Here is a 57552-nt window from a genome sequence, read left to right as displayed (position 1 = left end):
CGTCTGAACGATCCGGCGGTTGGTCGATGCTGGAGGCCGCGTTTATGTTGCGGCATGGCTTGATCGCGGCGTTGGGTTTGGTCTTCGTCATGACTGGTGCTCTCGGGGTGAAAGCCGAAGGGCCGAGTGATGTCGCACCAACCGGGCCGTTGCGCGTGGCGGTGGCTGTCGGGCCTGCCGCCTCGGCGTTCTGGACCACGCGCGATCCGGCGACGGGAAAGCCGCGCGGGGTCACCGTAGAGCTTGCCAAGGCTGCCGCGGACAAGCTGCATGGGCCGCTGCAACTCGTCGAATACCAAAGTTCTGACGAGATCGCCGCGGCCAGCGGTGATCCAGTCGACCGGCGTGGTCGTCGTCGTTCCCAAGGGCAAGGCTGCGGCGAAGGTCTGGGCCGCGCATTTCCTGGATGAGGCCAAGGCGGACGGCACAGTGCGTCGCGCGCTCGACGGTAACGGATTTACCAGCGACAAGATCGCGCCGTAGTTGCGCCGAGCTGCGTGCGCTGGAACCGCGACTGTCGGCGGGGTCTTTGAATTGCCGGAGTTCCGTCGACCATTGCCCCGTGTTGGGCAACGAACAAACCTCGTGCGGCCATATTTGAGTAAGAGTGATCTCCCGAGAGGGAGACGCTCCGATGAAGAAAGCTTTGATCACCGCCATCGTGATGCTGGCTGGCGTACCCGCAAGCGCCGTTGCGCAGGAGCGCGCTGGCGCTGCGGCATTGGGCGCCGTGTCCGGCGCTGTTGTGCTGGGTCCGATCGGCGCGGTCGCGGGAGCTGTGGTCGGCTACACCGCCGGACCTTCGATCGCCAGGTCATGGGGCATGAGAGGTTCGCGCTCGGCGAGACATCGGCAGGCACCGCGTCGCGAGGCGTATCGTGCAGCCGCGACCGGCGCTCCGCCGCGCGCGCGTGAGGCGATGAATGCCAACGGCCAAATCAGAGCTGCAAGCAATCCGCCGGTTCAAGCCGCGCCCGCGGTGCAGCCTGTTCAAGCTGCGCCTGTTGCGCCGGTGGAGACCTCGACGCCGCCGATTCAGGGATTCGAATGAGGCTTCGGCTTCAGGCTGCGGTCGTCTTCGGCCGCAACCGGTCAACCGTCCGCGCGATCAACGCGGCCACCTCCGGCACCTTCGGGCCAATGCGAAATTCCGGCCCTGCGACGACAACGGAGAGACGGCGATCGCCGATCGGCAGCGGGATCGCCGCACCGGCGAGGTCGCGGCTGTAATCCGCAAAACTCTGGCAGTAACCGCGCGCGATCGAGTTGCGCAGCTCGGTCTCCACCGCCTCGATGCTGATCGGGGTCGATGGGCCGTATTGCCTAAACTCGATCTTGCGGTAGACCGAGTCGCGTTCTTCCGGCGAATATTGCAGCAGCAGCGCGCGGCCGCTGGCGGTGGCGTGGATCGGCACGCGGTGACCGATGGTGGCGAAATAGCGGATCGCGGCCTGGGATTCGACGACGTCGATGAACACGGCCATGACGCCGGCCGGCGCCACGATCGATGCAGTCTCGCCGGTCTCGGCGGAGAGATCGGCGATCAGCGTGTGCGTCCAGGGCGGCAGCGGCTCGACCTCGGAGATCATCCGCGCCATGGCCAGCCATCGCGGCGTCGGGTAGAGACCGGCGCGCGGCCGCGGCTCATAGAGATAGCCCTTCTCCGACAGCGTCGCGAGCAGATTGAAGGTCGACGAACGCGGCCAGCCGAAATGATCGGCGATCTCGGCAAGCGTCGCCGGCTTCCTCGTTTGCGCGAAGAATTCCATGATCTCCAGGACGTTTGCGGCTTGGCGAACGATCATGGCGGCGGCGTTCCGATCTAGGTCTGGCCGAGGATCTTCTTTGCGGCGCGAAGATGCGGCTTGTCGATCATCTGGCCGTCGAGCCGCAAGGTGCCGGAGTTCGGATTGTTCGCGAACGCCGCGATCACTTTTTCTGCCCAGGTGTGCTCAGCCTCGGTCGGCTCGAAGGCCGCGTTGACGACGTCGACATGTTTCGGATGGATCAGCGCCTTCGCCGAAAAGCCGTCGCGCCGTGCGGCGCGCGTTTCCTGCTCGAGGCCCGCGAGATTGTCGATGTCGGTATAGACGGTGTCGATCGGGGCGACCTCGGCCGCGGCCGCCGCCATCAGGCAGAGATCGCGCGCGAGCCGATAAGGGCTGTGGAATACGCCGCCCGAGGCTTTTTCCGTGGCGCCGAGAGAAGCCGAGAGATCCTCCGCGCCCCACATCAGGCCGGCGAGGCGCGGGGAGCAACCCTTGTAGCTGCCGAGCCCGAAGATCGAGCTCGCGGTTTCCGTCGCGACGCAGACGATGCGCGTTGCGCCGACGGTGATGCCAGCCGCAGCTTCCAGGGCTTCGAGCCAGGTCGCGATCTGCCGCACGTCGTCGCCGCCTTGCGATTTCGGCAGGACGATGCCGTCGGGCTTGCCCGGCATCACTGCGGCGAGGTCCGCCAGCGTCATGCCGGTGTCGAGCGCGTTGACGCGGACATAGAGCTGGTGCGGGCCGCGAGGGCCCCTCAGCATCGCCAGCGTCAACCCGCGCGCCTCCGGCTTCTTGTCGGTGACGACGGAATCCTCCAGATCGATGATCAGCGCGTCGGCCTTGCCTTCGCTCGCCTTCTCGAATTTGCGCGGGGAATCGCCCGGCACGAACAGCATCGAACGCATCAGACCGGCCTCTTGTGCATCATCGCCATGCGGCGGCATTTGCCGACGATCTCGTCGTTCTGGTTCAAGGCGTGGTGCTCGAACTCGACGATGCCCGCCTTCGGGCGCGATTTGGATTCCCTCAACGAAAGCACCTTCGTCGTCGCCCGCAAGGTGTCGCCGTGGAAGACCGGTTTTGGAAAAGTGACGTCGGTCATGCCGAGATTGGCGACGGTGGTGCCCATGGTCGTATCATAGACCGTCATGCCGATCATGATGCCGAGGGTGTAAAGGCTGTTGAAAATGCGCTGGCCGAACTCGGTCTTTTCGGCGAAATGCGCGTCGATGTGCAGCGGCTGCGGGTTGAGCGTCAGCAGGCTGAACATGGTGTTGTCCATTTCCGTGACGGTCCGGGTCAGCGGATGCCTGAACTCCTGGCCTACGGAAAACTCTTCGAAATAAAGTCCGGCCATCGCGGTTTCCTCCCTGTATCGTTGCGATCTGGCCCGCGCTGCCGTTACGGCGGCGCCGGCAGGTGAACTGCTTTTTGCTGGGCGAGCTGCTCGATCTCGTCCGCCGAGAAACCGGCCTCGGCCAAGATGTCGTGGCCATGCTGGCCGAGCGTCGGTGCGGGCCCGGCTGGTTCCGGCTGGGTCACGCTCCAGGTCGAGGGCACGCGCATCTGCCGGATGCGGCCTTCCACGGGGTGATCAACCGTCCGGAAGAAGTCGATCGCATTGAGATGCGGATCATCCAGAATCGTCTCCAGCGTATGCATCGGCATCACCGGAATGTCGGCACGCTCCAGCAGCTCGCGCCATTCCGCGGTGGTGCGCGTTGCGAAGATGTGGCCGATCTCCTCGTAGATCTCGTCGATGTGCTTGGTGCGCGCGGCGTGGTTGGCAAAACGCGGCTGATCGAGGAACTCCGGCTGTCCGATCGCCTCGAAAAAACTGCACCAATGCTTGTCGTTGTAGATGAGCACGCAGAGATAGCCGTCGTTGGTCTTGTAGGGTTTTCGATAGCGCGAAAGCAGACGGGCGTAGCCGCCATGGTCGAGCGGCGGATCGTAGGTGAGTCCGCCTAAGTGATCGACCAGCACGAACTCGGTCATCGATTCGAACATCGGCACGTCGATGCGCTGGCCCACGCCGGTCCGGCTCTGATGCATCAACCCGCCCATGACCGCATTGACCATCATCAGGCCAACGATGCGGTCGGCGATGGTGACGGGGACGTAGCGCGGCGTACCGTCGCCGGCAGCCGCAAGCAGTGTCGGGATGGTGGCCGCGCCCTGGATCAGATCGTCATACGCGGGCTTCGCTGCGTAGGGGCCGGACTGGCCGTAGCCGAACGCGCCGACATAGACGAGGGCGGGATTGATCGCGGCAAGCGTTTCGTAATCGAGGCCGAGCCGCGCCATCGCCTGCGGGCGCACATTGTAGACGAGCGCGTTGGCGCGCTTGGCCAGCCGCAGCAGCGCGTCGCGTCCTTCGGGCTTCTTCAGATCGAGCACGATGCTGCGCTTGCCGCGATTGGCATTGAGAAACATTCCGCCCATGCCGGGCGTGCGGCCGGGACCGATCTGACGAACGATGTCGCCCTCGGGGCTTTCGATCTTGATGATGTCAGCGCCCATGTCCGCCAGCACCTGGGTGCCGTAGGGGCCCATCAGCACCGAGGTCAGGTCGAGAATGGTGAAGCCGGCGAGCGGTCCCATGGAGCCTCGTGGGTGAATTCATATAGGTGGAGTTAGGGTTCATAAAACACCGGTGTCAATTCAATGACCCCACTTCGCGGTGCATAGCGGTATGTACAGTTCATATACTTGACAGTTAAATTCACATATATGTACCTTTTCCTCAAGCAAGAAATGGAGCGAGGGCCAAACGGCTGGCGGCGAGAAGCTGCCGCCTTCGGCACGGGGACGCGTGAGGGAGAACGATATGAAGACGAATCTGGGCCGGGCTGCTGCGGTGCTGGCGCTTTCGCTGCCGGTCTCGACGATGTCGGCGCAAGCGCTCGAGCTGAAGGTCGCCGATAGCTTCCCCGCCGGTCACTATCTCGTCCGCCTGATGCTGAAGCCCTGGATGGACGACGTCACCAAGCGCACCAACGGCGCGGTGACCTTCACCTATTATCCGAACCAGCAGATCGGCAAGGCCGCCGACATGCTGCGTCTGACGCAGTCGGGCGTGGTCGACATCGGCTACATCGGGCCGTCCTATGTCTCCGACAAGATGCCGCTGTCGGAAGTCGCGCAATTGCCGGGCGCGTTCGCGACCAGCTGCCAGGGCACGCTGGCTTACTGGAAGACCGCGCGCGAAGGAATTTTGTCCAAGCAGGAATACGCACCGAACAAGATCAAGCTTCTGATGGCCGTGGCGTTGCCGCCCTACCAGGTGTGGACCATCAAGTCGAAGGTGGAAACCACCAAGGATATGCAGGGCCTGAAGTTGCGCACCACAGGCGGCGCGCAGGATCTGACGTTGCGTGCGCTCAACGCCGTGCCGGTGCGCATGGCCGCGCCCGATGCCTATGAGTCGCTGTCGCGCGGCACCATGGACGGCCTGCTGTTCCCGCTCGACAGCGTCGTGTCCTACGGCCTCGACAAGCTGGTCAAGCACGCCACCGAAGGCGTCAGCTTCGGCAGCTTCATCGTCGCCTACTCCATCAACCAGTCGGCCTGGGACAAGCTGCCCGACGATGTGAAGAAGGCAATGAACGAGGCCTCTGAAGCCATCACGCCAAAAGCCTGCGCCGACGTCGACAAGGAAGGCGCAGTCACCAGGAAGCAGATGCAGGACGAGGGCGTCAGCTTCGATCCGCTGCCCGAGGCGACACGCGCTGAGATGAAGGACAAGCTGAAGGGCGTCGGCAAGGAGTGGGCGAGCGGGCTCGACAGCCGCGGCAAGCAGGCATCCGCCGCGCTGAAGGAGTTCGAAGACCTGCTCGCCGCCGGCGGCACCAAGTAAGGCATCAAGCAATCCACCGAGAAGGAGGCGCTAGAGGTGATCAAACGGGTAGGGGATGTGCTTGGCGCGCTGGAGCGCGCGCTGACGGTGATCGCGGTGGTGTTCATGTTCGTGATCATGATGCTGGTCGTGACCGACGTGTTCATGCGCTACGCACTGAACAGTCCGTTCTCCTTCACCTATGATCTGATCGGCCTCTATCTCCTCGCCGGCGTATTTTTCTTCACGGTGTCGGACGCGTTGCGCGAGCACGTGCATGTCGGCGTCGACATCCTGCTGTCGCGCTTCTCTCCGGCGGGGCGGCGGCTGTCCGAGATCGTCACCGCGCTCGCCGGCCTGTTCGTGTTCGTCCTGATCTGCAAGGTGGGCTTCGAGCGCGCGCTGGAGAATTACGAGCAGCACGATGTTCTCTCCGGCGCGATCCCTTGGCCGACCTGGATCTCGGCGGCGCTGGTGCCGTTCGGCTGCGGCGTGCTGGTGCTGCGGCTGGCGCTCCAGCTGGTCGGCAACGTGCTGAGCCTCGTCAGCGGCCGCGACCTCTATCCGCTGCCGCCGGTAACAGGCGTCGGTGAAGCCCGCAGCTTCGAGTAACAGCAGGCATCCATGACCCCTTTCATCGTTCTCGCTTTGCTGTTCGGCCTGCTCGCGCTCGGCACGCCCGTCGGTTTCGCCATGGCCTTTTCCGGCTCGGTCGGCCTCGTCATGGTCGGCGGCTGGTCGACACTGTTCGGCATCCTGCAAACCGCCCCGCTCTCGACGGTCTCGTCCTACGAGTTGATCACTATTCCGATGTTCTTGCTGATGGCGGACCTCGTGCTGCTGTCGGGTGTCGCGGATGATCTGTTCAAGACGGCGTCGGCCTGGGTCGGCCGCATTCCCGGTGGCCTCGGCATGGCCACCGCTCTCGCCGGCGCCGGTTTTGGCGCTATCTGCGGGACCTCAACGGCCTCCGCCGCGACGTTGTCCTCGACCAGCTTGCCTGCGATGATCCGCCAGGGCTACGAGCCGAAGATGGCTGCGGGCGTGGTCGCCATCTCGGGCACGTTGTCGATGCTGCTGCCGACCAGCGTCGCGCTCGTCATCTTCGGCCTGCTCGCCGAGGTCAACATTGGCAAGCTCCTGATCTCTGGCATCGTCCCTGCGATCCTGGTGACGTTCACCATCATGGCCACGATCTATTTCCTGGTCTGGCAGGATCCCTCGCGCGCGCCCGCCGCGAAATCGGTGCCGTGGCGCGAGAAGTTTGCGCTGCTGTGGCAGGTCTCGCCGATGGTGGTGCTGTTCTCGATCGTGACAGGCACGATCTATCTCGGCGTCGCGACGCCGACGGAAGCTTCCGCCTTCGGCGCGTTCGGCGCCTTCCTGCTCGCGATGGTCAAGGGCAAGATCACGCCGTCCTCGCTGTATCATACGCTGCTGCGCGCCAGCCATGGCACCTGCATGATCATCATGATCCTGGTCGGTGCCTCGATCTTCGGCTACTTCTTCACGCTCACGCATGTGACCCAGGACCTCGTCGCCTGGATCGGCAGCCTGCCGGCCTCGCGCTGGGTCATCATTACCTTGATCCTGTGCGGCTACATCGTGCTCGGCTCCTTCATGGACCAGATCGCGATCCTCGTGTTGACCGTGCCGATCGTGCTGCCGTTGATCAAGACGCTCGGCTTCGATCCGATCTGGTTCGGGGTCATCAAGATCGTCACGGCCGAAGTCGGCATGATCACACCGCCGGTCGGGCTGAACTGCTTCATCGTTGCCCGATACGCCAAGCGGCCGGTGGCGGAAGTGTTCCACGGCACCTTCCCGCACTTCATCGCGCACCTGATTGCGATCGCGATTCTGGTCGCGTTTCCGTCTATCATCCTCTGGCTGCCCTCGCAGATGGGGCGCTAGGATCGGAGCTCGGCTCCCAACAAGGAGATCAAGAACATGGATTTCGCGCTCACCGATCAGCAGGAAGCCATTCGCGACGCCATCGCAAAGATCTGCGAAGGCTTTCCCGATGCCTATTGGCTGAAGAAGGACCACGACGGCGGCTTCCCGCACGATTTCCATAAGGCACTCGCCGACGCCGGCTGGCTCGGCATCTGCGTGCCGGAGGCCTATGGCGGCTCCGGGCTCGGCATCACCGAAGCCGCGGTCATGATGCGCGCCATCGCGGAATCCGGCGCCGGCATGTCCGGTGCGTCGGCGGTGCACATCAACGTGTTCGGCCTCAATCCGGTCGTCGTGTTCGGCACCGAGGAGCAGCGCAAGCGCATGCTGCCGCCGATGGTCGAGGGCCGCGAGAAGGCGTGCTTCGCCGTCACCGAGCCCAACACCGGCCTCAACACGACCCAGCTCAAGACCCGGGCCGTGGCCAAGAACGACCGCTACATCGTCAACGGCCAGAAGGTGTGGATCTCGACCGCGCAGGTCGCGCACAAGATTTTGCTGCTGGCACGCACCACGCCGCTGGAGGAGGTGCGCTCGCCGACCCATGGCCTCAGCCTGTTCTATACGGATTTCGACCGCCAGAAGATCAAGGTCCACGAGATCGAGAAGATGGGCCGCAAGGTCGTCGATTCCAATGAGCTGTTCTTCGAGGACTTCGAGATCCCGATGGAAGACCGCATCGGCGAAGAGGGCAAAGGCTTCCAGTACATCCTCGAAGGCATGAACCCCGAGCGCATCCTGATCGCGGCGGAAGCCGTCGGCCTCGGCAAGCTCGCACTGTCGCGCGCGACCGAATATGCCAAGACCCGCGTGGTCTTCAATCGTCCGATCGGCAAGAATCAGGGTATCCAGCATCCGCTTGCCGTGAACTGGGTCGAGTTGGAGGCGGCCTGGCTGATGGTGATGCAGGCGGCCTGGCAATACGACAAGGGTTTGCCCTGCGGCGCTGGCGCGAACGCCGCGAAATACTTTGCGGGTGAAGCCGGCTACCATGCCTGCGAGCAGGCCGTGATGACCCATGGCGGCTTCGGCTACGCCAAGGAATTCCATGTCGAGCGCTATTTGCGCGAAGTGCTGATCCCGCGCATCGCGCCGGTGAGCCCGCAGCTCGCGCTCAGTTTTATTGCGGAAAAGGTGCTAGGGCTGGCGAAGTCTTACTAACAAGGGTCCCCCTGATCTTGCCCCAGGAAGCATCGCCGATCGACTTTCCTGGCGTGATCCATGAGGGCGATCTCGTCGTGTGCGGGCAGGCAACGGCCGAGCCGGTTACGCTGACCGAAGCGCTGATGGCTCAGGCCGCGCATCTTCCTCCGTTCCGTATGATGGTCGGGCCGCTGTTCTCCGACACGTTCTCCGCCGCCTGCGCGCCGAACGTTGCGTTTCAGAGCTACGGCGTGATCGGCAACGCGCGGCGGCTTGCGAAAGCAGGGCGGCTGGACGTGATTCCGAGCAATTACAGCGCTTTCTGTGCCGACTTCGCCTCGCGCCGCCACAAGGCCGATGTCGTGCTGGTACAGCTTGCGGAGTCCGGACGGCGGCTCAGCGCCAGCCTGTCCAACGACTATGTCATCGATGCCGCGCGCGGTGCGCGTCTCGTCATCGCCGAGATCAATCCGGATGCGCCTTTTACGTTCGGCGCGGAATGGCCCGAGGACGTACCGATCCATTTCCGCGTGGCCGCCCGCAGGCCGCCGGTTGAGCTGGCTTCACCGCCGCTCGATGATATCTCGCGCCGTATTGCCGCCCATGCAGCGAGCCTGATCGCCGACGGCAGCACGCTCCAGTCCGGCGTCGGCCGTATTCCGGACGCGATCCTGTCCTCGCTGTCGCATGCGCGCAATCTCGGCATCCATTCCGGCCTGATCAACGACGCCATCGTCGATCTGATCGAGCGCGGCGCTGTGACGAATGCGGAGAAGGGTGTCGATTCCGGGATCACCGTCGCCAACCAGGTCATCGGGACGCAGCGGCTCTATCGCTTCGCGCACGAGAACAAGGAGGTCTCGGTGCGGCCGACGTCCTATACGCACGGCCAGGGCATACTGGCGCGGATCAACCGGCTGGTTGCGATCAATTCGGCGCTTCAGGTCGGGCTGGACGGCAGCGTCAATTCAGAGACGCTGAATGGCGTCGCGATCGGTGCGATTGGCGGGCAGCTCGATTTCGTGCGCGGGGCCAACGCCTCTCCCGGCGGCCGGGCGATCATCGCGCTGCCGGCGACGGCCTCCGACGGGACCAGCCGGATCGTCGCTGACGTCGAGACGGTGACGACCCCACGCGCCGATGTCGACGCTATCGTCACCGAATGGGGGATTGCCGAGCTGCGCGGCTGCGACCTTGCCGAGCGCGCGCGCCGCATGATCGCGATCGCCGCGCCCGAGCACCGCGACGCGCTATCGGCGCGGCGCTAGTTCATCATCGCAAGTGTTGGGCGCTGGCTCTCGCCGGACCCGATGATCCCAGGGAGATCCGTCGCCTCGCCGGCGATCATGTGCGACATGCACCAGAACAAATGTGCAAGGCGGGAGAACACCAGCCGCTCGCGCTCGGCAGGAAGGGTACCTTCCGGGATCGTCACGGTTTCGAGGCCGACAACCTTCTTGAAATCCGGCCAGATCGTCATCGACTGCGCGATCACGGAGTAGCAACGCGAATCTTCGTCGTTCTCGTCGGGTGCCGGCGGCAGGCCCGGATATTGCGTCGGTGCGGCGTAGAATTTGTAGGCGCCATAGCCGAGCCTGAGCAGGAATTTTTCGGGGACGGCGGCGTCGGCGGCGAAGGACACCAGCCGTGCCTCGCTCAGCACGTCCGGTTCGATGGCGCTGAGGTCCTGGGCGCGCAGTGCGGAGCAAAAGGCAAGCTCGCGATTGTGCTCGCGGAGCAGATTGGCCAGCGGCTGTTGCTGTTGCACGGTGTCGGTGAGCAGGATGATGGTCTTGAGCATCTTGTGCTGTCCGTTAGGGAAAGAGATGGCGGGCGGTCATGACTGCGTCGTCAGTCGCGCGGGTGGCGAAGAAATCGTTGGCGATGCGCTGCCCCGGCGCGATCTCCAGGATGCGATAGCGCGCCATGGCCGCGGCTTCGCGCGCGGCGCCGACGTCGTCCTGCCAGGCGCAGAGCGACAGCTCGAGCCGGCCATATCCGCCGCAATCGGCCGCATAGGCGCCGGTCACGGCTTCCACGGTCGCGGCAACTGCGCCCGCGTCACTGGCCGAGACGTCGCGCAGGATCACGGCGATGCCGTTGCCGGTCTCGGCTTTCGAGGTCATCACCATGAAGGCGTCGCGGGCGCCGGTACGTCCGGCGCGGCGGGCCGTGCGTGCGATGCCTGCGAAGGCCGGATCGGGTCCGAGCTCCAGCGTCGTCGTCTGCTGGTCGTGCAGGATCGTGGCGCGCATCGCGCCGAGGTAGCCCTTCAGCGCGTGATAGGAGCGCGGCAGCCATACGGTGTCGAGCGGCATCTGCGAGGATGTCAGGCTCCAGGCCTGGTCGAGCAGATAGCCCTCCCAGATCGCGGGGTATGACGCGGCAAGCTGTTGCCAGGTCCACAGCAGCCGTTCGGCGCGCTCGGTGCGGCCGAGATAGAGCGTGCGCGCCGACATCTCCCAGCGATTCCACTTGTGCAGGGCGACGTCGCAGCCGAGGAAAGACGGCAGCAATGGTGCCTCGCGCAGAACGGCGCCGGGTTCGACGAACAGCAACGGCTCGCGATACTTGTTCCACATCCGCAGCAGGAACTCGGCCTTCTCGAAGCAGAGCAGGCGGTCGCTGAACTCCGTATCGATCGGCTCGATATGGCAGGCGAGATCGAACCGCTCAAGCGAGTGCCGGAGCGCGAAGACTGCAGTCGCGTCGCCGCCGCGCGGATAGCAGCAGACGATCCGGGGGCGGACCGTCGAAGCATCGGCCGCAGTGAGGAATTTCGACCAGCCGATGCCGCCCCACCACATCTCATGCGGGCCGTCTGCGCCGCAGGGCGCGACGGTGCCGAACTCGGTCAGCTTGGACTTGAGGAAGTCGAAGCCGGGATTCTCGCTTCGGGGAATGACAATTGCGCAGCCGGGTGTGAGCGAGCGGTAGAGCAGCTCGGCTGCCGCGCCGCTCAATGGCTCCCTGAGAATGATGACGCCGTTCTGCCGGCGCTCGCTGACGCCGTCGAGCCTCAGTGCGCCGTACTGGCCGACCAGCCAGCCCAGGCGGTCGCGCTGGGCCGGGCCGAGCTTGACACCGCCAGTTAGCAGCAGCCGATCAAGGTCCGCGTGCGTCTCGTCCGTCAATTCCGTGCCCCTCACGTCGCCAGCCCCTCGCACTTGAACGGCCGGGGCGGCGCGATCAGGCGCATTATTTGGGGCTGGAGCCGAGCGGCGAGATTGCGATGGAATAGATCGCGATCTCCTGCGTCATCGGGGCGACCGGGATCAGCAGGCAGCCGTCGTCGCTCTCGGCGCGATATTGCGCGCCGGTCCGCTGCACTCCGGCATAGACCAGGCTTTCGGCGGCGAGGCCGATGACGTCTTGGCTCTCGGCGGCGTCGCGAACGTCGTCACCCCGTTGCACCGTGACGCCGTGAAGAAGGCCTTCGGGGGCGAATTTTGCCAGCGGCAGCGCGATCATGATGACCGCCATGGTCCGGGACAGCGGGATGCGCAGACGCAACTCGCCGAGACCGGTGCGATGGAGGGTCGCCGTCTCCAGCGTCGCATCGGCGCCGGCACGAAACAATCCGACCTGAACCGGGCCGCACGGCCGTTCCTCAAAGACGTCGGCGGGCAGACGGTTGGCGCCGAACAGCACATAGAGATAACCGTAGGACGGTGACAGGCTGGCAAAGCTGCCGGCGAGCCACATCGGCGGTGCCGCCGATGTGCAGGCGGCAGAGAGGCCGCGGGCGGTGATCTGATCGCGGACGAATCTTTCGTCGAGCATCGGTGCCAGTGCGTGGGTGCCGAGATTGACGTCGTGCTTCAACGTGCCAAGCAGCGCGAGCTCGTCGTCGTCGGGCAGCAGCAGGAGGCGGGCTAGCGTCGCCGCGCACCAGCGCGCGGCGACGTCGGATGCAGCATGGGGATCGAGGCCATGGTCGAGCGCGACATCGCCCGCGCTCTGCGCGAAGGCCTGTGCGCCGGCCTGGATCTCCGCGGCACGCGCCATTTGTTCCGCGGGACGCGGATTGATCTCGCGCAGCACCGCGCCGCCGGCGTAATCGCGAACCGAACCATCGGCCGCGCAGCAGGCCTGCTCCAGCAGGGCCACGTTGCGGATCAGCATGCGCTTGACATGCGGCGTGACCACGAGGTCGGAGACAAAACCTTCCGCGCTGTCCTCGTCGGCGAGATCGTCGAAGGCGTCGTCGAGTGACATCAGATAGGCGCCGTGGAGACGGATCTTGATGCCCTCCATGTCGAAGACACGACGCAGCGCCTTCTGCACGCTGCCGGAATAGCCGAGATCGGCGAGCACCAGATCAGTACAGTCCTCGAAGTCCGGGATAGCAAGACGGAGATAGGCGAGCAGCCGGGCTCGCAGGCCCGCGGCGAGCGCAACGATTTCAGCCGGATCCATCAGACCGGGAAGCGCCTCGGCGAGATCTTCGCCGGCGGCGACACCGCCGGGACAGCCGGCAAAGAACGCCGCGACCTTCGGCGGCATGATCTTCATCATGTCGCGAAAGGTCGGGGCGTCGATCTTGAAGACCTTGCTGAGCAGATCGACCAGCGGCTGCATGGTGTCGGCGGAGGCGATCAGGCTGACGCGGCGGTTGATCTCGACATAGGCCGACGACATGCCGTGCAAGTCCTGCCAGATCCGGTACGACAGGAAACCGTCGCGGCCGAGGAAACCGAGGGCCACCTGCCGGCCGGGTCCCGCGACCGCTTCGCAGCGCCTCGCGACGAAGGCGTCGAACGCCGTCATCACCGGGCCAAGCACCGTGAGGCCCAGGTGAAAGGCCGGCGACCTCTCGGCGCTGCGCGCGGCGACCATGCGCCGCAAGGTGCGCGCGCCGCGGTCGAGCCGGGATGGCGCGCCCGTGCATATGAGCTCGAACAATGCGGTTTCGCGCTGAAACGTCGATGCGAGCCGGGCGGTCGCCTGCGGATAATAGCGCGCGCGAATGCCGTGGCGCTTGGCACCGTTGATATCGGCCTTGTCATTGTCGCCGACGTGAAAGGAGGCGCCGGCGTCGATGCCCTCGTGAGCGAGGTATTTCGCGAACAACGCCTCGCTCTTGCTGCTGCCGTGATCGCAGGAGGCGTAGAGAAAGTCCCAGGCGAGGCCAGGGCGGCAGGCCCGCAGCAGCCGCGCCAGCCGATCGGAATCCCAATAGGTGTCGGAAATGAATCCGACGCGGTGGCCGGCGCGCTTCATGTCCAGATATTGCCGAAGCATGTCCGGATTGGCGCGGCAAAGCTCGAGCTCCGCGGAAAACTCTGATTCGACCAGGTCGTTCAGATCGCCGCGTGTGAGGCCGAACAGCTTGAACGGAAAGTAGGAATAGATTTCATCGATGCGCACTTCGCTTGCGCCGCGCTTCTCCTTCGCGGTCTTGCGCGCTCGCGCTTCAGCCTGGATGCGATGCTGAACGAAACTCTCAGAAACATTCGGACAAGTTCCTGAAATGCCCGATAGCTCGTAAGTCCTTTCAAACACACCATCTGGCGTCGTGCAGGCACGAAGCAGAAATGTATCGAAAACATCGAACGACCAAGCAGAAACAATTTTCGCGCGGCGTTCCGCGCTGGCCATTGCGATCCTCATGCTGCAATTCCCCGTCCACCATGACGATTAACGTGCGCACGCGCGAGGTCAGGCGCCACAAATACGAAAAAAGTTCACGCGCGATTCAAAAACACGCTCGTCGCGACTGACAGATTGAAAAAAATCGCTAGGTTCGAAAAAAAAGGTGATTCGGAAAAAATTGCCGGGTGCAGAAGCGGTCTCGCGTTCATTCACACTCGGAAACAATCGTGTCTTCACGCGCTGTGCGCGTGTCGCGCTTGATCACCTAGTGCCGCGTAATGTCAGCGTTTTCTCCCGAGTACGTCTGTTCAGGATGGATGATCCGCCATGGCGCGAGACGAGGTGATGATTGCAGGTGTGAGGCGCGAGAGAAGCGCGCAGTCGGCAATTATTGCCCGATGCTCGGCAAAAGTGACCTGCTAACATCTTGAAAAATAACAAAAATTATCCGCCTGGATTGTTTTGGCCCCGCGTTCAACGCTTGGAAGCCGTGTGGCATATGCGCCGCCGGCATTGCGGGTTGGAGATTGCGGGATGAGTTACGCTGCTGATGTCATGGCTCCCGCCGAGGCCGAGATCGCGACGACGCTGCCGACTGACGCGACCGTGCCGATGATGCCGTCGGCGCCGCTCGCGCCGGACGGCGCGCCTGTTGGCGACGATGTCGTCTTCGATGAAGACAGCGAACTCCTGGACAGGCTCGCGACCGGCGACGAAGCGGCCTTCCGCATGCTGGTTGAGCGTCACATCGACCGCGCCTACGCGATCGCGCTACGCATCGTCGGCAATGCAGCGGATGCCGAAGACGTGGTGCAGGACACCATGCTCAAGATCTGGAGCCATCGCGGTCGCTGGCAGCACGGCCGCGCCAAGTTCTCGACATGGCTCTACCGTGTCATCTCCAACCGCTGCATCGACCTCAGGCGCAAGCCGCGCAACGAGAATGTCGAGACGGTGCCTGAGGTCGCCGACGGTCAGCCCGGCGCGGTCGAGATCATCGAGCGTAACGAGCTGAACGGCATGCTGGAGCTCGCGATGCAGCGGCTGCCGGAGCAGCAGCGCATCGCAGTGATCTTCTCGTACCACGAGAACATGAGCAATGGTGAGATCGCCCAGGTGATGGACACCACGGTGGCCGCGGTCGAGTCGCTGCTCAAGCGCGGCCGCCAGCAACTTCGCCAGCTGCTGCGCAAGCACGAGCGGGACATCCGCACCGCGTTTACCGATTGCTAACCATAAAAATCGGCCCGCGAAAATTTTCGCGCCTGATCTCCTTGCACTCCGCCGTTTGAGCGAACGGACGGGGCTGCGGTCTGCGTCGTCAATCGTCTTCAACGATGCGGCACGCCATGCCCATCAGCACAGGAGCTTCCAATGCCCGCAATCAACACCAACACCGCCGCGAACTCCGCGGTCCGCTACCTCAACATCAATTCCGCGCAGGAGAGCAGCTCGCTCGCGAAGCTGTCGAGCGGTTCGCGTATCACCTCGGCCTCCGACGACGCCGCCGGCCTCGCGATCTCCACCCGCATCTCCTCGGACGTGACCACGCTGCAGCAGGCCGCGACCAACGCCTCCCAGGCGACCGCGATCCTCCAGACCGCCGACGGCGGTGCTTCCAACATCTCGGACATCCTGGCGCGCATGAAGTCGCTGGCCTCGGAATCCGCGTCGGGCACCACGACCGATTCCAGCCGCGCCTACATCAACTCGGAATTCACGCAGCTCACGAGCGAAATCGATTCGATCGCGAGCGGCACGCGCTATTCCAGCCAGAGCCTGCTCGACGGCTCCAGCGTGTTCGCCTCGGGCGTCTCGGTCCTGGTCGGTTCCTCCGGTTCGGATACCATCACCATCACGCTGACCAGCCTGACGGCGTCGTCGCTCGGCGTGTCCTCGCTCGACGTCAGTTCGCTGTCGGACGCGACCTCGGCGCTGACGACGCTTGATACCGCGATCGACACCGTCTCGGCCGCCCGCGCCAGCATCGGCGCGCAGGAATCGCGGTTCAACTTCTCGTCCGACTCGATCTCGACCCAGACCCAGAACCTGCAATCAGCGAATTCGGCGATCAAGGATGTCGATATCGCCTCCGAGCAGGCGAAGCTGTCCTCGGCCGAAGTGAAGACCCAGGCCGCGGTGTCGGCCGAATCCGCGGCGAATCAGATGCCGCAATACCTGCTCAAGCTGCTCAGCTAAGCGCTGGGCTCACGACGTCACACCAGGCCGGCGTGAAGCCGGCCTGGTCCACCTCGCGATGGATCGGGCCCCAAAGTGACAAGCGTCAGTTCGAGCACCAGCAGCGCGTCGACCACGAGCTCGTCGAGCAGCTCGTCGGTGACCACGACCGGCACCACCACGTCGACCAGCATCGACTGGGACGCGCTGATTACCTCGGCGGTGGATGCCAAGCTCACCCAGGCCACCACGATCTCGACCACGATCACCAACAACGAAGCAAAAATCTCCGCCTACGAGACGCTCCAGACCGACCTCTCGACACTGTCGAGCGGGCTTTCCTCGCTGGCGACCTCCGTCATCAACTCGTTGGCGACCAACGTCTTCGCCACCCGTTCGGCGACCATTGGCACGACCGGCGACGTGAGCGCGTCCTCCGCGCTCTCGATGTCGGTCGGCAATGGCGCCGCGACCGGCGACCATACGCTGACGATCAGCCAGATCGCGACCGCACAGAAGGTGGTCGGCAGTTCGCAGTCGAGCCAGACCGACGAACTCGGCTATTCCGGTACGTTTTCCGTTGGCCTCGAAGGCGGTGCTACGTCCGACATCACGATCGACAGCACGATGTCGCTCCAGGACGTCGTCGACACCATCAATGCCCAGACCTCGACCACCAACGTCCAGGCCTCGATCGTGCAGGTGTCGAGCGGGTCCTACGAGATGGTGCTGACGGGGACCAAAGATGCAGCCGACATCACCTATTCGAGCTCGTCCGGCGATGACATCCTGAACAAGCTTGGCGTGACCGATAGCTCCGGCGCCTTCAGCGATGTCCTGCAAACGTCGCAAGCTGCCGAGTTTTCGCTCGACGGTATCTCGATGACCCGGGACACCAACGATATCACCGACGTGCTGACGGGAGTGACGTTCAACCTGCTCCAGGCCACGCCCGACGGAGCCACGGTGAACATCAGCATCGAGCCCGATACCAGCCAGATCGAGACGGCGGTCGAGAACCTCGTCACCAATTACAACACATTTCGCGATGCGGTGATCGCGCAACAGGCGACCGGATCGGACGGTACGGCGGATTCGAGCGCGGTGCTGTTCGGCGACGGCACCATGCGCGACATCATGGACGCGCTCCAGAACGCGCTCAACAGCACGGTCGGCGGCCTCACCATGGCGGATCTCGGCCTGTCCTTCAACGAGAACAACGAACTTGAGCTCGATACATCGACGCTGTCGGAGATCCTCAGCACGAATTTGAGCGGGGTGACGACGCTGCTGTCGGCGCAGACCAAGACCTCGTCGAGCCAGCTCACCGTCGTCAACACCGGAACGTCGCCGCAGTCTTTCACGCTGGACTTGACCGTGGATTCCGACGGCAATCTTTCCTCGGCCTCGATCGGCGGCGATGCCTCGATGTTCACGGTGAGCGGCACCACGATCATCGGCAATGCCGGAACGGCCTATGCCGGCATGGCCTTCACCTATTCGGGGTCCGCGTCGCAGTCGATTGCGGTGACCTCGACCTCCGGCATCGCCACCCAGCTCTACCAGCTCGCCAAGACCTACTCGTCGAGTTCGGGCGCGTTGCAGACGTTGATCACGAATCTGACCGACCGCGACAACGATCTCCAGCAGAAGGTCGACGATATCGAGAGCGCCGCTTCCGCCTACAAGGCGCAGCTCCAGACACAATACGCGCAATACCAGGCCGCGATCGAGAGCGCGAACAACACGCTCGACTATCTCAAGGCCCTGCTCAACTCCAGCTCGAGTGATTGATGATGCATAATCCGATGGCGTACATGGCCAACCAGGCCTATCGGGGCGCCGCGACCAGCGTGCCGCCGCTCAAGGCGATTTCGATGCTGCTCGGCGGCGCGATCACCTTTCTCCAGAAGTCGCTGGCCGCGCAGGAAGCGCGCCGCTTCGAGGAGGGGCACGAATACCTGATGAAGGCGACCGCGATCCTGCGCGGGCTCGGCCATAATCTCGATTTCACCAAGGGCGGCGCGGTGGCCGAGCGGCTGTTCCAGACCTACAACGCGATGATCCTGGCGAGCCTCAGGGCCTATGGCCGGCCGTATGCCCGCGAGAGTTTCCGCCGCATCATCGCCTCCCTGACCGAGCTGCAGGAGGCCTGGGGGCACGTCGATGCGACGGTGCGCAGCGGCAAGGCCGCGCCGGCCGATTCGGCCCGCACGGGCTGACGCAGCCTGGTCCTCCGCGACGCGGGGAGGGGGCGGCGATGGGTGCGGGCGGCAGTTTGGCCGCTTTCCGTAGTGCTGCGGGCGGTTTTGGCGCCCGTAACAGCCGAAATCCGGTTTCCGCCACGCCTGCAATGCTTTATGACGAGCCTGACCGAGGCGGGACCGGCAGGCGATGGACGTCACCGAGTTTGAGGAATTGATCGATCGGCTGGGCGAGGATCTCTCGCTCTGGCCCGACGATCGGCGTTTGCCCGCCGAACAGCTGCTGGCGCAATCGGCCGCCGCGCAAGCTCTGCTGGAGGAGGCGCGCGCCTTGCGCCTCGCGCTCGCCGCACCTGCGGTCCGGGCACCCGCGGGCCTCGCCGACCGCATCGTCGCTGCGGCCGCGAAAATGAAGGCCGACACCGCCGAGCCGCGCACCGAGGGCGAGACGGCGGATAGCTGAGCGGCTCTTTCCGAGATCGAATATTGCGAGACGTCGTCATGCCCGGGCTTGTCCCGGGCATCCACGTTCTTCGTGCTGAGCAGCAAGTCGTGGATGGCCGGGACAAGCCCGGCCATGACGCTGTGGAATCCTCCGCACTCCTAACGTTGAAAGCACCGCTCTTCTAACGCGCGCGCGGCAGATTTTGCCGTGTCGAAAGCCGTTTTTGCGCGCGTGAATCCTCGCCTGAATCCGCGCGCCCACCCGTTTCATCAGCACACAGATTTCAAGCGCCGCCGGCCGACATCTCGTCGCCGGCAGCGCAGGAAAGCCGGAGTTTCTGATGACCGTTTCCGCCACGAGTTCCGCGACGACTGCGACGACGACGTCGAGCACGTCGTCCTCGTCGACACTGACGTCCAGCGACTTCCTGAACCTGCTCGTCAGCGAGCTGCAGAACCAGGATCCCCTGAACGCGACCTCGACCACCGACCTCGTCAATCAGCTCACCTCCTACGCCAATTTCACGTCCCAGCAGTCGATCAACTCCAGCCTCACTTCGCTCGCGGGTTCGTTCTCGAGCCTCGTGACGCTCAACTCGGTGAACTATATCGGCCACACCGTCGAGGCGAAGACCGATACGTCGACCTTGAGCAACGGCTCGGCGACGTTCGGCTACTCGCTGTCCTCGGCTCCTTCGAATGTGTCGATCAGCATCTCGGACTCGTCCGGCAACGTCGTCTACACCGGAACCGGCACGGGAAATTCCGGCTCCAACAGCTTTAGCTGGGACGGCAAGGACTCCAGCGGCAACCAGCTCTCGGATGGCGGCAAGTACACCATCTCGGTGACCGCGACGGATACCGCCGGCAACTCGGTCCTGAATTACACGACCGTCACCGGCACAGTGACCGGCATCGACACCTCGACATCCACGCCCTCGCTCACGGTGAACGGCGCCTCCGTCAGCGCCGCCAATATTCTCGGCGTCACGTCCTGATCTCTTGTCCTGATTTCCTCGGAGTTTCATCATGAGTCTCACCGGTGCATTGTCCTCGGCGATCTCGGCGCTCAGCGCCCAGAGCCAGTCGTTATCGATGATCAGCGACAACATCGCCAACTCCGATACGACCGGCTACAAGACGACGTCCGGAATGTTCGACGCGCTCGTGACCGCGTCGAGCAACACGACCTCCTACGCCTCGGGCGGCGTCACCGTCTCGGGCCGGGCCAACATCACCCAGCAGGGCCTGCTGGCCGCGACCTCCAATGCCACCGATGTCGCGATCCAGGGCACGGGCTTCTTCGTGGTGGGCAGCGCCACATCCGGCGGCATCACGTCCTACACCCGCAACGGCGCCTTCACGATCGACAATGCAGGCTACCTCGAGAACAACGGAAGCTATCTGGAAGGATGGCGCACCGACGCGGACGGCAATGTCGTCGGCAGCGAGTCGGCCAGCAATCTTTCCTCCATCAACACTCAAATCGCCTCGACCAGCGGCAGCGCGACGACCAAGACCACGATCGCGGCCAATCTGCCGTCGGATGCTGCCACCGGCGACACCTATACCAGCTCGATGACGGCGTATGACTCTCTCGGTGCCGCAAACACGATGCAGATCACCTGGACCAAGACCGGCACGAACGCCTGGAGCGCGAGCTTTGCCAATCCGACGACGTCGTCGGATACCACGACCGCGACAGGTACGGCGTCCGGCACCATCGACATCACCTTCAACAGCGACGGCTCGCTGGCCAGCACCAGCCCGAGCCCGGCAACCGTCGCGGTCACGGGCTGGACTGACGGTGCCGCCGACAGCACCATTACCATGAACCTCGGCACGGTCGGCGGCACCGATGGCCTGACGCAATATGCCTCGGGCGAGACGACGCCCGACGTCAACGTCACCAGCATCGACTCCGATGGTCTGTCCTACGGCAAGCTGTCGAGCGTCTCGATCGGCAAGAACGGGGTCGTCGACGCGACTTATTCCAATGGCCAGACCATTGCGATCTACAAGATCGCGGTGGCGACCTTTGCCGATCCCAACGGTCTTTCCGCTGCCAGCGACGGGCTCTATTCGGCGACCGTGACCTCCGGCAACGCCTCGTTGCAGGCCTCCGGCGAGAACGGCGCGGGCACGATCTACGGCAGCGAGCTGGAATCCTCGACGACCGACACCTCCGGCCAGTTCTCGAGCATGATCTCGGCGCAGCAGGCCTATTCCGCCGCCTCCCAGGTCATCTCCACCGTCAACAAGATGTACGACACCCTGATCTCGGCGATGAGGTGAGTGATGCCAGGTGAAAAAGCGAGCGCCGCCGGAGGGGCGCTGCTGCGCCGGCTCCAGCGGCTAGTGGCCCGGGCCGGGACCGCCAAAGGCAGCAACCGCAAGCAATTGCTGGCGCTGCTCGACGACGTCGAAACGACCCGTCGGGGTCTCTTGCGGGAATGCGCGGAGATCGAGGGCGAGATGAGGCAGGCGACCGTCAGGGCGACCGCGATCGGCGCATATTTGCGTGGCTCGCAAGTCCAGCGCGGCAAACGGCACAATTAAAAGAAGGCGATGACCATGACTGTAACCCTGGCCAAGAGCCAAGCCAAGAGCCAAGCCACGAGGACGACCGCCGCGAACGGCGACGCACGGATCAAGTCGCTGATCACGCTGATCGACACATTGACCGCGCTGGTCGCCGAGGAGAATGCCGAGCTCGCAAAGGGCCTGCCGGCCTCGCGCCTCAAGCAGGTCGACGAGAAGAACCAGCTGGCTGAGATGTTCGAGCGCACCGTCGCCGAATGCGCGGCGGGCACGACCAGCCTCAACGTGCACGACCGGATCCTGCGCGAGCAGCTGATGGAGAGGATCCTGAAGCTGCGTATGGCGATGGACGAGAATCTGGTGCGCCTGCGCGCGGCGATCGAAGCCAGCAACCGCCGGATCGAGGCCGTCATGCAGGCGATCCGCGAGCAGATCGCGGCGGTGTCGCCCTATGGCGCCTCCGGCCGTCTCGCCGCGCGCGCGGTCTCCAGCGGCACCAGCCGCAGCGCCTGACGGATCGAGAGGTTCGCCGTGTCACTCGATATCGCACGATCGATCGCCTTCAGCGGCCTCTCGGCCACATCGGTGCAGATCAGCGTGACGTCGTCGAACATTTCGAACGCCGACACGACGGGCTATACCGAAAAGACCGCGAACCAGTCGAGCAGCGTCACCAACGGCGTCGGTACCGGCGTCACGGTGACGGGCATCACCTCGACGGTCGACAAGCTGCTGTTGAAGTCGCTGATCTCGGCGACATCCGATCTCGGATCGGCCGACACCACCAACACCTATCTGACCTCGCTCGAAAAGCTTTACGGCTCGACCAGCAGCACCGACAGTTCGTCGACCGGGACCTCGCTCGCCAACAGCATCGCCTCACTGGAATCGGCGCTGTCCTCGCTGGCGAGCACGCCGAGCAGCGCCTCGCTGCAATCCAACGTCGTCAGTGCGCTCGATGACGTCGCGAGCCAGTTGCGGGAGACATCGAGCAGCATCCAGAAGCTGCGTTCCAATGCCGACCAGGACATCTCGTCCTCGATAGACGACGTCAATACCGACCTGCAGCAGATCTCGGATCTGAACGCGCAGATCAAGCAGACGGCGGCGGCCGGCCAGTCGACCGCGGACCTGGAGGACCAGCGCAACACCGCGCTCCAGGACCTCGCCTCGAAGATGAACGTCAGCTACTTCACGGCGTCGAACGGCGATCTCCAGATCTACACCAAGTCCGGTCAGGCGCTGGTCGATAGTTCCGCGCATACGATCAGCTATACCGCCGCGGCCAATGTGACGGCGGCGACGAACTACACCGCCGGTTCCTCGTCCAGCGGCTTCAGCGCGATCACGGTGAACGGGGTGGATATCACCTCGCAGATCACCGGTGGGGACATCGGCTCGCTCATCACGCTCCGTGATACGACGCTGCCGGCGGCGCAGTCGCAGCTCGATCAACTCGCCCAGCAGCTTGCGTCGGCGATGAACAGCGTCTCGAACAGCGCCTCCGCGGTGCCGGCGCCGACGAGCCTCACCGGGACGACCAGCATCGCCAGCAGCACAGCGCTGTCCGCCTCGGGCACGGTGCGCCTTGCCGTTACGGACCAAAGCGGCGATCTGGTCTCCTACGGCGATCTCGATCTGTCGTCCTATTCCACGGTCGGCGATCTCGTCACCGCCATCAACGGCATTTCCGGATTGTCGGCCTCGGTCGATGCGGACGGCCATCTCGCGATCACGGCAACCGGCTCGGGCAACGGTGTCGCCATCAACGAGATGACCAGCTCGGTGGGAAGCTCGGCAGAGGGCTTTTCGGAGTATTTCGGCCTCAACGACCTCGTGACCGGCACGAGCGCGGCTGATATCGCGGTCAACAGCAAGATCCTGTCCGGCACCAACGAGATTCAGCTCGCGACACTGGATTCCTCGTCGAGCCTGACCGTCGGCAGCACCGTGCTGTCGTCGGGATCGGCCGTCGTCGTCAACGCCTTCTATGATGCGCTGACGAGCTCCCGGACATTCGCCTCCACCGGTGGGCTTGCCACCACCACCGGTTCGCTGGCGGATTATGCGTCCACCATAGTGGCCGACGTCGCCAGCAAGGCCTCGCAGGCATCCAGCAACTACACGGCAAAGGAAACCGCACAGTCGAACTATGCGAGCTCGCTGTCCTCGCAATCCGGCGTCAACCTCGATGAGGAATCCGCCAAGCTCAGCACGCTCCAGAACAAATACACCGCGGCCTCCGCGCTGATCCAGGCCATCAACACCATGTATTCGGCGCTGCTGTCCGCCGTGCAGTCGTAACAGCCGGGAGCGGGCTCATGGTCGCGATGCGGGTCGCCACCTTCGCGCAGTCGAACAAGATGATCGCCGACGCGATGCGCGTGGAGACGGTCATGGCGAACAAGCAGATCCAGGAATCGTCGGGCGTGATCTCGGGCGATTTCGGCGGCTATGGCTCCGATGCGCAGCATGTCGTCAATCTCCAGGTCTCCGTGACGCGCGCGCAATCCTATATCGACGCCGCGACGCTCGCCGACAGCAAGGTGCAGGTGATGTATTCGGCGGTCGGATCGATGACCGACATCCTCACGCAGCTCCGCTCCCAGCTCAGCGCGGCCTCGACGGGCAGCTCGACCGAGACCAATTCGGTGATCACCACCGCCCAGCAGATGCTGGAGGAGATGGGCTCGCTGATGAACACGCAATATGACGGCCAGTATGTGTTCGCCGGCGGCAAGACCGACACGGCGCCGGTCGATCTCACGAGCTTCTCGTCGGTCAGCGGCTCGCTGACGACGACCGATACCAGCTACTACAACGGTGACGACGAGGTCGCTTCGGTGCGGGTCGCCTCGGACGAAACGGTCGCCTACGGCGTCACCGCCGACAATTCGGCGTTCGAGGAGGTGATGCGGGTTCTCAAATTCGTGGCCAACAGCACCTCGCTGTCATCCTCGGACATCACCAGCGCGCTCGATCTCGCCGGCACGGCGATCGACGACACGGCGGCGGTGCAGGCCAAGCTGTCGAACAACGCGTCCTCGATCGAGACGGCGAGCACCCGCCAGACGGACTACAAGAGCTACGCCGAGACCCTGTCGAACGACCTGACCGGGGTCGATGTCGCCGCCGTCACGGCGCAGCTCTCGACCTATCAGGCCCAGCTCACCGCATCCTATTCGGCCCTCGCCAAGATCCTGAGCATCAATCTGGCGAGCTACCTGAAATAGGTTCAACACTCTCGGTGTCATTCCCCGCGAAGGCGGGGAATCCAGTACGCCGCAGTCTATCGGTTCTATCGCCGCTGTCTCTGGAATACTGGATGCCCCGCCTTCGCGGGGCATGACGGCGCGGTGTGTGGATGCTCCTCGCCGGGCGCTATTCGGCGGCGATCCGCTCTAGGGCCATGGTGCGAAGCCGGGCGCGCTGGATCTTGACGCCGTTGGCGCTGTCGGTGACCGGGAAGGCATCGACGACATAGATCCGTGCCGGGACCTTGTAGCCGGCGAGCCGCTCGCGCAGGCGCGCAACCAGCGCCTCCTGATGCGGCGGCTCTTGGTGCGGGATCACGAAGGCGACGCAGCGCGCCTGGCCCTTCAGATCGACCGCCACGACCTGGGCATCGGCCACGCCGGCGCAGGATTTGAGTTCGTCCTCGATCTCGCCGGGCGCAACCAGGAAGCCGCCGAGCCGCATGGCGTCACCCGCACGGGTCTCGTAGACGAAGGCACCGTCGCCGCGCAGCCGGCCGATGTCGCCGGTGCGGAAGAAGCCGTCCGCGGTGATCGCATCGCGCGTTGCGTCGGGATTGTTGAAGTAGCCCAGGAAGCGTGAGGGCGCGCGGATCTCGATCTCGCCGGAGACGCCTTGCGCCGCCAACTCGCCGGTCTCGGTGTCGCGTACGCGCACCTGCGCATCGGGCGACATCGGCCAGCCGCCGCCCTCGATGCGATCGGCGAAGGCGTCGCCTTCGCGCGCGATCGAGAACAGCGCCTGCACCTCGCTCGACCCGTAGAGGCCGAACAGCGGCAAGCCGCGCGCCTCGGCTTCCGCCGCAAGCTCGCGCCAGCCGGGCTGGAACGCAGCGAAGCCGCAAACTTCGAGGTGCGGGAATGGCCGCGGCACATCGGTGAGGGCGAGGATGCGGCGGAACATCTCGTCCGAGCCGAAGGCGTGCGTGATGTTCTGTTCACCGAGGATTTTTACCGCCGGTGCCGCCTCGAATGCATCGAGCACATGGACGGTTGCGCCCGCAGCGATGAAGCCGAGCAGGCTCGTCATGCCAAAGGTGCCGCAGAACGGGAGCATGGCCAGCAGTGAGTGGCGCTGCGGATCAAGCTTGAGCGCTTTGGCGACGGAGGCGGCGTGGGTCGCCAGCGTCCGCTGCGTGTGTGCGACGAGTTTTGGGCCCTTGGTCGTGCCTGATGTGGTGTAGAGCAGCACGGGCAGGTCGATCTCATCCTGGGCGGGCGGCACCGGCGGATAGGATCTCTCGAACGCATCGAACCGCACGCAGGGCCACTGGGCCGGGATCGCATCCGCGCCGACTACAGCAAGTTTTTGCAGCGCGGGCACCTCATCCCCGGCGATATCGGCGAGGATGGCGGCAAAGTCGATCGAGCGGAACGCGGCCTCGACCACCATCAACTTCGCGCCGGACAGGCGAAGCAGATGCGCAACCTCCGCGCTGCGGTAACGCGTATTGACGGCGGCGACGATGGCTCCGCGCCGGGCGGCAGCGAACAGAAGTGTGATCCATTCGACCCGGTTGACCAGCCAGACCGCGACGACGTCGCCTTGGCCGATGTCCTGCGCGGCAAGCCAGGCAGCGGTCTGCTCAACCTTTGCTGTGAATTCCGCGCGTGAGACCTGTGTGCCGCCGAACACGAAGGCTGGCTCGGCAGCCTCGGTGTGGATCAGCGATTCCAGTGAAAAGTCGTCGGCGCTCATGGCAACCGGAGTAACCCGATCGCGCAAACCTGTCTACTTGGTGCCGAACATCCGGTCGCCGGCGTCGCCCAGGCCCGGCACGATGTAGCCGTGGTCGTTGAGCCGCTCGTCGATCGCGGCGGTCCAGACCGGCACGTCGGGATGCTCGCTCTGGAACTGCGCGATGCCCTCGGGCGCGGCCAGCAGGCACACGAAGCGGATGTCGCGGGCGCCGCGCGCCTTGAGCAGGGACGCGCCGGCGCAGGCCGAGTTGCCGGTCGCGAGCATCGGATCCATCAGGATCACGGTGCGGTCGGACAGGTCCTGCGGCGCCTTGAAGTAATATTCCACGGCCTGCAAGGTCTCGGGATCGCGGTAGAGCCCGATATGGGCGATGCGCGCCGAGGGCATCAGCGCCAGCATGCCGTCGAGGAAGCCGACGCCGGCGCGCAGGATCGGCGCCAGCGTGAGCTTCTTGCCGGCGATTTTCGGCGCCCGCATCGGCGAGATCGGCGTCTCGATGTCCACCAGCTCCAGCGGCAGGTCGCGCGTCACCTCGTAGCCGAGCAGCATCCCGATCTCGTTCAGGATCTCGCGAAAGCTCTTGGTCGAGCGGTCCTTCTCCCGCATCAGGGACAGCTTGTGCTGGATCAGGGGGTGGGCGACGACGTTGACGCTGCTTGTGCTCATGAAACCGATCTACACGGTTCCGTGAAATTACGCCAGATCGGGCGGGTGTTTTCCGCTGGGTTTGGTGGCCTCAGGCGGGCATCGCGACCGCGCTGCGCGCCCGGCTGCTTGCCTCGTAGGCAACCATGGTCAATTCGCGGTCGATCGCCGCGCGCATCGCGTCCATCGCCGGCTGGCGCAGACGCTTCGCACTTTAGACTCCAAGCCCGCGCGCGACGAGCGTGATCACGATCGTCAGGACCGCGCCCCAGACCAGGCTCAGCGTCATGGTCAGGACCGTCGTCGTGACCGCGTGCTCGAGATTTCCCTTGAGAAGCTGCACGCTATTTGTCCGATGCGGGCGTTGATCCGATGCGCAAGCCGAGCAAAAGCGAGCCGATCAACGCAATCAGGATGGCGATCTTGAGCTCGATCATGTCCTCAGCCTTGTCACCACGCGCGTTAGCATCTGCCTGGCTGCCTCAGCCAGGACGATCAGAAAGTTGCCGCGGTTCTCGACGTCGAGCTCAAAGGTCTCGGTGGGGAATACCAGGGCGCAGCGATCCGGCGCGCTCTCGCGGTTGGCGAAATCCACCGCGGAGCTCTTGAACAGGAACAGTCCGCCGACGCGCCCCTGAGCTTCGCGCGCGACCCAGAGGCCGGCACTGTTGCGTCCAATGAAGAAGGCGGCGAGGGCGGCGCTGACGACATCAGGATCGAGTGGCCTGAGCGCCGTCGCCGGTTTGGTGTCGGCTCGGCGACGGGAAGCCTGAAGGGCAATTGCGGCCATCGCGGCCTCTTCACACATTTGCAAGGTCATGGGAGCCTCCCTGCGCGTCAACCGTGCATGTGCCAGACATAGATCGCCGTCTTCAGCGCGATCAGTGCGGTGAGCACGCTGCCCATCGAGAGCAAAGTCAGCGCGCCGAGGGCGAGGTCCTTGAGCTGCGCCTTGCGCGCCGCCGCCGAGATGCGGGCCGGCCGTTCGCACCCGAAGGGCCGGTCAAGGCCATGTGTCAGGATCGACATTTGTAAGTCCTTACCTGGTGCGGCGAGACGGCCGCTCCAATCATGTTTCGTATGATGGTCGCCGTCGCGTATGATTGCGAGATGACCGCCGTAGCCGCCGTATAGGAAAGTCATAAAGACGCGGGCGGTCGCGCCGGCAGTCCTCTGAAGAGGTTTTGGCTGCGCTTCGGTCGCGGTTTGGATCGCGCAGGCTTCACGCGCACCAGCCCGACGGCAGCGGCGAAGGCGTGCCGTAGCCGCGGTTCCTCGATCTGCTCGCAGAAGCAATCCAAAGTCGCTTCTGCATCTTGCAGCTGGCCGTCGATGGCCGCGCAGAGATGGGCGGTGGTCCGCCGGAAGAAGTGTAGCGAATCCTCGCCGCTGCGCCGGCCGCCGAGACGATCGAGCTCGGCAGCGAGCGCGGCAACGTTGAGCTTGTCGCAATCGCTCCGCGTCACGGCAAAACGCAGCACTGCCAGTTGCCAGGCGCAGAGCAGCCTCTGATGGTCTTCGACGGATGACTGCATGCGATATCCGAACGGCAGCGAGCTGTCAGGCCCCGACGCTGTCGATCAGCTCCTCGTCGGCGATCGCGGCGAAGGCGCGCACCACCTCCCTCTGCGCGGCCGCGTCCAGCGGCACGATCGGCAGCCGCGTGGCCGGCGACATCAGCCCCAGCACGCTCAGGCCGCTCTTGAGCGCCGCCGGGCTGTCCTTGGAGAGGCAGGCGATGAGCGGGACCAGGCGCCTGTGCAAATAGCGGGCGGATTGCAGGCGACCTTGTCTCACTTGCGAAAAGATCGTGCGGCAGAGATCGGGGGCGATATTGGAGACTTCCGAGATCGCGCCGTCGCCACCGCTCGCGATATAGCCGAAGGCGGTGACGTCGTCGCCGGAGAGCAGCCGAAAGCCTGCCGGAAGCAGCCGGGCCAGCCGCATCGGGCGAGTAATATCGGCGCTTGCATCGCGCAGGCCGACGAACTGGCGGGATTCGACCAGACGCAAAAGCGTCTCGTCGGCGAGCGGGCGTAGCGTGCGGGAGGGGACGTCGTGCAGGATCACGGGCAGTCCGATCGCGCCGGCGATGCTGCGGAAGTGCGCGAGCATCCCCTCCTGCATCGGCTTGTTGTAGGCGGGCACCACTGCCATGACCGCATCGGCGCCGGCCGCTTCCGCACGCCGCGCAAGTTCGATGACCTGGCTGGTGGCATTCGATAGCGCGCCGGCGATGATCCGCACGCGGCCGCGGGCGACATCGACCGCGGTGCGTATGACGAGCTCCTGCTCGGCCGGCGAGAGCGTCGGCGCTTCGCCTGTTGTCTCGCAGACCACGATCGCGGGAACGCCTGCCGCGATCTGGCGCTCGCAGAGCGCGGCGAACGCCTTGAGGTCGATGGCATCAGCCGCGTCGAACGGCGTCGGCAGGTCCGGAATGAATCCGGTGAACCAGGCAGAGGGGGGAATGAACATGGCTTTTCGCCTGATGGCGCCGGCTCAGGCGGCGCGCTGCGAGACGATGGTGTTGGGGTTCTTGCCCATGTCGAGCTCGATCTCGCGCGGCAGCTCGACGATGGTCTCCGGATGCTGTCCGTTTTCGAACAGCGCATATTTGACGGCCTGGGCGCGACTGACGAACAGGCCGCCATAGAGGCCGTTCTGTTCTTGTGCGACCCATTGTCCCCTGCGGTTACGGCCGATGAAGACGATGGTCGAGGGCGAGCTGCACGAGGGAGGTTCGACGAGTTTCATGGATGTAGTCCTTCCGATTGACGGCGGTGGCAGGCTCTCACCCGCAACCGTTCGATCAATATCTTGTCAAGCGAATATGATTTCGAGTGAGGCGGTGCTGCGATCTCATAGGAAGATCATAAGGCCCGTGTTCAGCTCAGCTCGCTCACGACGTGAACCAGTGCGAACAGCGCGCCGAACGCGGCGCATTCGTCCCAATGATTGAGGACTGCGCCAAACAGCGCTTCGCGCCTGAGAACGGCGACGGCAGAGCAGAGGATGATCGACATCCAGAGCAGGGCGGCAAGGCTCCGTCCGAAGCCGACGCTGCCGAACGCGGCAAAGGCCGCCAGCAGGACGACGCGCACGGCAAAGCGTGCGATCACCCGTGCCGGGCTCAGAGCCCGCGATATGTCCGAAGGTTGCGGCAAGGCGCGAACCTCTCCGGCTGGCTCAGCTGAAGTTCTCGCAAGCAGCCGGCTCGTAGAGCGGATCCAGGGCGGGCCGCACAGTGGGAACGCTTGGCCGTGACGTCTCCACGGCCAACGCCTGCACCTCGATGAACGCCGACAGCAAGGCGAGCGCGAGGTCGGCGTGGCGCGCCTCGACCGCGGCGTCCAGCCAGTCCGGTAACTCACGTTCGCGCGAGAGCGCGCAGTGCCATTCGCCTTCGTCATAGGCGAGACGGCGAACCTGCCACCGCGGCAGCTCGAGCTCCATCAGCGCCAGCGCCGCGTCGGTCCAGGCCTCTTCCTCGATCAGGCGCATGACGCGCGCGGTGCGCTCGCTTCCGCCGGGCGACGCGAAGCGCCGGCAGCCACGCACGATGTCGAGCATCAATGGCCGCGTCATTGCCTGCGCGCGACGGAGGCGCGCACTGAGCGATGGTGGATCGTTGTGACGGAGAGCGGCGGTCATGTCAGGCCTCCTGGAATGGGCGTCGGTCAGTCGGCCGGCCTCTCCAAGATCGCCGGAAGGGCATTTGAAAACGAGATGGAGAAGGGGCGAGAGATATAGGGATTTCATAAATGCACGGACGCTGCCGGACAGGGCACTCACCTGGCCTCCATGTCCGACTGTCGTTTTTGCGAAACGCCGCAGCTTTTCGAGGCAGGCGTTTGTGGAAGACCGGAGCGACTGTCCGCTGTAACAATCGGCAACGAAGGTGATACCGGCCGGCATCGCCGAGCTGCCTGTCTCGGTCCACTCTCGACCGCGGGCCGGTCTTTATGGGATTCCTATAAGGTCGCCATAGGGCTCATCTCGAAAACCTATGCGCGTGTTGGCACATCAGCGCAGTGAAAGTTCCGGCCCATTGCGGAGACATGCATTGCATTGGCGCAGCGGCCGGCCGGAATTCAGAGACAGGTGACGCCGGATATCGCGCAATGAGGAGAACGCCATGATGGACATTCTGATGCTGGCGCTGGGCTTCGTCTTCTTCGCCCTTGCGATCGGCTACACCTATGCCTGCGAACGGCTGTGAGGGAGCGGATCATGATCTTCGATTATGCACTCGCCGGCACCGTCTCGTTCGGCCTCCTGGTCTACCTCACCTACGCGCTGCTGCGGCCCGAGCGGTTCTGAGCCGTGCTGCTGCTTCTCGAATTGCTGCTGGCCGACGCCGTGCTCGTCGCCGGTCTGACTGCGCTGCTCCTGCAGCTCCTGCGGGCACAACGTCTGAAGAGTTGCACAAGGTCTAAAGGGTTAATGCCATGACTATGATCGGTTGGCTCCAGATCATTCTCTACTGCGTCATCATCGTCGCGCTGACCAAGCCGCTCGGCTGGTACATGACGCGCGTTTTCAACGGCGATCGGACATTCCTGTCGCCGGTGCTGCGCCCCATCGAGGCCGGCATCTACTGGTTCTCCGGCGTCGACGAGAAGCGCGAGCAGCATTGGCTGACCTATACGGTCGCCATGCTGCTGTTCCATGTCGGCGGCTTCCTGATCATCTACGGCGTGATGCGGCTCCAGGCCGTGCTGCCGTTCAATCCGGCGGGGCAATCGGCGGTCGCCGAGGACCTCTCCTTCAACACCGCGATCTCCTTCATCACCAACACCAACTGGCAGAACTACGGCGGCGAGAGCACGATCTCTTATCTCGTCCAGATGCTCGGCCTGACGCACCAGAACTTCCTATCGGCTGCCACCGGTATCGCGCTCGCAGTGGCCCTGATCCGGGGCTTCTCGCGCGCCTCGATGCGCACGGTCGGCAATTTCTGGGTCGACGTCACCCGCACGACGCTCTACGTGCTGATGCCGATTTGCGTCGTCTACACGCTGTTCCTGGTCTGGCAGGGCATTCCGCAGACGCTCGGGCCGTATGTCGAAGCGACCACGCTCGAAGGTGCCAAGCAGACCATTGCGGTCGGCCCGGTGGCTTCGCAGGTTGCGATCAAGATGCTCGGCACCAATGGCGGCGGCTTCTTCAACGCCAACGCGGCGCATCCCTTCGAGAACCCGACCGCGCTGTCGAACTTCGTGCAGATGCTGTCGATCTTCGCGATCGGGGCCGCACTCACCAACGTGTTCGGCCGCATGGTCGGCAACCAGCGCCAGGGCTGGGCGATCCTCGCCGTGATGGGCGTGCTGTTCGTCGCCGGCGTCGCCGTCACCTATTGGGCGGAAGCCAACGGCACCTCGACGCTGCATGCGCTGGGCCTTACCGGCGGCAACATGGAAGGCAAGGAGGTCCGCTTCGGCATCGTCGCGTCCTCGCTGTTCGCCGTGATCACGACCGCGGCCTCCTGCGGTGCGGTCAACGCGATGCATGACAGCTTCACGGCGCTCGGCGGCATGATCCCGCTGATCAACATGCAGCTAGGCGAGATCATCATCGGCGGCGTCGGCGCCGGCCTCTACGGCATGTTGTTGTTCGTCGTGCTCGCGATCTTCGTCGCAGGCCTGATGGTCGGCCGCACGCCGGAATATGTCGGCAAGAAGATCGAGGCGCGCGAGGTCAAGATGGCGATGCTCGCGATCCTGGTGCTGCCGCTGATGTATCTCGGCTGGACCGCGGTCGGCGTGGTCTATCCGGCGGCGGTCGCCTCGATGGCCAATGCCGGACCGCACGGCTTCACCGAGGTGCTCTACGCCTTCACCTCGGCGACCGGCAATAACGGCTCGGCCTTCGCGGGCCTCACCGGCAACACCTTCTTCTACAATCTCACGCTGGCCAGCGCGATGTTCGTCGGCCGCTTTTTCATGATCGTCCCGGCGATGGCGATTGCGGGTTCGCTCGCGGCCAAGAAGTCCATCCCCCCGTCGGCGGGCACCTTCCCGACCACGGGCGGGCTGTTCGTCGGTCTCGTCGTCGGCGTGATCCTGATCATCGGTGGCCTGACCTTCTTCCCGGCACTCGCGCTCGGCCCCATCGTCGAGCATCTCGCGATGAACGCCGGCCAAGTGTTCTGATCGAACCTCTTCTGATTGTTTGGAGTGACCTCCATGGATACGATGAAACTGCAAAAACGTGCCCCGATGTCGGCGATGCTCGATCCCAAGATCGTGCTCCCCGCGATCCGGGCGTCCTTCACCAAGCTCGCCCCGCGGCTGATGGTGAAGAACCCCGTGATGTTCGTGGTCGAGGTCGTGGCCGCGCTCACCACCGTGATTTTTCTGCGCGATGTCGTCACCGGCGGTGCAGGCCTCGGCTTCACCTTCCAGATCATCCTCTGGCTCTGGTTCACGGTGCTGTTCGCTAATTTCGCCGAAGCGGTGGCTGAAGGCCGCGGCAAGGCGCAGGCGGAATCGCTGCGCAAGACCCGCACCGAGAGCCAGGCCAAGCTGCTGACCGGCGCCGGCCAGGCCTTCAAGCTGGTTCCGGGCACCAGCCTCAAGGTCGGCGATGTCGTGCTGGTCGAGGCGGGAGACACCATCCCTTCCGATGGCGAAGTGATCGAGGGCGTCGCCTCCGTCAACGAAGCCGCCATCACCGGCGAATCCGCGCCCGTCATTCGCGAGTCCGGCGGTGACCGCTCGGCGGTAACAGGCGGCACGCAGGTGCTGTCCGACTGGATCCGCGTCCGCATCACCGCGGCGCAGGGCTCCACCTTCATCGATCGCATGATCAAGCTGGTCGAAGGCGCAGAGCGGCAGAAGACGCCGAACGAGATCGCTCTCAACATCCTGCTGGCCGGCCTCACCATCATCTTCGTGTTCGCCACCGTCACCATTCCGAGCTACGCGGCCTATGCCGGCGGCTCGATCTCGGTGATCGTGCTGGTCGCGCTGTTCGTGACGCTGATCCCGACCACCATCGGTGCGCTGCTGTCGGCGATCGGCATCGCCGGCATGGACCGCCTGGTGCGCTTCAACGTGCTGGCGATGTCCGGCCGTGCGGTGGAGGCAGCCGGTGACGTCGATACGCTGCTGCTCGACAAGACCGGCACGATCACGCTCGGCAACCGGCAGGCGACGTCGTTCCGCCCCGTGCGCGGCGTGACCGAGCAGGAGCTGGCCGACGCAGCGCAGCTCGCCTCGCTCGCCGACGAGACGCCGGAGGGCCGTTCCATCGTCGTGCTGGCGAAGGAGAAATACGGCATCCGCGGCCGCGACATGGCTGAGCTTGGCGCGACCTTCATCCCGTTCACGGCGCAGACCCGCATGAGCGGTGTCGATGCCGGCGGCTCGTCGGTGCGCAAGGGTGCGGTCGATGCCATGCTGAACTACGTCGGTGGCGGTGCGCCGCTGGCCGTGGCCTCCGGCAACACGGCGCTTGCGATCCAGCCCGCCGGGCTCTCGGACATCGGCCGTGAGGTCCAGACCATTGCGGACGAGATCTCCAAGGCCGGCGGCACGCCGTTGGCCGTGGCCAAGGACGGCAAGCTGCTCGGCGTCATCCAGCTCAAGGACATCGTCAAGGGCGGCATCCGCGAGCGTTTCGCCGAGCTGCGCCGCATGGGCATCCGCACCATCATGATCACCGGCGACAACCCGATGACGGCGGCTGCGATCGCGGCGGAGGCCGGCGTCGACGACTTCCTGGCGCAGGCAACGCCGGAGGACAAGCTCAAGCTGATCCGCGACGAGCAGGCCAAGGGCAAGCTGGTCGCCATGTGCGGCGACGGCACCAACGACGCGCCGGCGCTGGCCCAGGCCGATGTCGGTGTCGCCATGAACACCGGCACCCAGGCCGCCCGCGAGGCCGGCAACATGGTCGACCTCGATTCCAACCCGACCAAGCTGATCGAGGTGGTCGAGATCGGCAAGCAGCTCTTGATGACGCGTGGTGCGCTGACGACGTTCTCGATCGCCAATGACGTCGCAAAATACTTTGCGATCATCCCGGCTATGTTCCTGGCGTTCTACCCGCAGCTCAACGTGCTCAACGTCATGCACCTGTCGAGCCCGCAGAGCGCCATCCTGTCGGCGATCATCTTCAACGCGTTGATCATCATCGCGCTGATTCCGCTGGCGCTGAAGGGCGTCGCCTATCGTGCGGTCGGCGCCGGCGCGCTGCTCCGCCGTAACCTGCTGATCTACGGGCTTGGCGGTATCGTCATTCCCTTCGTCGGCATCAAGGCGATCGACCTCGTCGTCGTTGCCTTGCACCTGGCCTAACCGCGTCATTGCGAGGAGCGAAGCGACGAAGCAATCCAGACTGCCTCCGTGGAAAGACTCTGGATTGTTTCGCTTCGCTCGCAATGACGAAAGACATAGGAGAAAACACATGCTCAGAGAAATTCGCCCCGCCATCGTCCTGTTGCTGGTGCTCACCGCGATCACGGGCCTAGCCTATCCGCTCGCGATGACCGCCATTGCCGGCGCGATCTTTCCCGCGCAGGCGCAAGGCAGCCTGGTCGAGAAGGACGGCAAGGTCGTTGGCTCCGCCCTGATCGGGCAGGAGTTCAAGGACGACAAATATTTCCACGGCCGTCTTTCGGCGACGCTGGCGCCCGACCCGAATGATTCGACCAAGACGGTGTCGGCGCCCTACAACGCCGCCAACTCCGGCGGCTCCAATCTCGGCCCGACCAGCAAGGCGCTCGCCGACCGGCTGAAGGAGGATGTGGACAAGCTGAAGGCCGAAAACCCGAACGCAGCGGTGCCGGTCGACCTCGTCACCACCTCGGCCAGTGGCCTCGACCCCGACATCTCGCCAGAGGCCGCGCAATTCCAGGTGCCGCGTATCGCCAAGGCCCGGAATATGCCGGAGGAGGCAGTGAACCAGCTTGTGGCTTCCAACGTCCATGGCCGTCTGTTCGGCTTGCTCGGCGAACCCAGGGTTAACGTTTTGGCGCTGAACCTCGCGCTGGATCGTGCACCCGCGAAGTAGCGGTCTAGGCTCGCGGCGCCCAGATGATTATATTGGCCTGATGGTCCGAGAGCGCCGCGATCCCGAACAACGTCCGTCTCCCGAGGCGCTGCTGGAAGCCGCGCGCCGGGAGGAGAGCGCGAACGGCAAGCTGAAGATCTTCGTCGGAGCCGCGCCCGGCGTCGGCAAGACCTACGAGATGCTGCTGAGCGCCCACGCCAAGCGCAAGGCCGGCGTCGATGTCGTGGTTGGATTCGTCGAGACCCATGGACGCGCCGAGACCGAGGCGCTGGTGCGGGGGCTGGAAGTGATCCCGCGCAAGGAGCTCGACTATCGTGGCCAGACGGTCGAGGAGATGGACCTCGACGCCGTGATTGCGCGGCGCCCGAAGATCGCATTGGTTGACGAGCTCGCCCACACCAACGCGGCCGGCAGCCGGCATCCCAAGCGTTATCTCGATGTCGAGGAGCTGCTCTCCCACGGCATCGACGTCTACACCGCGGTCAACATCCAGCACATCGAAAGCCTGAACGACGTCGTTGCCCAGATCACCCATGTCCGGGTGCGCGAGACCGTTCCGGATTCGGTGTTCGATCGCGCCGACGCGATCGAACTGATCGATCTCACGCCCGACGATCTGATCCAGCGGCTGCGGGAAGGCAAGGTTTACGTTCCCAAGCAGGCCGAGCGGGCGCTGGAGCATTATTTCTCGCCGGGCAATCTCACTGCCCTGCGTGAGCTTGCGTTGCGGCGCACGGCCGAGCGGGTCGATGAGCAGCTTCTCACCCACATGCAGGCGAACGCCATCGCCGGCCCCTGGGCCGCGGGCGAGCGCATCCTGGTCTGCGTCAGCGAGGATCCGCGCGCGGCCGGGCTCGTCCGCTACACCAAGCGGCTGGCCGACCGGCTGCACGCGCCTTTCACGGCGATCTCGATCGAGACACGCCGATCGCTGCAATTGTCCGACGAACAACGCGACCGGCTGGCCGATACGCTACGGCTTGCGGAATCGCTGGGCGGCGAGGCGCTCGCCATTCCGGCCGTCGGCCGCCGCATTGCCGACGACGTCATCAATTTCGCGCAAGGCAACAACGTCACCCAGATCGTGATCGGCAAATCGACGCGGTCGCGCTGGTTCGAGATGACGCGCGGCTCGGTCGTGCACGATCTGGTTCGCCGCGCCGGCAATATCAGCGTTCACGTCATCCCCGGCGACGAGCTCTCCGACGAGGCGGCGCCCAAGACGACGGTGCAGACCGCGGCGCGATCGGAGCCGTTCGATCCACGCCCTTATTTGAAGGCGCTCGGCATTGCGGCGCTCGGCCTTGCGGCAGCGGTAGTCATAAAACCGTATTTCGGTGTCGAGAACGTCGACCTGATGTTCCTCACCGCGGTGGTGGCCGTTGCCGTTCGCTATGGGCTTTGGCCGTCGCTGCTCGCGAGCGTCGCGGCGTCGCTGGCCTACAATTTCTTTTTCCTGCCGCCGGTTTACACCTTCACCATCACCGATCCGACCAATGTCGCGGCCTTCTTCTTCTTCATGCTGATTGCGTTCGTGGTGTCGAATGTTGCGGGGCGGGTCCGCACGCAGGCCGACACCGCGATCGGGCGCATCAGGACCACCGAACAGCTTTATGCCTTCAGCCGGAAGCTCGCCGGCACCGCCACGCTCGACGACGTCTTGTGGGCGAGCGCCTATCAGATCGCGCTGATGCTGAAGGTGCGCGTCGTGCTGCTGCTGCCGGAGGACGGCCTGCTCACGGTGAAATCCGGCTATCCGCCGGAGGACCAGCTCGACCAGGCCGACCTCGCCGCCGCCAACTGGGCCTGGAGCAACGACCGCACGGCAGGCCGCGGCTCGGACACGCTGCCGGGCGCAAAGCGGCTGTTCCTGCCGATGCGCACCGGGCGCGGCCCGATCGGCGTCATCGGCATCGACAACGACCGTCCCGGTCCGCTGCTGACGCCGGACCAGCGCCGGCTGCTCGACGCGCTGGTCGACCAGGGCGCGCTGGCGATCGAACGCGTGCTGCTGGTGGAGGACATGGACCGCGTCAAGCGCACGGTCGAATCCGAGCGGCTGCGCTCGGCGCTGCTGACCTCGATCTCGCATGATTTGAAGACACCGCTCGCCTCGGTTCTTGGCGCCGCCTCGACCATGCGCGATCTGGCCGGTGCCTTGTCCGACACCGAGAAGCGCGATCTGCTTGCGACCGTGATCGACGAATCCGAGCGGCTCAACCGCTTCATCGCCAATCTGCTCGACATGACCAAGCTCGAGTCCGGCGCCATCGTGCCCAACACGGCGCTGCATGATCTCGGCGAGATCGTCGGCAGCGCGCTGCGTCGCGCAGCCAAGATCCTCACCGCGCACAAGGTCGAACTGTTGCTGGCGGCCGATCTCCCGATGCTGCAGCTCGATGCCGTGCTGTTCGAGCAGGTGCTGTTCAATCTGCTGGACAATGCCGCAAAATATTCGTCGCCCGAGACCACGATCTCGATCAAGGGCCGACGCGAGCGCGATCAGGTGACGCTGGAGGTCACTGATGAAGGCGACGGCATTCCGCCCGATGAGCTCGAAAGCGTGTTCGACAAGTTCTACCGCGCGCAGAAGGGCGATCACGTCCGTCCCGGCACCGGGCTCGGGCTCGCCATTTCCCGCGGCTTCGTCGAAGCGATGCGGGGGACGATCTCGGCCGCTAACCGCAGCGACCGCAGTGGCGCCGTTCTCACCATCCGTCTGCCCGTCCCGGCACAGACCCACGCATTGGATACCGCCGCATGAGTGCTGCCCCGATCAAGGTTCTTGTCATCGATGACGAGCCGCCGATCCGAAAATTGCTGCGGATGGGCCTCTCGACACAGGGTTATGAGATCCTGGAAGCGTCGAACGGCAAGACCGCGCTGGAGAAGCTCACCGAGGAGCCCGCGCTGATCATCCTCGATCTCGGCCTGCCCGACATCCAGGGTCATGAGCTGCTGCGCACCATCCGTGCCCGCAATGAGGCGGTGCCGATCGTGGTGCTGTCGAGCCGTGGCGACGAGGCCGGCAAGGTGCAGGCGCTCGATCTCGGCGCCGACGATTATTTGACAAAGCCGTTCGGCATGGACGAGCTGCTGGCGCGCCTGCGCGCCGCGCTGCGCCATCAGCTCCAGGTGCAGGGCGAGCGCCCGGTGTTTCGCACCGGTGATCTCTCCGTCGATCTGGTCCGCCGCATCGTCAAGCTCGGCGAGCGCGATGTAAAGCTGTCGCCAAAGGAATATGATCTCCTGCGCGTGCTGGTGCAGCACGCCGGCAAGGTGCTCACCCATCGCTTCCTGCTCAAGGAGCTCTGGGACGAGCTGACCGACGCGCAATATCTCCGCGTCTATGTCCGCCAGCTCCGCCAGAAGATCGAAGCCGACCCCGAACGCCCGCAATATGTGCTGACGGAGACGGGGATCGGGTACCGGCTGAAGGCGGGGGATTGATCCCGCAGATCTGTAGGATGGGGTGAGCTCTTGCGAAACCCATCGTGTCTCTGCGTTCGCTGACGCGTGATGGGTTTCGCAAGAGCTCACCCCATCCTACGGGAGCGGCATCAACGACGGCCTAAATCAGCCCGCCTTCCTCTGCCCCGCCGTCGACCGGTGCGTCTTCTTCGCGGCCTGCCGCCGCCCGGTCGCGCGGCGTGCATGCGACTTCGCCGCCGTCTTCTTTCCGCCGCGTCCTTTCAGGCTTTGCTTCAGCGCGTCCATCAGGCTGACGACATTGCTCGGCCGTTCCTCGGGCTCAGGCAGCTCGATCTTCTTGCCGCTGGCCTTGCGCTTCACCAGCGCCTTCAGGGCGGTCTCGTACTCGTCCTTGAACTTGCTCGGGTCGAAATGCGACGCCTTGCTGTGCAGGATGTGGCCGGCGAGCTCGACCATGTCCTTGGTGATCTTCGGGCTCTTGATGTCGTCGAAGAACTGGTCCTCGTCGCGCAGCTCGTAGGGGAAGCGCAACGTGGTGCCGAGCAGACCCTTGCCGAGTGGTTCGATCGCGATGATGTGCTCGCGGTTGGTGAGCACGATCTTGGCGAGGGCCACGCGATCCTGGTCCTTCATGGCGTCGCGGATCACGGCAAAGGCGTCAATGGCGGCTTTTCCGTCCGGCGCGATGTAGTAGGGATGGTTGAGATAGCGCTGGTCGATCTCCTCGCTAGGCACGAAGCTCTCGATGTCGATGGTGTGGTTGCTCTCGATCTGGACCGCTTCGAGCTCCTGGGGCTCGATCTCGACATATTTGCCCTTGCGCAGCTCGTAGCCGCGGCCCTTGTCCTCGCCCTCGACCACGTCGCCGGTTTCGGAATCCACCATCTGCTGCTTGAGCCGGTTACCGGTCTCGCGGTTGATCATATGAAATCGCGTCTTCTCGGCGGCGGTGGTCGCGGGATAAAGGACGACCGGGCAGCCGACCAGCGAGAGTTTCAACGTTCCCTTCCAATAGGCGCGTGGGGCCATTCCATTCTCCAGCGTTTTCAAGGCATTTTGGAACCCCAACCCTCCCACAGGGTTTTGGTTCCGGATGGGACTTTGGGCATGTTAGGCTTGAATTCCCGAAGGAAAAGCGGGACCGCTCGTGCTGCAGAAACTCTCCACTTATCGACGGAAGCGTGATTTCGAGAAGACACCCGAGCCGTCGGGTAAGACCGCCGTGGCGCCATCGAAGCAGCGCCGTTTCGTGATCCAGAAGCACGATGCGACCCGGCTGCATTACGATCTCCGCCTCGAATTCGACGGTGTCTTCAAATCCTGGGCGGTGACCAAGGGCCCCTCGCTCGACCCGCATGACAAGCGGCTGGCCGTCGAGGTCGAGGACCACCCGCTCGACTATGGCGATTTCGAAGGCACGATTCCGGAAGGGCAGTATGGCGGCGGCACGGTGATGCTGTGGGACCGTGGCACCTGGGAATCCGAAGATCCTGAGCGCGGCTTCAAGAAAGGCGATCTCAAGTTCACGCTGCATGGCGACAAGCTGCATGGAAGCTGGGTGCTGGTGCGGATGCGTAACCGTGGCGGCGAAAAGCGCACCAACTGGCTCCTGATCAAGCATCGCGACGAATATGCCAGTGAGGACGAGGACATTCTTAGCGAGGACAAGTCCGTCGCCTCCGGCCGTGCGATGGAGCAGATCGCCGATGGCAAGGGCCGCGCGCCAAAGCCCTTCATGCTGGCGAAGGGCACGGGCAAGGCCGATGCCGTCTGGCAATCCAACCGCGTTGAAGAGACCAAAGGGCGAACCGTCAAGCCGGCGCCTCGCGCGGCGTTGAAGAGCGGCAAGACTGCAAAGAAAAAAGCGACGACGGCAACGACCGCCAAAAGTATCTCCGAGATGCCGGACTTCGTCGCGCCGCAGCTCTGCACGCCGGTCGAGCGCCCGCCGGCCGGCGAGGGGTGGTGCCACGAGATCAAGTTCGACGGCTATCGCGTGCAGCTCCGGGTCGAGGACGGCAAGGCGACGCTGAAGACGCGCAAAGGCCTCGACTGGACCGACAAGTTTGCGTCGATCGCGAAGGAGGCGGGAGCGCTGCCCGACGCCATGATCGACGGCGAGATCGTCGCGCTCGACCATAACGGCGCGCCAAATTTCTCTTCGCTCCAGGCTGCGCTGTCGGATGGCAAGACCGAAGACCTGATCTTCTTTGCCTTCGATCTGCTGTTCGCCGAGGGCCTCGATTATCGCCGGCTACCGCTTGGCGAGCGGAAGGAGCGCCTCAAGGAGTTGCTGGCGGCGCGCAAGAAGAAAGCGAGCCAGATCCGCTATGTCGAGCATTTTGAGAGCGGCGGCGACGCGGTGCTGCAATCAGCCTGCAAGCTCGAGCTCGAAGGCGTGGTGTCGAAGAAGCTCGATGCGCCGTATCGATCGGGACGAACGGAGAGTTGGACAAAAGCAAAATGCCGGGCCGGCCATGAGGTCGTGATCGGCGGCTGGAAGACCACGAATGGCAAGTTCCGTTCGCTGATGGCGGGCGTCCATCGCGATGACCATCTCGCCTTCGTCGGCATGGTCGGGACTGGATTTGGTGCCGACAAGGTCAAGCGCATTATGCCATCCCTGAAGGCGATGGAGGCCAGCGAAAGTCCGTTCGGCGGCAAGAACGCGCCGAAGAAGACGCGGGACGTGCATTGGCTCAAGCCGGAACTCGTCGCAGAGATCGAATTTGCGGGCTTCACCGCGGACGGCAATATTCGCCAAGCCGCATTCAAGGGTCTGCGGCAGGATAAGCCGGCCGAGGAGGTCGAGGCAGAAAAGCCTGCCGATACCGCACTCGCAAAGCCCTCGACCGGGAAACGCGTCACTAAGACAGCGAAGCGGTCGAAAGACACCGGCACGGCCGAGGTCATGGGCGTTGTCATCTCGAAGCCGGACAAGGAGCTGTGGCCCGACGGAGGCGACGGCGAGGGCGTCACGAAGCTCGACCTTGCGCGCTTCTACGAGGCGGTCGGCAATTGGATGATCGCGCATATCAAAGGCCGCCCTTGTTCGATCGTGCGTGCGCCGGACGGCATCGGCGGCGAAAGGTTCTTCCAGCGCCATGCCATGCAGGGCAGCTCGAACCTGCTCGCGCTCGCAAAGGTTTCAGGCGATCGCAAGCCGTACTTGCAGATCGATCGCGTCGAGGGGCTCGCCGCTGTCGCGCAGATCGGCGGCGTAGAGCTGCACCCCTGGAATTGTGCCGAGAACGCCTACGACACGCCGGGCCGGCTGGTGTTCGATCTCGACCCCGCGCCGGACGTCGAGTTTGCCGATGTCGTCGACGCCGCCAAGGAGATGCGGCAGCGCTTGAGTGACCTCGGCATGGAAAGCTTTTGCAAGACCACTGGTGGCAAGGGCCTGCATGTGGTGGTGCCGCTGCTCCATGGCGCGCGCGACAGGGTGAGCTGGAAAGAGGCAAAAGCGTTCGCGCAAGGGGTCTGCCAGTGGATGGCCGATGACGATCCAGAGCGCTATTTACTCAACATGTCCAAGAAGCTGCGCAACGGAAAGATCTTTCTCGATTATTTGCGCAACGACCGGATGTCGACCGCGGTGGCGCCGCTGTCACCGCGTGCGCGCGATGGCGCGACCGTATCGATGCCGGTCACCTGGGCGCAGGTGAAGGGTGATCTCGATCCGAAGCGCTATACGGTGCGGACTGTGCCGGGTTTGCTGGTGCGGTCGAAGGCGTGGGAGGGCTATGACGATGCGGCCGCGTCGATCAAGGCGGCGATGAAGAAGCTGGCGGGGAAGGTGAAATAGGTTTTTGCTACGGGCGCAACTCCCGTAGGGTGAGCAAAGCGACTTGTCTGCCGTAGCTCGAAGAGCGAAGGCGGAAGCGTGCCCACCATCTGCGTCCTTCAGAGAAAAGGTGGGCACGGCGCGTTGCGCCTTTGCCCACCCTACGAGTTCTTGCCTAGATTCGTCCCAGCAGCAGCAAGATCAGCAGAATAACGATGACGAGCCCGAGGCCGCCGCCGCCGTAATAGCCGGTGCCGTAGAACGGACCGCCGCCGATACCGCTGAAGCCGCCGAGCAGCGCGATGACCAAAATGATCAGAATGATCGTACCGATAGACATAACAATCTCCTCCAGCCCTTTGTTGAAAGGGTCGCTTGCACCTGTCCCGTGGTGCGAGGGCAACTTGCCGCAGGTTTTAAAGTTCCGGATTTGAAACGGGGCCACAGGTTCAAGTTGCATGGAACCTTTGCTGCTTCATCCGGCATGACTAGATGAGGATCAACCAGCCCGGGGAGGGATCATGTCAGCACCGCTTGTCGTCTCCATTCCGCACAGTCTCGGCCGCGAGGAGGCGGTGCGCCGGCTCAAGACAGGGCTCGGCCGCGCCGCAGCGAGTATTCCCGTGATGCAGGTCGAAGAGGAGCGCTGGAGCGGCGACACTCTGGCCTTTCGTATCCGGGCGCTCGGTCAGATCGCGACAGGGCAGGTCGATGTCGCCGACGATCATGTGAAGGTCGAGGTGGTACTGCCGTGGCTGTTGCAGCGCTTTGCCGAGATGGCGCAGGCGGCGATCCGCAAGCGCGGGCAATTATTGCTGACGAAGGACGGCGGGAAGTAGATCTCAGGCGCGCACGCGCTGCCGGGCAGGCCTGATGGCGCTTGCTGCGCGGGCCTCGATGACACCGGCGGGAAAATAGCCGAAGGCCTGTGCGAGCGGCAATTCGCTGCCGGCAAGGCCCGGTGCGGTGTAGCCGGTGATGTCGATGGTGGCGTCGAGAGCCTCGAGCGCGGGCCATTCCCGTCCCGCCTGCGTGAACGGCGCGAATTGGCGCCCGGCCACCACGATCGCCGCGGCTCGGCCGTGCCGACGCGCAAAGGCGATGACGTGATTGGCGTGCGCACCGCGCACCTCAAGCGGCTGGTAATCGCCTTGCGCAAAAACGTCGGCGAGTTCGTTGCGCAGCTTGAGGAGGTGTCGCGTCCAGGCCAGCTTGATCTGGCCGTCCGGCCAGTTCTTGATCAAGGCGCGCCAATCCGGTGCTTCCAGTAACGCCAGCGCCGCTTGCCGCGCAGCAAACTCCACCGGGCGGCGGTTGTCGGGATCAACCAGCGACAGGTCCCAGAATTCGGTGCCCTGGTAGAAGTCGGGGACGCCGGGCAGCGTGGCCTTCAGCGTGATCTGACTCAGCGAGTTCAGCGCACCGAGCAGCGCAACGCGGCGGGCGAGGGTCTGTAGCGCGTCCAAAAATTCGCCTGACAGCGCGGGATCGAGGATCTCAGCGATGAAACTCTTGATGCCGCTCTCATAGGCCTCATGCGGATTGAGCCAGCTCGTCTCTTCCTTGCCCTCGCGCGCGGCCTTGAGCGCATAAGCCTGGATACGCTCGACGAAGCCGGCGTCGGCCGGCCCCTGAAGCGGCCAGGCGCCGAGTAGTGTCTGGTAGAGCATGTATTCGAACGTTGCCGACGGTGCGCGCAGATTGCCGTTGAGCGCGAGGTGCGGCGCGTTGAGGACCTTCCAGCGCGAAACCGCGCTGGTCCATTCGCCGGGAATTTCGCTCAACGCCGCGATCCGTGCCCGCGCGTCCTCGCCGCGCTTGGTGTCGTGGGTTGCGGTCGCCGTCATCCCTTGCGGCCATTCCTTGGCGCGGGCCCGCATGGCCTCGTGGAAGGCGGGAATGGTGAGGCCGGTGCTCGCGGGATCGCCCCCGACTTCGTTCAAGGCGAGCAGCCGGTGGAATTGATAGAACGCGGTGTCCTCCAGCGACTTCGCCATCACCGGCCCGGTGAACTGCTGCACCTTCAGTGCAAAGCGGCGCACCCGCGGGGTGCTGTGCGGCGGGCGGCCGGGCTTGAGCAGGTCCATGGTCAGGGCATCGCGCAGGAAGTCGAAGATGCCTTCGTCCGCGGCGAACCATTCCGCGCGGGCGCGCGCGATGGTGTCGTCGATCAGCTTGCGGTCGAGGGCGTTCGGGCCGCTATGCGTCAGATAAGTGCGGTAGACCGGGAAATGCAGCACGTAGAGTTCGAGCGCCTGCCGCAGGCTGTCGGCGGAAAAATCGCGGGTCGAATAGTGGCCGTTGGCGATGCGGGCGAGCAGGCGCGTCAGCACGGTGAATTCGCTGGTCAGCAGCGTCTCCAGCACGCGCCGCTTGGCGTCCTTGACGAAAGGCGCAAGCCGCGGCGAGCGGTTGCTGATCTGCCGCCAGGTCTCGTCCAGCGCGTCCAGCCCCTTGGGATCGATCAGCACTTGCGTGATGACGTTCATCCACTCGTAGCCGGTGGTGCCCTGGACGCCAGCGAAATGCGGCAGTTTCTCGTCCTCGCACAGGATCTTTTCGATCACCGTGTAGAACGGCTTTGCGTTGCCCTGCGCGTCGCGCACGAGGCGACGCAACCGCTGGCAATATTGTGCGGGATCGCGCAGGCCGTCGATGTGGTCGAGGCGGATGCCTTGCAGCCTGCCGTCCGCAACGAGTTGCTTCACCAGCCGGTGCGTGGCGGCGAAGGTGCTCGCGTCCTCGACGCGCAGGCCCGCGAGCCCGTTCACGTCGAAGAAGCGGCGATAGTTGATGTCGCTGGACGCCAGCCGCCAGTGCCCGAGCTTGTAGTGCTGTCGCTCCAGCAGATGATGAAGCGCCAAAGTCTGTGCCGGGCGGTCCTTGCCGGCGCGGTAGGCAGCGAGGCCGTGACTGATGATGTCGGCAGCGCCTGCGATCTCCGTCAGCTCCGCCTTGAAGCCGGGCGCTTCCTTGCGGTTGGGACGGCGTAATCCCGTGTAGTGCGCCGCGAGCGAGAGCAGGCGCTTGCCGGCCTCGGTCTCGGTCGCGTCCGCTTCCTTCACGATCATCCGCAGCAGCTCGCCATATCGCTCCGGCGCGATCGGCAGCCGGTGCTCGAAATACCACGCCGAAAAGCTGCCTTCCCTGGAATCGTAGCGCAACTCGATGTCGCCGCGTTCGAGTGCTTCGCCATACGACGAGCCGAGGATCGGCAGCAGTACGCCGCCACGGGCGCGGTGGGGCAGCAGATCCCAGTCAATATCGAATGCGACTGCGTGCGGCGAAGTCGGTCCCCATTCCAGCACGTCGAGCCACCAGGGATTGTCGGCATAATGCACGCCGACATGGTTGGGCACGAAGTCGATGATGAGTCCGAGGTCGTACTGCTTGAGCGCTTCGCTCAGCCGCACGAAGCCGGCTTCGCCACCAAGCTCCGGATTGAACTGGCTGTGATCGACGGTGTCGTAGCCGTGGGTCGAGCCTTTGCGCGCCTTCATCACCGGCGAAGTATAGAGATGCGTGATCCCCAGCGACTTGAGATAAGGCACAACGGCAGCGGCCTTGTCGAAATCAAAATCCGTGGTGAGCTGAAGCCGGTAGGTCGCAAGAGGAATGGCAGGAGGCATGCTAACCTCCGAGATGCCAGATCACCGACCAGGGCGGGAGCCGGTCGCCGCTTGCGACGCCCCAGAGCGTCGTGCCCGTAGCGCCGTCGGGCCGCGCGATATCCTTGTCCGAGAGATTGGCGACAAGGCGCAGCGTCGCACCATCGCCCATACGCCAATGTGCGGTGAGCAGGCCGTTGTCGGCCGCCGCGGCATCGCCGAATCTCGCCCCTTTCAGCCGTGGCGCGATCTCTTTGCCGCGGAGTGCGAGCAAGTCACGCACCAGCGCAAGCCGCTCCTTCTGCTCCGGCGTGCGGTCAGTCCAGTCGAGCACAGCCGATTGCATCGTTGCGGGATCGAGCGGATCCGGCACCTCGTCGCCATACTTCTCGTACGCCCAGGCATATTCCTGCTTGCGCCCCTTGCGCACGGCATCGGCCAGGCCGCCCTGGAAATCGCAAAAGAACGGGAAGGGCACCGTCGAGCCCCATTCCTCGCCCTGAAACAGCATCGGTACCATCGGCGCGAGCAGCGTCACTGCGAGCGCCGCCTCGATCTGCTGTGGCGATGCCAGGCTTTCGAGCCGATCGCCGAGCGGTCGGTTGCCGATCTGGTCGTGGTTCTGCAGGAAGTTGACGAAAGTCGCCGGCGGCAGCGTGCCGCTCGCCTCGCCACGCGGCTTCTTGCCCCAGAACTCGGAGATCTCGCCCTGATAAACGAAGCCGGAAGCGAGCGCGCGCGCAAGGTCCATGCGCGGGGTCTGATAGTCGGCATAGTAGCCGGCGAGCTCACCCGTCAACATCACGTGCCAGACGTGGTGATAGTCGTCGTTCCACTGGGCGCGATATTTGCCGTTCGGCGGATCCTGCGCGGCATCGAGCAGGCTGGCGCGGTTGTCGCCGTTCTCGAGCACGAGATGGATCTGCCGCCCCGTCGCCTTGGCAAGCTCGCCGGCGGCGACGCTGAGGTCCTGCAGCATCGATTGCTCGCCGGGGACCGCCATGATGTGGTTGGCGGCATCCAGCCTCAATCCGTCGAAGCGATAGTCGGTCAACCAGGACAGCGCATTCTCGACCGCAAAGGCGCGTACCTGCGCTACGCGAAAATCGATCGCGCTGCCCCAGGGCGTATGCGCGTCGGTGAAGAAGGTCGGTGCGTAGCGGCCGAGGTAATTCCCTTCGGGACCGAAATGATTGTAGACGACGTCGAGAAACACCATCAGCCCGCGCAGATGCGCCTCGTCGATCAGCGTCTTCAGGTCTTCCGGCCGGCCATAGGCGCTGTCGGGCGCGTACCACAACACGCCGTCATACCCCCAGCCGCGGCGGCCGGCGAAATCGGCCAGCGGCATCAATTCCAGCGCGGTGATTCCGGTCGCGGCGAGATGATCGAGCTTGTCGATCATGGCGCGGTAGGTGCCCTCAGCAGTGAAAGTGCCGACATGGGTCTCGATCAGCACCGTCTCTTCCCACGGACGGCCGCGCCAGTCTTTCGCGCGCCATGTGAAGGCATCGTGATCGATCACTTCGCTCGGGCCGAACACGTCCTCTGGCTGGAAAGCCGATGCCGGATCGGGCACGTCGATCTCGTCGTCGATCCTGAATTTGTATTCACTGCCGATCGGCAGGCCTGAGATCTCGGCGACATACCAGCCATCCTGCCGGCGCTGCATCGCGTGCCTTCGGTCGAGCAGCAGATCGACGCGTCGCGCGCCGGGCGCCCACAGCCGGAACGACACGCCGTCCTGGATCGGCCTCGCCCCGAAGGATGGCCTCATAGCGCCCCCGCGAAGGCGAGCACGGAGCGCGGCGGCGCCTTGCTGTCGCTTCCGGGCAGGAAATCAACGCTGTTCAGCTTGGCATCCGTCGTGTTCAGGATCTGCTGCCAGCTCTTGTATTCGGGCATTTTGGGCAATCTGAATGCGATCTCTTCGGGGGCGGCGTTCAGTACGATAAAGATCGCGGCGCGCCCCGGTTCCATCGGCCCCATCACATAGGAGAGGAACCTGCCTTCCGGAAATTTCCAGTCGCTCTCCGTCATCTCGTCGCCTGCGGGCGTCAGCCACAGCGCGCCGTAGGAGAGCCCGTCCTTGGGCCGGCCGTCGAGCCAGCGATGGCTGCGCAGCTGCGAGAAGCGGCGGCGGATGTCGGCGAGATCGGCGACGAAATCGACCATGTCGTCGTCGTCCTTGCCGAGATTGTCCCAGCCGACCCAGCCGACCTCGTTGTCCTGGCAATAGGCGTTGTTGTTGCCGGATTGCGAATTTCCGACCTCGTCGCCGGCAAGCATCAGTGGAACGCCCTGCGCCAGCATCAGGCAGGCCAGCACGTTCTTGCGAAGCTGCCGGCGTAGCGCGAGGATGTTGGGATCGTCAGTCGGCCCCTCGACACCGCAATTGTTGCTGTGGTTGTCGCTGGAGCCGTCGCGATTGTCCTCGCCGTTGGCCTCGTTGTGCTTCTCGTTATAGCTGAAGAGATCGGCCAGCGTGAAGCCGTCGTGCACGGTGATGTGATTGATGCTGGCGCGCGGCCGCCGTCCGTCATGGTTGAACAGGTCGGACGACGCCGTCATGCGGCTGGAGATGTCGCCGATCAGGCTGCCTTCGCCGCTCCAGTAGCGCCGCATGGCGCTGCGATAACGGTCGTTCCATTCCGACCATTGCGATGGGAATGCGCCGACCTGATAGCCGCCGAGACCTAGATCCCAAGGCTCGGCGACGAGCTTGACCGCCGCCAGCACCGGGTCCTGCCGGATCGCGGTCAGGAACGAGCTGCCGCGATCATAGCCGTTCGCCCCGCGCGCGAGCGTGGTGGCGAGGTCGAAGCGGAAGCCGTCGACATGGCAGACCTCGACCCAGTAGCGCAGCGAATCCATCACCATCTGGAGCACACGCGGATGGGTGAGGTTCACCGACGAGCCGCAGCCGGTGAAGTCGTCGTAATAGCGCGGGTTCTCGCGGTTCAGCCAGTAATAGGACGCGTTGTCGATGCCGCGGTAGCACAGCGTCGGGCCGAGATGGTTGCCCTCGGCGGTGTGGTTGTAGACCACGTCGAGCATCACCTCGATGCCGGCATCGTGCAGGCGCGCAACCGTGGTGCGGAAGGAATCGAGCGCGTTGTCCTGGGCGTAGCGCTGCTCGGGCGCGAAGAAGGACAGCGTGTTGTAGCCCCAGTAATTGGCGAGCTTCTTCTCGACTAGAACCCGGTCGTCGACAAAGGCGTGGATCGGAAGAAGCTCAACGGTGGTGACACCGAGTTTCTTCAGATGCTCGATCATCGCCGGCGACGACAGCCCGCCGTAAGTGCCGCGCAGATTCGGCGGAACGTCGTCGCGCTTCTGCGTCAGGCCCTTGACGTGCGCCTCGTAGATGATGGTGTCTTCCCACGGAATATTGGGGCGGATCTCGCGCCGCCCCCAATTAAAAGTCTCGTCGACGACGACGCCCTTCGGCATGCCGCGCGCGTTGTCGCGCCGGTCGAACGAGAGGTCTTCGCGCGGGCTGCCGGTCCGATAAGCGAAATGCGCATCGCTCCAGACCAGCCGTCCCGCGAGCCGCTTGGCATAGGGGTCGAGCAGCAGCTTGTTGGCGTTGAAGCGATGGCCATGCTCGGGCTCGTAGGGACCGTGCACGCGATAGCCGTAGAGCTGGCCCGGCGAGACGTCGTTGAGATAGCCGTGCCAGACGTCCTCGGTTCTTTCAGGCAGTTCGATACGTTCGAGCTCGCGGCGCCCCTGCGGGTCGAACAGGCAGAGCTCGACCTTCTGCGCATTAGCCGAGAACAGCGCAAAATTGGTGCCGCGTCCGTCCCAGCTTGCACCGAGGCGTGCGGGCGATCCAGCAGTCAGGCGCATCGGTCAGCTTTCCGGAACGAGGAAGATCGCGGCGAGCGGCGGGATGGTGAGGCGAAGCTCGGGCGTCTTGCCGTCAACCGTCTGAACCTCGCCGATGTTCCCGACATTGGTGCCGCCATAATGGGCGGAGTCCGAATTGAACACCTCTTTCCACTTGCCGGCAAAGGGTACGCGAACGCGATAGTTGCGATAGACGTTAGGGGAGAAGTTGACGATCACCAGACACCGCGCGTGCTCGTCAATTCCCTTGCGCAGCCAGGCGAAGACGTTGCGGTTGGCGTCATCCGTGATCAGCCATTCGAAGCCGGCCGGATCGCAATCCATCTGATGCAGCGCGTGCACGGCGCGATAGAGCCGGTTGAGATCGCGGATCAGCGCCTGGATGCCGGAATGATATTTGTACTCGAGCAGATGCCAGTCGAGCGATTGGTCGTGATTCCATTCGCGGCTTTGCGCAATCTCCGCGCCCATGAACAAGAGCTTCTTGCCGGGATGTCCGAACATGAAGCTGTAATAGGCGCGCAGATTCGCAAAGCGCTGCCATTCGTCGCCAGGCATCCGTCCCAGGATCGAGCGTTTGCCGTGCACGACCTCGTCATGCGACAGAGGCAGGATGAAGTTTTCCGAGAACGCGTAGTGCAGGCCGAACAGGATGTCGCCGTGATGATGCTTGCGGTGAATGGGATCCTTGCTGATGTAGTTCAGCGTGTCGTGCATCCAGCCCATGTTCCACTTGTAGCCGAAGCCGAGCCCGCCGAATTCGACCGGACGCGAGACCTGCGGCCACGCGGTGGATTCTTCCGCCGCCGTAGTCGCCTGCGGGAAGCGCGCGAACAGCTCGGTGTTGAAGCGGCGCAGGAACGCGACCGCCTCGATGTTCTCGCGGCCGCCATACAGGTTCGGAATCCAGGCGCCGGGCGGGCGGCTGTAGTCGAGATAGAGCATGGAGGCGACCGCATCGACGCGCAGCCCATCGATCGCGTAGCGTTCCAGCCAGAACAGCGCGTTCGACACCAGAAAGTTCGTCACTTCGGTGCGGCCGTAATTGTAGATCAGCGTGCCCCAGTCGAGGTGGCGGCCCTGGAGCGGATTGGCGTGCTCGTAGAGCGCGGTGCCGTCAAAGCTGCCGAGCCCGTGCGGATCATCCGGGAAGTGGCCGGGCACCCAGTCGAGCAGGACGCCGACGCCTTCGCGATGGCAAGCGTCGACCAGCGCGGCAAAATCCTCAGGCCCGCCGAAGCGGCTGGTCGGTGCATAGAGCCCGGTCGGCTGATAGCCCCATGAGCCGTCGAACGGATGCTCGCTGACGGGCAGGAATTCGAGATGGGTAAAGCCCATGTCGCGGGCATAGGCCGGCAGCTGTTCGGCAAGCTCGCGATAGGTCAGCCATTCATCGCCGTTCTTGCGCCGCCACGAGCCGAGATGGACCTCGTAGATCGACATCGGCGCTGACAGCGCGTTGATGCCGTCGGGCGCCGGGCGCGGCCGCGCGAGATGTGCCTCGTCGAACACGATCGACGCCGTCTTCGGCCGCACCTCGCTCGCGAACGCCATGGGATCGGATTTCAGCGGCAGCAGATGACCGCGTGGCCCGATGATCTCGAACTTGTAGTGGTCGCCGGCCTTGGCGTGGGGGATGAACAATTCCCAATAGCCGGCACCGCGCACCCGCATGGGATGTCGCCGCCCGTCCCAGAAGTTGAAATCGCCGACCACGGACACGCGCCGTGCATTCGGCGCCAGCACCACAAAGCCGATGCCGTCGATACCCTCGAGTGTCATCGGATGCGCGCCGAGCTTGTCATAGAGGCGCTGGTGGGTGCCTTCGCCGAGCAGGTAGAGGTCGAAGTCGGTCAGGATCGGCGGAAAGCGGTAGGCATCCTCGAACTCGACGAATTTGTCGCCGAATTTTGCGCGCAGCTGATAGCGCTTCGAACCGTTGGGCAGCGCGCCGACGAACAAGCCGGCATCATGGACGCGGTCGAGCTTCGCGACCTCGCCATGCTCGCCCACCGCCTCGACATTGGACGCCTCGGGCAGAAACGCGCGCACCACGCTCTTGCCTCCCTCGGGATGCAGCCCGAGATAGTGGAAGGGGTCGGAGTGGCGGCCCTCGATGATCGCATAGGCCTCGGCTGGCAGTTTAGGCATGGGCTTCGCTTTCATTGGACAGAATGCGAAGCAGTCCGGTCAGCGGCGCATGGAGCCCCTCAGGCCGGTGGGACAGCTCGTACTCTACTTCGTCGAACGCTTGATCAAGCAGGAAAAACCTTAACAGGCCGTCCGCGGCCTTCCGCTCTTGCGGCCACAGAAGCCGATCGGTCATGGCCTCGCGATAGGCTGTGAGGAACGTCGCCGTTGCGCCTTCGCGCCATTCGCCCAGCGCTGCCGTAAGCCGGTCGTGTTCGTCGGAGGCGCCAGTGAGTGCGCGGTTAAGAGCTGCGTTAACCGAAAGATCAATCGAGCGGATCAGGCCGGCGACGTCGCGCGCGGCAGGCAGCTTGCGCCGCTTGTCGGCCAGATGCAGGCGCGGATCGCCGTCGAAATCGATGATGAAGATGTCGTCCTTCACGATCAGAGTTTGCCCGAGGCGGAAGTCGCCATGATGACGGATGTTCAACCCGCCGATCCCGGAAGGCAAGAGCGCATTCAAATGGTCGGGCAGGGTCGCGCGGATCGCGGCGAGCTGGTCGACCAGCGGCCGGTCGGCCTCGCGCAGGCCGTCGCGACTGTCGGCCAGCCGCTCGACAACCCGCTCAGCGCGGGCCTTGAGGTCGGAGACCCAGCGCTTGATATGGGCGGAGCCGATCGGCTCCGGGGCGAGATCGGTGGGCTTCGCCGCGGCCAGCGCCACATGCAGTTCCGCGAGCCGCCGGCCGATCTGCGCGACGAAGTGCAGGTAAGGCGCCTGCTCCTGGGTTTCGCGGCGCGCTTCGCCAACCGGCGCCAACCGTTGCTCGTCGATATAGCGGTCGAGATAGCCGTTGGTCACTGTCCAGCCGTCGCCCTGGTTCTCGACATAGGCGTGCAGCACGCCCAGCGCGCTGCGGCCATCGCCTTCGACCAGCTCGACGCTGCCGAGCAGCGCCGGCGTGTTGGCGAAGCGGGCGACCTCGGTCAGGTAGCAGCCGATCTCGATTTCGGGATTGATGCCGCTTTCGAGCTGGCGATGAATCTTGGCGACGTACTGGTTGTCGACCAGCGCCGTGCTGTTTGACTGCTCGATCGCGCGGATGCGTCCAGGCTCCTTGATGGTGTAATCGGCGAATCTGCTGGTGGCCTTGAACTCCAGCCGCAGATTGTTCTCGTCCACCACCAGGTTCTGCGAAAGACCACGCAGGAAAAGCCCGATGAAGATCTGATCGGTCGCGACGTCGAGCAGCGTGCCCTCGCGTGCACCCTGGCGTACGGCGGCGAGCGCTTTGGGGTTGAAGCGTTCGCGGTCGAAGCGCACCCATTCGATCTGCATGGGCAGCACGTAGCGCGTGGTCACATCGTCCCGTGTGGTCTCGAAAAACGCGATCCAGGGTCTGTTGTCGCCGATGTCGCTGAAAGGCACCGCCGAGGTCAGCGTGGCCTTGATGTGCTTGGGATTGTGTTCGGGATACCAGCGTGTCCGCGACAGGAAGCCCGGAAGCACGTCGCGCTCGAACATGCCGCGCTCGCGCGCAAGCGACACCCAGTTCGAATTGACCGGCACCACCAGCGTCTCGAATTCCGGCACCGCGCGCGGTGTCACCGGCTCGGATTTGTCGCGCTCGGTGAGCTGGAACCAGTAGAAGCCGTAGGGCCCCAGCGTGATCATGTAGGGCAGCTCGCCGATCGCAGGGAAGCGCGTGCGTCCCAGCATCTCCTGCGGGATGCGGTCCTTCCACGGTGACAGATCAAGCTCGGTCGCTTGTGCTGCGCGCGACAGGTTGGCGACGCAGAGGATGACCTCGTCGCGATACTGCCGGACATAGGCCAGCACGGCGCGATTGGCAGGACGGATGAAGGTCATGGTGCCGCGGCCGAAGGCGAGCGTCGATTTGCGCACCGAGATCAGCCGCTTGGTGGCGTTGAGCTGCGACGACAGGCTGCGCGACTGCGCCTCGACGTTCACCGATTCATAGCCATAGACGGGGTCCATGATCGGCGGTGCATAGAGGCGTGCCGGATCGGCGCGTGAGAAGCCGCCATTGCGATCCGGGCTCCACTGCATCGGCGTGCGTACGCCGTTGCGGTCGCCGAGGTAGATGTTGTCGCCCATCCCGATCTCGTCGCCATAATAGATGATCGGCGTACCGGGGAAGGACAGCAGCAGCGAGTTCATCAGCTCGATCTTGCGGCGGTCATTGTCCATCAGCGGCGCGAGGCGCCGGCGGATGCCGACATTGATGCGCGCGCGCGGATCGTTGGCGTAGGTCGACCACAGATAATCGCGCTCGACGTCGGTGACCATTTCCAGCGTCAGCTCATCATGGTTGCGCAGGAACAGCGCCCACTGGCAGCTCGCCGGAATGTCCGGCGTCTGGCGCAGAATGTCGGTGATCGGGAAGCGGTCCTCCTGCGCGATCGCCATGTAGATGCGCGGCATCAGCGGGAAGTGATAGGCCATGTGGCATTCGTCGCCGCGGCCGAAATATTCCTGCACATCCTCCGGCCATTGGTTGGCCTCGGCCAGCAGCAGCTTGCCCTTGGAGTAGGAGTCGAGCTCCTGGCGCAGGCGCTTGATGATCGCATGCGTCTCGGGAAGGTTCTCGTTCGAGGTGCCTTCGCGCTCGCAGAGATAGGGAATCGCGTCCAGGCGGAAGCCGTCGACGCCGGCATCGAGCCAGCGCTTCATCACCTGGATGAGCGCGCTGACCACGCGCGGATTGTCGAAATTGAGGTCCGGTTGGTGCGAGAAGAAGCGATGCCAGTAGAACGCGCCGGCCTCGGGATCCCAGGTCCAGTTGGATTTCTCCGTGTCGGTGAAGATGATCCGCGTGCCCTGGTATTTCTGGTCGGTGTCGCTCCAGACATACCAGTTGCGGGCGCTCGAGCCTGCCGGGCTGCGGCGTGCGCGCTTGAACCAATTGTGCTGGTCGGAGGTGTGGTTGACGACGAGCTCGGTGATGACCCGCAGGCCGCGCTTCTGCGCTTCCTGAATGAAGCGCTTGAAATCCTTCATCGTCCCGAAATCGGGATTGACCGCGCCGTAGTCGGCGATGTCGTAGCCGTCGTCGCGACCGGGCGAGGGATAGAACGGCAGCAGCCACAGTGCGGTGACGCCGAGCTCCTGGAGATAGGGCAGCTTCTCGGTCAGGCCTGCGAAATCGCCGATGCCGTCATTGTTGCTGTCGGCGAACGCCTTGACGTGGAGCTGGTAGATAATCGCGTCCTTGTACCAGAGCTCATCCACGATCTCGGCAGCCTCGGCTTTCTGGGTGTCGACGGAAGACAAAACGTTCATGGCGTGATCCTTACGCCAGGCAGCGGAACAGCAGCGCCGGATCGCGGTCGGGATCGATGCGCAATCTGATCCCGCCCCATTCGATGCGGGACTGTTCGCCGGTGAGGAGATTTTCGAGTGCGGTGACGTGGCGGCGCTCGCCGCCAACGTCGATGGTGAGGTCGCCGAGCGGCAACCAGAACTCGCGCACATGGCGCGAGAGGGCGATGACCGCGACGACGGTGTTGGCGGGATCGGCCGCCTCCTTGGCGAAGGCAATCGTCTCGCCGTCCTCGATATTGAGGAAACGCAAGTTCGCGGTCTGCTGGAGCGCTGCGTTGTCGTTGCGGATGCGGTTGAGCGCGGCGATGTAGGGCTTGATGTTGCCGGGCTTGTCCCAGTCGCGCTGCTTGATCCGGTATTTTTCGGAATCGAGATATTCTTCGCGGCCGGGCACAGCCTCGTGTTCAAGCAGCTCGAATCCACCAAAGATGCCGAAATTGCCGGACAGTGTGGCTGCCAACGCGACGCGGGATTTGAACGCCCAGGGCTCTCCACTCTGGAGATGATAGGGCAACAAATCCGGTGTGTTCACGAACAGGTTCGCCCGGTAAAAATCCCGCTCGGGATAGCCCGTCAGCTCGCCAAAATATTGCTCCAGCTCCCACTTCGTCGTGCGCCAGGGGAAATAGCTGAAGGATTGCGCGAAGCCGAGTTTTGCGAGTCCCTTCATCAGCTTCGGCCGCGCATATGTTTTGGAGAACAGGATCACCTCGGGATGCCGGCGGCGGATGTCGCCGATCAGCCAGTCCCAGAACGGCAGCGGCGCGGTGTCGTGATTGTCGATGGCGAAGATGGTCACGCCATGGTCGATCCAGAACAGCATGGCATCGCGGAACGCGTTCCACAGCCCGGCCCGATCGACCGAGGCGAAATCGGGGATGATGATGTCCGAGTAGGGGCCGTCGGCCGTCCGCACCGAGCGATCCGGCCGCCATTTGAACCATTCCGGGTGCTGCGTCAGCCAGGGATGATCCGGCGAGCATTGCACGGCAAAGTCGAGCGCGAGCTCGAGGCCGTATTCGAGACAGGTCGCGACCAGCGCGCGAAAATCCTCGATCGTGCCGAGTTCGGGATGCAGCGCATCGTGTCCACCTTCGGCGCTGCCGATCG

52 protein-coding genes and 1 pseudogene (2 of these 53 running past the window's edge) are annotated in these 57552 nt (G+C 64.2%); 27 read left to right on the top strand and 26 right to left on the bottom strand.

The window, feature by feature from the left end; genetic code table 11:
• From B5V03_RS05450 to B5V03_RS05440, 3 genes are all read left to right on the top strand, one after another.
• Positions 1–7: the final stretch of a fumarylacetoacetate hydrolase family protein gene (locus B5V03_RS05450; protein ID WP_129268244.1), read on the top strand. It extends 785 nt beyond the left edge of the window; the window shows 7 of its 792 coding nt (coding positions 786–792); the start codon falls outside the window, past its left edge; its stop codon occupies positions 5–7.
• 263 nt (positions 8–270) lie between these two features.
• Entirely contained in the window at positions 271–483 is a 213-nt protein-coding gene (locus tag B5V03_RS42205; RefSeq protein ID WP_245502162.1) for a hypothetical protein, read from the top strand.
• A 151-nt stretch (positions 484–634) separates the two neighbouring features.
• Positions 635–1051 carry a hypothetical protein gene (locus tag B5V03_RS05440; protein WP_164987797.1) on the top strand — a complete coding sequence of 139 codons (417 nt, stop codon included), beginning with the start codon at positions 635–637 and terminating at the stop codon, positions 1049–1051.
• Between the two features lie 10 nt (positions 1052–1061).
• Here B5V03_RS05440 and B5V03_RS05435 read toward each other — a convergent pair whose 3' ends face one another.
• From B5V03_RS05435 to B5V03_RS05420, 4 genes and pseudogenes are all read right to left on the bottom strand, one after another.
• Positions 1062–1805, bottom strand: a complete 744-nt coding sequence (locus B5V03_RS05435) for an IclR family transcriptional regulator (protein WP_129268242.1) — start codon at positions 1803–1805, stop codon at positions 1062–1064.
• Positions 1806–1822: 17 nt separating this feature from the next.
• Complete coding sequence (locus B5V03_RS05430) at positions 1823–2674, bottom strand: HpcH/HpaI aldolase/citrate lyase family protein (RefSeq protein ID WP_164987796.1); 852 nt, start codon at positions 2672–2674, stop codon at positions 1823–1825.
• Positions 2674–3141, bottom strand: a pseudogene (locus B5V03_RS05425) (MaoC family dehydratase); the annotation flags it as partial. The pseudogene B5V03_RS05425 and the gene B5V03_RS05430, both read right to left, overlap by 1 nt.
• 29 nt (positions 3142–3170) lie before the next feature.
• Positions 3171–4373 (bottom strand): CaiB/BaiF CoA transferase family protein, encoded by a 1203-nt coding sequence (locus B5V03_RS05420; protein WP_164987795.1) that lies wholly within the window; start codon positions 4371–4373, stop codon positions 3171–3173.
• 226 nt (positions 4374–4599) lie between these two features.
• Here B5V03_RS05420 and dctP point away from each other — a divergent pair, with 226 nt between their 5' ends.
• The 5 genes from dctP to B5V03_RS05395 are packed head-to-tail and all read left to right on the top strand — an operon-like array spanning position 4600 to position 9974.
• On the top strand, positions 4600–5628 hold the full coding sequence (dctP, locus tag B5V03_RS05415; RefSeq protein WP_129268238.1) for a TRAP transporter substrate-binding protein DctP: 1029 nt from the start codon (positions 4600–4602) through the stop codon (positions 5626–5628).
• Positions 5629–5664: 36 nt separating this feature from the next.
• The gene (locus tag B5V03_RS05410; RefSeq protein WP_129268237.1) at positions 5665–6219 is read left to right on the top strand and encodes a TRAP transporter small permease; all 555 of its coding nucleotides are present in this window, start codon (positions 5665–5667) and stop codon (positions 6217–6219) included.
• Positions 6220–6231: 12 nt separating this feature from the next.
• Positions 6232–7521 (top strand): TRAP transporter large permease, encoded by a 1290-nt coding sequence (locus B5V03_RS05405; protein ID WP_129268236.1) that lies wholly within the window; start codon positions 6232–6234, stop codon positions 7519–7521.
• Between the two features lie 36 nt (positions 7522–7557).
• On the top strand, positions 7558–8724 hold the full coding sequence (locus B5V03_RS05400) for an acyl-CoA dehydrogenase family protein (protein ID WP_129268235.1): 1167 nt from the start codon (positions 7558–7560) through the stop codon (positions 8722–8724).
• Positions 8725–8741: 17 nt separating this feature from the next.
• A complete protein-coding gene (locus tag B5V03_RS05395; RefSeq protein WP_129268234.1) occupies positions 8742–9974 on the top strand; it encodes an acetyl-CoA hydrolase/transferase family protein in 1233 nt (410 codons plus the stop codon).
• Here the strand turns inward: B5V03_RS05395 and B5V03_RS05390 are convergent.
• The 3 genes from B5V03_RS05390 to B5V03_RS05380 all read right to left on the bottom strand — a co-directional run bounded on the left by B5V03_RS05390 (position 9971) and on the right by B5V03_RS05380 (position 14319).
• Positions 9971–10507 carry a hypothetical protein gene (locus B5V03_RS05390; protein ID WP_129268233.1) on the bottom strand — a complete coding sequence of 179 codons (537 nt, stop codon included), beginning with the start codon at positions 10505–10507 and terminating at the stop codon, positions 9971–9973. The genes B5V03_RS05395 and B5V03_RS05390 overlap by 4 nt on opposite strands.
• A 13-nt stretch (positions 10508–10520) precedes the next feature.
• A complete protein-coding gene (locus B5V03_RS05385) occupies positions 10521–11840 on the bottom strand; it encodes a hypothetical protein (RefSeq protein ID WP_129268232.1) in 1320 nt (439 codons plus the stop codon).
• 64 nt (positions 11841–11904) lie between these two features.
• Entirely contained in the window at positions 11905–14319 is a 2415-nt protein-coding gene (locus B5V03_RS05380; RefSeq protein ID WP_129268231.1) for a hypothetical protein, read from the bottom strand.
• A 516-nt stretch (positions 14320–14835) separates the two neighbouring features.
• On the opposite strand from B5V03_RS05380, the gene B5V03_RS05370 reads away from it, so the two are divergent.
• Positions 14836–15534 carry an RNA polymerase sigma factor gene (locus tag B5V03_RS05370; RefSeq protein ID WP_129268230.1) on the top strand — a complete coding sequence of 233 codons (699 nt, stop codon included), beginning with the start codon at positions 14836–14838 and terminating at the stop codon, positions 15532–15534.
• 141 nt (positions 15535–15675) lie between these two features.
• The gene (locus tag B5V03_RS05365) at positions 15676–16500 is read left to right on the top strand and encodes a flagellin (RefSeq protein WP_129268229.1); all 825 of its coding nucleotides are present in this window, start codon (positions 15676–15678) and stop codon (positions 16498–16500) included.
• A gap of 17 nt (positions 16501–16517) precedes the next feature.
• Here B5V03_RS05365 and B5V03_RS42200 read toward each other — a convergent pair whose 3' ends face one another.
• Positions 16518–16655 (bottom strand): hypothetical protein, encoded by a 138-nt coding sequence (locus B5V03_RS42200; protein ID WP_245502161.1) that lies wholly within the window; start codon positions 16653–16655, stop codon positions 16518–16520.
• Here B5V03_RS42200 and fliD point away from each other — a divergent pair.
• The 9 genes from fliD to B5V03_RS05320 all read left to right on the top strand — a co-directional run bounded on the left by fliD (position 16639) and on the right by B5V03_RS05320 (position 24901).
• The gene (gene fliD, locus B5V03_RS05360; protein ID WP_245502160.1) at positions 16639–18273 is read left to right on the top strand and encodes a flagellar filament capping protein FliD; all 1635 of its coding nucleotides are present in this window, start codon (positions 16639–16641) and stop codon (positions 18271–18273) included. The two genes, B5V03_RS42200 and fliD, sit on opposite strands and share 17 nt — an antisense overlap.
• Positions 18273–18701: a flagellar export chaperone FliS gene (fliS, locus tag B5V03_RS05355; protein ID WP_164987794.1), complete on the top strand. Its 429-nt coding sequence runs from the start codon at positions 18273–18275 to the stop codon at positions 18699–18701. Before fliD ends, fliS begins: the two co-directional genes overlap by 1 nt.
• Positions 18702–18873: 172 nt before the next feature.
• Positions 18874–19146 (top strand): hypothetical protein, encoded by a 273-nt coding sequence (locus B5V03_RS05350; RefSeq protein ID WP_129268226.1) that lies wholly within the window; start codon positions 18874–18876, stop codon positions 19144–19146.
• Positions 19147–19468: 322 nt separating this feature from the next.
• The gene (locus tag B5V03_RS05345; protein ID WP_129268225.1) at positions 19469–20125 is read left to right on the top strand and encodes a flagellar hook assembly protein FlgD; all 657 of its coding nucleotides are present in this window, start codon (positions 19469–19471) and stop codon (positions 20123–20125) included.
• Between the two features lie 31 nt (positions 20126–20156).
• Positions 20157–21422 (top strand): flagellar hook protein FlgE, encoded by a 1266-nt coding sequence (gene flgE / locus B5V03_RS05340; protein ID WP_129268224.1) that lies wholly within the window; start codon positions 20157–20159, stop codon positions 21420–21422.
• 3 nt (positions 21423–21425) lie between these two features.
• Complete coding sequence (locus B5V03_RS05335; protein WP_129268223.1) at positions 21426–21686, top strand: hypothetical protein; 261 nt, start codon at positions 21426–21428, stop codon at positions 21684–21686.
• A gap of 15 nt (positions 21687–21701) precedes the next feature.
• The gene (locus tag B5V03_RS05330) at positions 21702–22181 is read left to right on the top strand and encodes a flagellar protein FlgN (RefSeq protein ID WP_129268222.1); all 480 of its coding nucleotides are present in this window, start codon (positions 21702–21704) and stop codon (positions 22179–22181) included.
• Between the two features lie 18 nt (positions 22182–22199).
• On the top strand, positions 22200–23972 hold the full coding sequence (gene flgK / locus B5V03_RS05325) for a flagellar hook-associated protein FlgK (RefSeq protein WP_129268221.1): 1773 nt from the start codon (positions 22200–22202) through the stop codon (positions 23970–23972).
• 17 nt (positions 23973–23989) lie between these two features.
• Positions 23990–24901, top strand: a complete 912-nt coding sequence (locus tag B5V03_RS05320; protein ID WP_129268220.1) for a flagellin — start codon at positions 23990–23992, stop codon at positions 24899–24901.
• 148 nt (positions 24902–25049) lie between these two features.
• On the opposite strand, the gene B5V03_RS05315 is transcribed toward B5V03_RS05320, so the two are convergent.
• The 10 genes from B5V03_RS05315 to B5V03_RS05270 form a co-directional block, all read right to left on the bottom strand.
• Positions 25050–26621, bottom strand: coding sequence for an AMP-binding protein (locus B5V03_RS05315; RefSeq protein WP_129268219.1), 1572 nt, complete (start codon positions 26619–26621; stop codon positions 25050–25052).
• Positions 26622–26654: 33 nt separating this feature from the next.
• Positions 26655–27290 (bottom strand): uracil phosphoribosyltransferase, encoded by a 636-nt coding sequence (gene upp / locus B5V03_RS05310; protein WP_129268218.1) that lies wholly within the window; start codon positions 27288–27290, stop codon positions 26655–26657.
• A 193-nt stretch (positions 27291–27483) separates the two neighbouring features.
• Positions 27484–27612 carry a hypothetical protein gene (locus B5V03_RS42715; protein WP_283805317.1) on the bottom strand — a complete coding sequence of 43 codons (129 nt, stop codon included), beginning with the start codon at positions 27610–27612 and terminating at the stop codon, positions 27484–27486.
• 90 nt (positions 27613–27702) lie between these two features.
• Positions 27703–28089, bottom strand: a complete 387-nt coding sequence (locus B5V03_RS05300; protein WP_129268217.1) for a hypothetical protein — start codon at positions 28087–28089, stop codon at positions 27703–27705.
• 17 nt (positions 28090–28106) lie between these two features.
• On the bottom strand, positions 28107–28298 hold the full coding sequence (locus B5V03_RS41320; RefSeq protein WP_164987793.1) for a hypothetical protein: 192 nt from the start codon (positions 28296–28298) through the stop codon (positions 28107–28109).
• Positions 28299–28408: 110 nt separating this feature from the next.
• Positions 28409–28804 carry a hypothetical protein gene (locus tag B5V03_RS05290; protein WP_129268215.1) on the bottom strand — a complete coding sequence of 132 codons (396 nt, stop codon included), beginning with the start codon at positions 28802–28804 and terminating at the stop codon, positions 28409–28411.
• 25 nt (positions 28805–28829) lie between these two features.
• Positions 28830–29747, bottom strand: coding sequence for a 4-hydroxy-tetrahydrodipicolinate synthase (gene dapA, locus B5V03_RS05285; RefSeq protein WP_129268214.1), 918 nt, complete (start codon positions 29745–29747; stop codon positions 28830–28832).
• Positions 29748–29771: 24 nt separating this feature from the next.
• The gene (locus tag B5V03_RS05280) at positions 29772–30026 is read right to left on the bottom strand and encodes a hypothetical protein (RefSeq protein WP_129268213.1); all 255 of its coding nucleotides are present in this window, start codon (positions 30024–30026) and stop codon (positions 29772–29774) included.
• A gap of 131 nt (positions 30027–30157) precedes the next feature.
• Positions 30158–30436 (bottom strand): hypothetical protein, encoded by a 279-nt coding sequence (locus B5V03_RS05275; protein ID WP_164987792.1) that lies wholly within the window; start codon positions 30434–30436, stop codon positions 30158–30160.
• A 22-nt stretch (positions 30437–30458) separates the two neighbouring features.
• A complete protein-coding gene (locus tag B5V03_RS05270; RefSeq protein ID WP_164987791.1) occupies positions 30459–30923 on the bottom strand; it encodes a hypothetical protein in 465 nt (154 codons plus the stop codon).
• 579 nt (positions 30924–31502) lie between these two features.
• Between B5V03_RS05270 and B5V03_RS05265 the strand changes: the two genes are divergently transcribed.
• From B5V03_RS05265 to B5V03_RS05240, 6 genes are all read left to right on the top strand, one after another.
• Complete coding sequence (locus tag B5V03_RS05265; RefSeq protein ID WP_129268212.1) at positions 31503–31592, top strand: K(+)-transporting ATPase subunit F; 90 nt, start codon at positions 31503–31505, stop codon at positions 31590–31592.
• Positions 31593–31720: 128 nt separating this feature from the next.
• Positions 31721–33424, top strand: a complete 1704-nt coding sequence (gene kdpA, locus B5V03_RS05260; RefSeq protein ID WP_129268211.1) for a potassium-transporting ATPase subunit KdpA — start codon at positions 31721–31723, stop codon at positions 33422–33424.
• Between the two features lie 33 nt (positions 33425–33457).
• Positions 33458–35572: a potassium-transporting ATPase subunit KdpB gene (gene kdpB, locus B5V03_RS05255; protein WP_129268210.1), complete on the top strand. Its 2115-nt coding sequence runs from the start codon at positions 33458–33460 to the stop codon at positions 35570–35572.
• A gap of 109 nt (positions 35573–35681) precedes the next feature.
• On the top strand, positions 35682–36287 hold the full coding sequence (locus B5V03_RS05250) for a K(+)-transporting ATPase subunit C (protein WP_129268209.1): 606 nt from the start codon (positions 35682–35684) through the stop codon (positions 36285–36287).
• A gap of 40 nt (positions 36288–36327) precedes the next feature.
• Entirely contained in the window at positions 36328–39051 is a 2724-nt protein-coding gene (locus tag B5V03_RS05245; RefSeq protein WP_129268208.1) for a sensor histidine kinase, read from the top strand.
• Positions 39048–39737, top strand: coding sequence for a response regulator (locus tag B5V03_RS05240; protein WP_129268207.1), 690 nt, complete (start codon positions 39048–39050; stop codon positions 39735–39737). The genes B5V03_RS05245 and B5V03_RS05240 overlap by 4 nt, the downstream gene beginning before the upstream one ends.
• A 126-nt stretch (positions 39738–39863) precedes the next feature.
• Here the strand turns inward: B5V03_RS05240 and B5V03_RS05235 are convergent, their stop codons facing one another.
• Positions 39864–40748, bottom strand: coding sequence for a Ku protein (locus B5V03_RS05235; protein ID WP_129268206.1), 885 nt, complete (start codon positions 40746–40748; stop codon positions 39864–39866).
• A gap of 118 nt (positions 40749–40866) precedes the next feature.
• Between B5V03_RS05235 and ligD the strand changes: the two genes are divergently transcribed.
• Entirely contained in the window at positions 40867–43527 is a 2661-nt protein-coding gene (ligD, locus tag B5V03_RS05230) for a DNA ligase D (protein ID WP_129268205.1), read from the top strand.
• Positions 43528–43681: 154 nt separating this feature from the next.
• On the opposite strand, the gene B5V03_RS05225 is transcribed toward ligD, so the two are convergent.
• Positions 43682–43846 carry a DUF3309 family protein gene (locus tag B5V03_RS05225; RefSeq protein WP_007595743.1) on the bottom strand — a complete coding sequence of 55 codons (165 nt, stop codon included), beginning with the start codon at positions 43844–43846 and terminating at the stop codon, positions 43682–43684.
• A 181-nt stretch (positions 43847–44027) separates the two neighbouring features.
• Here B5V03_RS05225 and B5V03_RS05220 point away from each other — a divergent pair, with 181 nt between their 5' ends.
• Positions 44028–44345: a polyhydroxyalkanoic acid system family protein gene (locus B5V03_RS05220; protein WP_129268204.1), complete on the top strand. Its 318-nt coding sequence runs from the start codon at positions 44028–44030 to the stop codon at positions 44343–44345.
• A gap of 3 nt (positions 44346–44348) precedes the next feature.
• On the opposite strand, the gene treY is transcribed toward B5V03_RS05220, so the two are convergent.
• The 6 genes in view from treY to B5V03_RS05190 are tightly spaced (at most 10 nt apart) and all read right to left on the bottom strand, a layout consistent with a single transcriptional unit that may run on beyond the window.
• Entirely contained in the window at positions 44349–47135 is a 2787-nt protein-coding gene (gene treY / locus B5V03_RS05215; RefSeq protein ID WP_129268203.1) for a malto-oligosyltrehalose synthase, read from the bottom strand.
• A 1-nt stretch (position 47136) separates the two neighbouring features.
• Entirely contained in the window at positions 47137–48891 is a 1755-nt protein-coding gene (gene treZ, locus B5V03_RS05210; RefSeq protein ID WP_129268202.1) for a malto-oligosyltrehalose trehalohydrolase, read from the bottom strand.
• On the bottom strand, positions 48888–50966 hold the full coding sequence (gene glgX, locus B5V03_RS05205) for a glycogen debranching protein GlgX (RefSeq protein ID WP_129268201.1): 2079 nt from the start codon (positions 50964–50966) through the stop codon (positions 48888–48890). Before glgX ends, treZ begins: the two co-directional genes overlap by 4 nt.
• A gap of 3 nt (positions 50967–50969) precedes the next feature.
• On the bottom strand, positions 50970–53117 hold the full coding sequence (glgB, locus tag B5V03_RS05200; protein WP_129268200.1) for a 1,4-alpha-glucan branching protein GlgB: 2148 nt from the start codon (positions 53115–53117) through the stop codon (positions 50970–50972).
• Positions 53110–56400 carry a maltose alpha-D-glucosyltransferase gene (gene treS, locus B5V03_RS05195; protein WP_129268199.1) on the bottom strand — a complete coding sequence of 1097 codons (3291 nt, stop codon included), beginning with the start codon at positions 56398–56400 and terminating at the stop codon, positions 53110–53112. The genes glgB and treS overlap by 8 nt, the downstream gene beginning before the upstream one ends.
• Before the next feature lie 10 nt (positions 56401–56410).
• Positions 56411–57552, bottom strand: the 3' portion of a protein-coding gene (locus B5V03_RS05190; protein WP_129268198.1) for a maltotransferase domain-containing protein. 805 nt of this gene lie beyond the right edge of the window; only the last 1142 of its 1947 coding nucleotides appear in the window; its start codon lies beyond the right edge, outside the window; the stop codon is at positions 56411–56413.

It is taken from the genome of Bradyrhizobium betae, assembly GCF_004123905.1.
Taxonomy (GTDB): Bacteria; Pseudomonadota; Alphaproteobacteria; order Rhizobiales; family Xanthobacteraceae; genus Bradyrhizobium; species Bradyrhizobium betae_A.
This window is presented reverse-complemented; position numbering and strand designations above follow the sequence as displayed.

Bases quoted from the DNA above. Each gene is read 5' to 3' on its own strand.
- B5V03_RS42205 (WP_245502162.1), top strand. From the start codon at position 271: ATGGGCCGCTGCAACTCGTCGAATACCAAAGTTCTGACGAGATCGCCG.
- B5V03_RS05440 (WP_164987797.1), top strand. From the start codon at position 635: ATGAAGAAAGCTTTGATCACCGCCATCGTGATGCTGGCTGGCGTACCC.
- B5V03_RS05435 (WP_129268242.1), bottom strand. From the start codon at position 1,805: ATGATCGTTCGCCAAGCCGCAAACGTCCTGGAGATCATGGAATTCTTC.
- B5V03_RS05430 (WP_164987796.1), bottom strand. From the start codon at position 2,674: ATGCGTTCGATGCTGTTCGTGCCGGGCGATTCCCCGCGCAAATTCGAG.
- B5V03_RS05420 (WP_164987795.1), bottom strand. From the start codon at position 4,373: ATGGGACCGCTCGCCGGCTTCACCATTCTCGACCTGACCTCGGTGCTG.
- dctP (WP_129268238.1), top strand. From the start codon at position 4,600: ATGAAGACGAATCTGGGCCGGGCTGCTGCGGTGCTGGCGCTTTCGCTG.
- B5V03_RS05405 (WP_129268236.1), top strand. From the start codon at position 6,232: ATGACCCCTTTCATCGTTCTCGCTTTGCTGTTCGGCCTGCTCGCGCTC.
- B5V03_RS05400 (WP_129268235.1), top strand. From the start codon at position 7,558: ATGGATTTCGCGCTCACCGATCAGCAGGAAGCCATTCGCGACGCCATC.
- B5V03_RS05390 (WP_129268233.1), bottom strand. From the start codon at position 10,507: ATGCTCAAGACCATCATCCTGCTCACCGACACCGTGCAACAGCAACAG.
- B5V03_RS05380 (WP_129268231.1), bottom strand. From the start codon at position 14,319: ATGAGGATCGCAATGGCCAGCGCGGAACGCCGCGCGAAAATTGTTTCT.
- B5V03_RS05370 (WP_129268230.1), top strand. From the start codon at position 14,836: ATGAGTTACGCTGCTGATGTCATGGCTCCCGCCGAGGCCGAGATCGCG.
- B5V03_RS05365 (WP_129268229.1), top strand. From the start codon at position 15,676: ATGCCCGCAATCAACACCAACACCGCCGCGAACTCCGCGGTCCGCTAC.
- fliS (WP_164987794.1), top strand. From the start codon at position 18,273: ATGATGCATAATCCGATGGCGTACATGGCCAACCAGGCCTATCGGGGC.
- B5V03_RS05350 (WP_129268226.1), top strand. From the start codon at position 18,874: ATGGACGTCACCGAGTTTGAGGAATTGATCGATCGGCTGGGCGAGGAT.
- B5V03_RS05345 (WP_129268225.1), top strand. From the start codon at position 19,469: ATGACCGTTTCCGCCACGAGTTCCGCGACGACTGCGACGACGACGTCG.
- flgE (WP_129268224.1), top strand. From the start codon at position 20,157: ATGAGTCTCACCGGTGCATTGTCCTCGGCGATCTCGGCGCTCAGCGCC.
- B5V03_RS05335 (WP_129268223.1), top strand. From the start codon at position 21,426: ATGCCAGGTGAAAAAGCGAGCGCCGCCGGAGGGGCGCTGCTGCGCCGG.
- B5V03_RS05330 (WP_129268222.1), top strand. From the start codon at position 21,702: ATGACTGTAACCCTGGCCAAGAGCCAAGCCAAGAGCCAAGCCACGAGG.
- B5V03_RS05320 (WP_129268220.1), top strand. From the start codon at position 23,990: ATGGTCGCGATGCGGGTCGCCACCTTCGCGCAGTCGAACAAGATGATC.
- B5V03_RS05315 (WP_129268219.1), bottom strand. From the start codon at position 26,621: ATGAGCGCCGACGACTTTTCACTGGAATCGCTGATCCACACCGAGGCT.
- upp (WP_129268218.1), bottom strand. From the start codon at position 27,290: ATGAGCACAAGCAGCGTCAACGTCGTCGCCCACCCCCTGATCCAGCAC.
- B5V03_RS05300 (WP_129268217.1), bottom strand. From the start codon at position 28,089: ATGACCTTGCAAATGTGTGAAGAGGCCGCGATGGCCGCAATTGCCCTT.
- B5V03_RS41320 (WP_164987793.1), bottom strand. From the start codon at position 28,298: ATGTCGATCCTGACACATGGCCTTGACCGGCCCTTCGGGTGCGAACGG.
- B5V03_RS05290 (WP_129268215.1), bottom strand. From the start codon at position 28,804: ATGCAGTCATCCGTCGAAGACCATCAGAGGCTGCTCTGCGCCTGGCAA.
- dapA (WP_129268214.1), bottom strand. From the start codon at position 29,747: ATGTTCATTCCCCCCTCTGCCTGGTTCACCGGATTCATTCCGGACCTG.
- B5V03_RS05280 (WP_129268213.1), bottom strand. From the start codon at position 30,026: ATGAAACTCGTCGAACCTCCCTCGTGCAGCTCGCCCTCGACCATCGTC.
- B5V03_RS05270 (WP_164987791.1), bottom strand. From the start codon at position 30,923: ATGACCGCCGCTCTCCGTCACAACGATCCACCATCGCTCAGTGCGCGC.
- B5V03_RS05265 (WP_129268212.1), top strand. From the start codon at position 31,503: ATGATCTTCGATTATGCACTCGCCGGCACCGTCTCGTTCGGCCTCCTG.
- kdpA (WP_129268211.1), top strand. From the start codon at position 31,721: ATGACTATGATCGGTTGGCTCCAGATCATTCTCTACTGCGTCATCATC.
- kdpB (WP_129268210.1), top strand. From the start codon at position 33,458: ATGGATACGATGAAACTGCAAAAACGTGCCCCGATGTCGGCGATGCTC.
- B5V03_RS05250 (WP_129268209.1), top strand. From the start codon at position 35,682: ATGCTCAGAGAAATTCGCCCCGCCATCGTCCTGTTGCTGGTGCTCACC.
- B5V03_RS05245 (WP_129268208.1), top strand. From the start codon at position 36,328: ATGGTCCGAGAGCGCCGCGATCCCGAACAACGTCCGTCTCCCGAGGCG.
- B5V03_RS05240 (WP_129268207.1), top strand. From the start codon at position 39,048: ATGAGTGCTGCCCCGATCAAGGTTCTTGTCATCGATGACGAGCCGCCG.
- B5V03_RS05235 (WP_129268206.1), bottom strand. From the start codon at position 40,748: ATGGCCCCACGCGCCTATTGGAAGGGAACGTTGAAACTCTCGCTGGTC.
- B5V03_RS05225 (WP_007595743.1), bottom strand. From the start codon at position 43,846: ATGTCTATCGGTACGATCATTCTGATCATTTTGGTCATCGCGCTGCTC.
- B5V03_RS05220 (WP_129268204.1), top strand. From the start codon at position 44,028: ATGTCAGCACCGCTTGTCGTCTCCATTCCGCACAGTCTCGGCCGCGAG.
- treY (WP_129268203.1), bottom strand. From the start codon at position 47,135: ATGCCTCCTGCCATTCCTCTTGCGACCTACCGGCTTCAGCTCACCACG.
- treZ (WP_129268202.1), bottom strand. From the start codon at position 48,891: ATGAGGCCATCCTTCGGGGCGAGGCCGATCCAGGACGGCGTGTCGTTC.
- glgX (WP_129268201.1), bottom strand. From the start codon at position 50,966: ATGCGCCTGACTGCTGGATCGCCCGCACGCCTCGGTGCAAGCTGGGAC.
- glgB (WP_129268200.1), bottom strand. From the start codon at position 53,117: ATGCCTAAACTGCCAGCCGAGGCCTATGCGATCATCGAGGGCCGCCAC.
- treS (WP_129268199.1), bottom strand. From the start codon at position 56,400: ATGAACGTTTTGTCTTCCGTCGACACCCAGAAAGCCGAGGCTGCCGAG.